Source organism: Pseudomonas sp. GW821-FHT01E10 (genome assembly GCF_059422365.1).
Window position 1 is genome coordinate 227,852 of the sequence record NZ_JBWKWT010000003.1, and the last position, 57,671, is coordinate 285,522.

The 57,671-nt window shown below is 58.8% G+C and carries 50 protein-coding genes (1 of these 50 cut by a window edge); 34 read left to right on the forward strand and 16 right to left on the reverse strand.

What is annotated here, in order from left to right; genetic code table 11:
* Window positions 1–1,791 carry the 5' portion of a glycerol-3-phosphate 1-O-acyltransferase PlsB gene (gene plsB, locus AC07V0_RS07530; protein WP_064621350.1) on the reverse strand. 714 nt of this gene lie to the left of the window's left edge, so only the first 1,791 of its 2,505 coding nucleotides appear in the window; the start codon lies at window positions 1,789–1,791; its stop codon lies off the left edge, out of view.
* Between the two features lie 237 nt (window positions 1,792–2,028).
* Between plsB and AC07V0_RS07535 the strand changes: the two genes are divergently transcribed.
* On the forward strand, window positions 2,029–2,238 hold the full coding sequence (locus AC07V0_RS07535; RefSeq protein WP_007940478.1) for a cold shock domain-containing protein: 210 nt from the start codon (window positions 2,029–2,031) through the stop codon (window positions 2,236–2,238).
* Between the two features lie 156 nt (window positions 2,239–2,394).
* Here the strand turns inward: AC07V0_RS07535 and AC07V0_RS07540 are convergent, their stop codons facing one another.
* From AC07V0_RS07540 to AC07V0_RS07555, 4 genes are all read right to left on the reverse strand, one after another.
* Window positions 2,395–2,772 carry a hypothetical protein gene (locus AC07V0_RS07540; protein WP_018927031.1) on the reverse strand — a complete coding sequence of 126 codons (378 nt, stop codon included), beginning with the start codon at window positions 2,770–2,772 and terminating at the stop codon, window positions 2,395–2,397.
* A gap of 95 nt (window positions 2,773–2,867) precedes the next feature.
* Window positions 2,868–3,677 carry a putative RNA methyltransferase gene (locus AC07V0_RS07545; RefSeq protein ID WP_018927030.1) on the reverse strand — a complete coding sequence of 270 codons (810 nt, stop codon included), beginning with the start codon at window positions 3,675–3,677 and terminating at the stop codon, window positions 2,868–2,870.
* Window positions 3,677–4,828 carry a succinyl-diaminopimelate desuccinylase gene (gene dapE / locus AC07V0_RS07550; RefSeq protein ID WP_028939204.1) on the reverse strand — a complete coding sequence of 384 codons (1,152 nt, stop codon included), beginning with the start codon at window positions 4,826–4,828 and terminating at the stop codon, window positions 3,677–3,679. The genes AC07V0_RS07545 and dapE overlap by 1 nt, the downstream gene beginning before the upstream one ends.
* Window positions 4,829–4,970: 142 nt before the next feature.
* Window positions 4,971–7,559: a glycosyltransferase gene (locus AC07V0_RS07555; protein ID WP_086944864.1), complete on the reverse strand. Its 2,589-nt coding sequence runs from the start codon at window positions 7,557–7,559 to the stop codon at window positions 4,971–4,973.
* Between the two features lie 287 nt (window positions 7,560–7,846).
* Between AC07V0_RS07555 and tcdA the strand changes: the two genes are divergently transcribed.
* The gene (tcdA, locus tag AC07V0_RS07560; RefSeq protein WP_370741112.1) at window positions 7,847–8,659 is read left to right on the forward strand and encodes a tRNA cyclic N6-threonylcarbamoyladenosine(37) synthase TcdA; all 813 of its coding nucleotides are present in this window, start codon (window positions 7,847–7,849) and stop codon (window positions 8,657–8,659) included.
* Between the two features lie 41 nt (window positions 8,660–8,700).
* Here tcdA and AC07V0_RS07565 read toward each other — a convergent pair whose 3' ends face one another.
* From AC07V0_RS07565 to map, 8 genes are all read right to left on the reverse strand, one after another.
* Complete coding sequence (locus AC07V0_RS07565) at window positions 8,701–9,105, reverse strand: SufE family protein (protein ID WP_064620073.1); 405 nt, start codon at window positions 9,103–9,105, stop codon at window positions 8,701–8,703.
* Window positions 9,102–10,307 (reverse strand): aminotransferase class V-fold PLP-dependent enzyme, encoded by a 1,206-nt coding sequence (locus AC07V0_RS07570; RefSeq protein WP_086944865.1) that lies wholly within the window; start codon window positions 10,305–10,307, stop codon window positions 9,102–9,104. Before AC07V0_RS07570 ends, AC07V0_RS07565 begins: the two co-directional genes overlap by 4 nt.
* Window positions 10,308–10,401: 94 nt before the next feature.
* Complete coding sequence (dapD, locus tag AC07V0_RS07575) at window positions 10,402–11,436, reverse strand: 2,3,4,5-tetrahydropyridine-2,6-dicarboxylate N-succinyltransferase (protein ID WP_064620069.1); 1,035 nt, start codon at window positions 11,434–11,436, stop codon at window positions 10,402–10,404.
* A 33-nt stretch (window positions 11,437–11,469) separates the two neighbouring features.
* A complete protein-coding gene (locus AC07V0_RS07580) occupies window positions 11,470–11,832 on the reverse strand; it encodes an ArsC family reductase (RefSeq protein WP_064620065.1) in 363 nt (120 codons plus the stop codon).
* A 400-nt stretch (window positions 11,833–12,232) separates the two neighbouring features.
* Complete coding sequence (locus AC07V0_RS07585; RefSeq protein WP_158245527.1) at window positions 12,233–12,955, reverse strand: M12 family metallopeptidase; 723 nt, start codon at window positions 12,953–12,955, stop codon at window positions 12,233–12,235.
* A 268-nt stretch (window positions 12,956–13,223) separates the two neighbouring features.
* The gene (gene dapC / locus AC07V0_RS07590; protein ID WP_064620059.1) at window positions 13,224–14,423 is read right to left on the reverse strand and encodes a succinyldiaminopimelate transaminase; all 1,200 of its coding nucleotides are present in this window, start codon (window positions 14,421–14,423) and stop codon (window positions 13,224–13,226) included.
* A 157-nt stretch (window positions 14,424–14,580) separates the two neighbouring features.
* Entirely contained in the window at window positions 14,581–17,283 is a 2,703-nt protein-coding gene (locus AC07V0_RS07595) for a [protein-PII] uridylyltransferase (RefSeq protein WP_064620056.1), read from the reverse strand.
* A gap of 45 nt (window positions 17,284–17,328) precedes the next feature.
* Window positions 17,329–18,111 carry a type I methionyl aminopeptidase gene (gene map / locus AC07V0_RS07600; protein ID WP_018927020.1) on the reverse strand — a complete coding sequence of 261 codons (783 nt, stop codon included), beginning with the start codon at window positions 18,109–18,111 and terminating at the stop codon, window positions 17,329–17,331.
* Window positions 18,112–18,483: 372 nt separating this feature from the next.
* On the opposite strand from map, the gene rpsB reads away from it, so the two are divergent.
* The 23 genes from rpsB (at window position 18,484) to ispD (ending at window position 44,642) form a co-directional block, all read left to right on the forward strand.
* Entirely contained in the window at window positions 18,484–19,221 is a 738-nt protein-coding gene (gene rpsB / locus AC07V0_RS07605) for a 30S ribosomal protein S2 (RefSeq protein WP_018927019.1), read from the forward strand.
* A gap of 190 nt (window positions 19,222–19,411) precedes the next feature.
* Window positions 19,412–20,275, forward strand: a complete 864-nt coding sequence (gene tsf, locus AC07V0_RS07610; protein ID WP_018927018.1) for a translation elongation factor Ts — start codon at window positions 19,412–19,414, stop codon at window positions 20,273–20,275.
* A gap of 210 nt (window positions 20,276–20,485) precedes the next feature.
* Window positions 20,486–21,229 (forward strand): UMP kinase, encoded by a 744-nt coding sequence (gene pyrH / locus AC07V0_RS07615; protein WP_003198235.1) that lies wholly within the window; start codon window positions 20,486–20,488, stop codon window positions 21,227–21,229.
* Window positions 21,226–21,783, forward strand: coding sequence for a ribosome recycling factor (frr, locus tag AC07V0_RS07620; protein ID WP_007940501.1), 558 nt, complete (start codon window positions 21,226–21,228; stop codon window positions 21,781–21,783). The genes pyrH and frr overlap by 4 nt, the downstream gene beginning before the upstream one ends.
* 14 nt (window positions 21,784–21,797) lie before the next feature.
* Window positions 21,798–22,553, forward strand: coding sequence for a polyprenyl diphosphate synthase (gene uppS, locus AC07V0_RS07625; protein ID WP_064620052.1), 756 nt, complete (start codon window positions 21,798–21,800; stop codon window positions 22,551–22,553).
* A complete protein-coding gene (locus AC07V0_RS07630) occupies window positions 22,553–23,359 on the forward strand; it encodes a phosphatidate cytidylyltransferase (protein WP_086944758.1) in 807 nt (268 codons plus the stop codon). The genes uppS and AC07V0_RS07630 overlap by 1 nt, the downstream gene beginning before the upstream one ends.
* A complete protein-coding gene (gene ispC, locus AC07V0_RS07635) occupies window positions 23,356–24,546 on the forward strand; it encodes a 1-deoxy-D-xylulose-5-phosphate reductoisomerase (protein WP_086944759.1) in 1,191 nt (396 codons plus the stop codon). The genes AC07V0_RS07630 and ispC overlap by 4 nt, the downstream gene beginning before the upstream one ends.
* 52 nt (window positions 24,547–24,598) lie before the next feature.
* Window positions 24,599–25,951: a sigma E protease regulator RseP gene (gene rseP, locus AC07V0_RS07640; protein ID WP_018927014.1), complete on the forward strand. Its 1,353-nt coding sequence runs from the start codon at window positions 24,599–24,601 to the stop codon at window positions 25,949–25,951.
* A gap of 72 nt (window positions 25,952–26,023) precedes the next feature.
* The gene (gene bamA, locus AC07V0_RS07645; RefSeq protein WP_018927013.1) at window positions 26,024–28,402 is read left to right on the forward strand and encodes an outer membrane protein assembly factor BamA; all 2,379 of its coding nucleotides are present in this window, start codon (window positions 26,024–26,026) and stop codon (window positions 28,400–28,402) included.
* Between the two features lie 45 nt (window positions 28,403–28,447).
* A complete protein-coding gene (locus tag AC07V0_RS07650; protein WP_007940508.1) occupies window positions 28,448–28,951 on the forward strand; it encodes an OmpH/Skp family outer membrane protein in 504 nt (167 codons plus the stop codon).
* 3 nt (window positions 28,952–28,954) lie between these two features.
* Complete coding sequence (gene lpxD / locus AC07V0_RS07655) at window positions 28,955–30,010, forward strand: UDP-3-O-(3-hydroxymyristoyl)glucosamine N-acyltransferase (protein WP_018927012.1); 1,056 nt, start codon at window positions 28,955–28,957, stop codon at window positions 30,008–30,010.
* A 109-nt stretch (window positions 30,011–30,119) separates the two neighbouring features.
* Entirely contained in the window at window positions 30,120–30,560 is a 441-nt protein-coding gene (fabZ, locus tag AC07V0_RS07660) for a 3-hydroxyacyl-ACP dehydratase FabZ (RefSeq protein ID WP_007940511.1), read from the forward strand.
* The gene (gene lpxA / locus AC07V0_RS07665; protein ID WP_018927011.1) at window positions 30,557–31,333 is read left to right on the forward strand and encodes an acyl-ACP--UDP-N-acetylglucosamine O-acyltransferase; all 777 of its coding nucleotides are present in this window, start codon (window positions 30,557–30,559) and stop codon (window positions 31,331–31,333) included. The genes fabZ and lpxA overlap by 4 nt, the downstream gene beginning before the upstream one ends.
* 2 nt (window positions 31,334–31,335) lie before the next feature.
* On the forward strand, window positions 31,336–32,463 hold the full coding sequence (gene lpxB, locus AC07V0_RS07670) for a lipid-A-disaccharide synthase (RefSeq protein ID WP_064620046.1): 1,128 nt from the start codon (window positions 31,336–31,338) through the stop codon (window positions 32,461–32,463).
* A complete protein-coding gene (gene rnhB, locus AC07V0_RS07675) occupies window positions 32,463–33,104 on the forward strand; it encodes a ribonuclease HII (RefSeq protein WP_018927009.1) in 642 nt (213 codons plus the stop codon). The genes lpxB and rnhB overlap by 1 nt, the downstream gene beginning before the upstream one ends.
* An 82-nt stretch (window positions 33,105–33,186) precedes the next feature.
* The gene (gene dnaE, locus AC07V0_RS07680) at window positions 33,187–36,708 is read left to right on the forward strand and encodes a DNA polymerase III subunit alpha (RefSeq protein ID WP_018927008.1); all 3,522 of its coding nucleotides are present in this window, start codon (window positions 33,187–33,189) and stop codon (window positions 36,706–36,708) included.
* 150 nt (window positions 36,709–36,858) lie between these two features.
* On the forward strand, window positions 36,859–37,806 hold the full coding sequence (locus tag AC07V0_RS07685) for an acetyl-CoA carboxylase carboxyltransferase subunit alpha (protein WP_018927007.1): 948 nt from the start codon (window positions 36,859–36,861) through the stop codon (window positions 37,804–37,806).
* 150 nt (window positions 37,807–37,956) lie between these two features.
* A complete protein-coding gene (tilS, locus tag AC07V0_RS07690) occupies window positions 37,957–39,285 on the forward strand; it encodes a tRNA lysidine(34) synthetase TilS (RefSeq protein WP_086944760.1) in 1,329 nt (442 codons plus the stop codon).
* Window positions 39,286–39,559: 274 nt separating this feature from the next.
* Window positions 39,560–41,191 (forward strand): CTP synthase, encoded by a 1,632-nt coding sequence (gene pyrG, locus AC07V0_RS07695; protein WP_026286489.1) that lies wholly within the window; start codon window positions 39,560–39,562, stop codon window positions 41,189–41,191.
* 5 nt (window positions 41,192–41,196) lie between these two features.
* Window positions 41,197–42,042: a 3-deoxy-8-phosphooctulonate synthase gene (gene kdsA, locus AC07V0_RS07700; protein ID WP_015093773.1), complete on the forward strand. Its 846-nt coding sequence runs from the start codon at window positions 41,197–41,199 to the stop codon at window positions 42,040–42,042.
* A 157-nt stretch (window positions 42,043–42,199) separates the two neighbouring features.
* Window positions 42,200–43,489 carry a phosphopyruvate hydratase gene (gene eno, locus AC07V0_RS07705; RefSeq protein ID WP_007940523.1) on the forward strand — a complete coding sequence of 430 codons (1,290 nt, stop codon included), beginning with the start codon at window positions 42,200–42,202 and terminating at the stop codon, window positions 43,487–43,489.
* A gap of 170 nt (window positions 43,490–43,659) precedes the next feature.
* A complete protein-coding gene (ftsB, locus tag AC07V0_RS07710) occupies window positions 43,660–43,938 on the forward strand; it encodes a cell division protein FtsB (RefSeq protein ID WP_007907178.1) in 279 nt (92 codons plus the stop codon).
* Window positions 43,935–44,642 carry a 2-C-methyl-D-erythritol 4-phosphate cytidylyltransferase gene (ispD, locus tag AC07V0_RS07715; RefSeq protein WP_086944761.1) on the forward strand — a complete coding sequence of 236 codons (708 nt, stop codon included), beginning with the start codon at window positions 43,935–43,937 and terminating at the stop codon, window positions 44,640–44,642. The genes ftsB and ispD overlap by 4 nt, the downstream gene beginning before the upstream one ends.
* Before the next feature lie 35 nt (window positions 44,643–44,677).
* Here ispD and AC07V0_RS07720 read toward each other — a convergent pair whose 3' ends face one another.
* Complete coding sequence (locus AC07V0_RS07720; protein WP_018927003.1) at window positions 44,678–45,574, reverse strand: LysR substrate-binding domain-containing protein; 897 nt, start codon at window positions 45,572–45,574, stop codon at window positions 44,678–44,680.
* Between the two features lie 106 nt (window positions 45,575–45,680).
* On the opposite strand from AC07V0_RS07720, the gene AC07V0_RS07725 reads away from it, so the two are divergent.
* The 8 genes from AC07V0_RS07725 (at window position 45,681) to rpoS (ending at window position 52,827) form a co-directional block, all read left to right on the forward strand.
* Entirely contained in the window at window positions 45,681–46,793 is a 1,113-nt protein-coding gene (locus tag AC07V0_RS07725; RefSeq protein ID WP_018927002.1) for an S-(hydroxymethyl)glutathione dehydrogenase/class III alcohol dehydrogenase, read from the forward strand.
* Window positions 46,794–46,801: 8 nt separating this feature from the next.
* Window positions 46,802–47,647, forward strand: a complete 846-nt coding sequence (fghA, locus tag AC07V0_RS07730; RefSeq protein WP_064620040.1) for an S-formylglutathione hydrolase — start codon at window positions 46,802–46,804, stop codon at window positions 47,645–47,647.
* 53 nt (window positions 47,648–47,700) lie between these two features.
* Window positions 47,701–48,174, forward strand: a complete 474-nt coding sequence (gene ispF, locus AC07V0_RS07735; RefSeq protein WP_018927000.1) for a 2-C-methyl-D-erythritol 2,4-cyclodiphosphate synthase — start codon at window positions 47,701–47,703, stop codon at window positions 48,172–48,174.
* On the forward strand, window positions 48,171–49,229 hold the full coding sequence (gene truD, locus AC07V0_RS07740) for a tRNA pseudouridine(13) synthase TruD (RefSeq protein ID WP_018926999.1): 1,059 nt from the start codon (window positions 48,171–48,173) through the stop codon (window positions 49,227–49,229). Before ispF ends, truD begins: the two co-directional genes overlap by 4 nt.
* Window positions 49,217–49,966 carry a 5'/3'-nucleotidase SurE gene (gene surE, locus AC07V0_RS07745; protein WP_018926998.1) on the forward strand — a complete coding sequence of 250 codons (750 nt, stop codon included), beginning with the start codon at window positions 49,217–49,219 and terminating at the stop codon, window positions 49,964–49,966. Before truD ends, surE begins: the two co-directional genes overlap by 13 nt.
* 41 nt (window positions 49,967–50,007) lie before the next feature.
* On the forward strand, window positions 50,008–50,643 hold the full coding sequence (locus AC07V0_RS07750; protein WP_173861137.1) for a protein-L-isoaspartate(D-aspartate) O-methyltransferase: 636 nt from the start codon (window positions 50,008–50,010) through the stop codon (window positions 50,641–50,643).
* 211 nt (window positions 50,644–50,854) lie between these two features.
* On the forward strand, window positions 50,855–51,712 hold the full coding sequence (locus AC07V0_RS07755) for a peptidoglycan DD-metalloendopeptidase family protein (RefSeq protein WP_026286488.1): 858 nt from the start codon (window positions 50,855–50,857) through the stop codon (window positions 51,710–51,712).
* Between the two features lie 107 nt (window positions 51,713–51,819).
* Window positions 51,820–52,827 carry an RNA polymerase sigma factor RpoS gene (rpoS, locus tag AC07V0_RS07760; protein WP_007940534.1) on the forward strand — a complete coding sequence of 336 codons (1,008 nt, stop codon included), beginning with the start codon at window positions 51,820–51,822 and terminating at the stop codon, window positions 52,825–52,827.
* 487 nt (window positions 52,828–53,314) lie between these two features.
* Here rpoS and fdxA read toward each other — a convergent pair whose 3' ends face one another.
* Both fdxA and mutS read right to left on the reverse strand, forming a co-directional pair.
* A complete protein-coding gene (gene fdxA / locus AC07V0_RS07765; protein WP_007940535.1) occupies window positions 53,315–53,638 on the reverse strand; it encodes a ferredoxin FdxA in 324 nt (107 codons plus the stop codon).
* Window positions 53,639–53,780: 142 nt separating this feature from the next.
* Window positions 53,781–56,360 (reverse strand): DNA mismatch repair protein MutS, encoded by a 2,580-nt coding sequence (mutS, locus tag AC07V0_RS07770; RefSeq protein WP_026286487.1) that lies wholly within the window; start codon window positions 56,358–56,360, stop codon window positions 53,781–53,783.
* 199 nt (window positions 56,361–56,559) lie between these two features.
* Between mutS and AC07V0_RS07775 the strand changes: the two genes are divergently transcribed.
* Entirely contained in the window at window positions 56,560–57,294 is a 735-nt protein-coding gene (locus tag AC07V0_RS07775) for an XRE family transcriptional regulator (RefSeq protein ID WP_026331839.1), read from the forward strand.
* Window positions 57,295–57,671 lie beyond the last annotated feature (377 nt).

A 57,671-nucleotide genomic window follows, 5' to 3' on the forward strand; every position in this document is an offset into this window, starting at 1 on the left:
GCCCAGCGCATCGTTCTGCTCAGACAGCAGGTTCATGTCCTTCACATGCTCGATCAGCGCGCGGCCGTCACCGTCCGGCAGGGTGGTGTGCGGCGAGTAGGGAACCTTGCGCAACAGCGCCAGATACAAATCGAGCACCCGCGCCATGGCGCGATCGTCCAGGGCCAGGCGGCTGGTGGACAGCAGCGCCAGGGCTACCAGATTCACCGGGTTGATCGCCGCCGCTTCGTTCAGATGCTGCGCGACTTTCTCGCCGAGGCGGTTGGTGGTTTCGTTGAGCCAGGCCGGTTTGAATTGCGGGCCGTGTGCCTGTTGGCGCCAGTCTGGCTGTTCGCTGTCGAGGAACTCCGCCAGTTTGATCGGCTCACCGAAGTTCACCGCGACCTGACCGAAACGCTGTTTGAGCGCGCCGATGACTTTGAAGATGTCGAAGATCGACTCTTTCTTCTTGCTCGCGCCACGCAATTCGCCGAGGTAGGTGCGGCCTTCCAGCACGCGCTCGTAACCGATGTACACCGGCACGAACACGATCGGCATGCGCGACGAGCGCAGGAAGCTGCGCAACGTGATCGCGAGCATCCCGGTTTTCGGTTGCAGCATGCGCCCGGTGCGTGAACGGCCACCCTCGACGAAGTACTCGACCGGGAAACCTTTGGTGAACAGAGTGTGCAGGTATTCGTTGAACACCGAGGTATAGAGCGGATTGCCCTTGAAGGTGCGGCGCATGAAGAACGCACCGCCGCGACGCAACAGACCGCCGATCCCCGGCATGTTGAGGTTGATCCCGGCGGCGATGTGCGGCGGGGTCAGGCCGTTGCGGAACAGCAGATAGGACAGCAGCAGGTAGTCGATGTGGCTGCGGTGGCAGGGGACGTAGATCACTTCGTAACCCGGGGCGACCTTTTGCACGCCTTCGATGTTGTTGACCTTGATCCCGTCGTAGATCTTGTTCCAGAACCAGCTCAGCACCACTTCCATGAAGCGGATCGCGGTGTAGGTGTAGTCGGAGGCGATTTCGTTACCGTAGCGCAAGGCCTGGGCCTTGGCTTTTTCCGGGGAGATGTTTTCGCGCTCGGCTTCGTCGAGGATCGCTTGCTTGACCAGCGGCTGGTTGAGCAGGCCTTTTACCAGGTTACGCCGGTGGGAAATGTCCGGGCCGATCACCGCGGCTTTCAGATTGCGGAAGTGCACCCGCAGAATCCGCTGGGCCATGCGCACCGTGCGCTCGTGGCCCTTGTTGTGTTCGATCAGTTCGCGCAGATGGATCGGCGCCGAGAACTGCACCCGGGTCTTGCGCCCCAGCACGATGATGCTCAGCAACCGGCGCAACCGCCCGGTGACCGCCCAGCTGTCGGCGAACAGCAGCTTCCATGGGCTCGACTCGCTGTCTGGCGACTGGCCCCAGAACACGCTGACCGGGATGATCTGCGCGTCTTCGGCGGCGTTCTGGCTCAGGGCGCTGACCAGACGGGTCAGGGTTGGCGGCGCACCGCGTTTGTCCTGACGGCCGAGCCAGTCGGGATCCGGTGTCAGGTAAAAGAACGCGGCGGGCTCCACCAGCGCACCCACCGCTACCGGCAATACCGGACGGGGCAGGCCGGCCTTGCTGCATTCGGTATCGACCACGGCAAGGTCGGTCAGCGAAGGATTTTGCAGGACGTAGAACACCGGCCGGCTGCGGTCGAGGTTAAGGGTGAACGACGACTGGTTGATCGTCTCTGAGCGAACCCAGAGGTACAGCAGTCGGCGCAGGGTGCCAAACACAAGACGGCGGAACGGGGAACGGGTCATACGGCTTCTGCGTGAGTGAATAAAACCGAGCGTTTGCTCGGGCGGTCGATAGTGTGCCGGATTCATCGAAAATCGGCAAAAAAGCAGCGAAGTAAACTCCTGTTGAGAGTTTTCGCACCTGTCATATACTCGGCGGTCTGTCGCCGGGGCCCTTCAATGGACGTCGGATGCAGGCTGACGTTCCTCAAGGCTTTCCTGCGAAAAGCCCATTCAATAATAAAAAGGGAGTATGAACAGATGGCAACACGCGAAACCGGCAACGTGAAGTGGTTCAACGACGCCAAGGGTTATGGCTTCATTCAGCGCCAGGACGGGGTGGACGTGTTCGTGCACTACCGCGCGATCCGTGGCGAAGGGCATCGCTCGCTGACTGAAGGTCAGCAGGTTGAATATGCGGTGGTGGAAGGGCAGAAGGGATTGCAGGCTGAGGATGTTGTAGGTCTGTAAACCCGCAGAACCCTGTAGGAGCGAGCGGTGCGGCGATCCGACTTGCCCGCGAAGGCGTCATCACTGGCGCTAAAAGCTTCGCGGGCAAGCCTCGCTCCTACAGATTTATGCTTACGCAGATTACGCAGATTACGCAGATTACGCAGATTACGCAGATTACGCGGTTTTCCAGGTGATCTCTTCTTCACCATCGACACTGATGCGAATCCAGCGATCTGCCGTTTCCTCACCTTCTTCCTCGACCCAGCTACCCGGCGCACAACGCACTTCGACGTTCAATGCGGCAAATGCAGCGCGGGCGCAAGCGATGTCGTCTTCCCATGGGGTCTGGTCGCTTTCCAGGTACAGGCTGTTCCATTTGCCTACGGCTTTGGGCAGCCAGGTCACTGGCACGCTACCAGCCTTGCACTTGTAGGTCTGGCCTTTCTGAACCCAGTCGGTGCACGGGCCTAGAGCCGCGCCGAGCCAGGCTGCGATGGCTTTGTGATCGACGTCGGCGTCTTTCAGGTAAATCTCGATGTCCGGTTGGCGCATGGATGTCCTCACTGCGGGTCTGAAAAATCCATTCGCGGATTTAGCCGGCCTTGAGCCTTTACTCAAGACCAAAAATTAAAGTTGTTCTCTAACTACTACTGCAGAACGAAATAATCGTAGCGCATCGAAACGGTGACCTCGAACGGTTCCACTTGTTCAATGACTGCTGTCCGGCGTTCGGCACTGGCGCGCCAGCCGTGAGGTGTCATCGCCAAGAGATTCGCGCGATCCTGACCATTGACCAGCGTCAGTTTGAATTCCAGGGTTTCGCTGTGTTGCAACGCCATGCCTTCCGGCACCAGCGCCAGGTGCTTGTCGTCGGTGTACTCGCGCACTTCGTCGTACAGCCGCTCACGCAATTCCATCAGATGGCCGCTGGTCGGCCCGACTTTCATCAAGCCGCCACCGGGGCTGAGCAGACGTTTGGCTTCTTCCCAGTCCAGCGGGCTGAACACGCTGGCCAGAAACTGGCAGCTGCCCGAGGCCAATGGCACCCGCGCCATGCTGGCGATTAACCAGGTCAGCGCAGGGTTGCGTTTGCAGGCGCGTTTGACCGCTTCCCGGGAAATGTCCAGGGCATAGCCATCGGCGTTGGGCAAGGCTTCGGCGATTTGCGCGGTGTAATACCCCTCGCCACAACCGATGTCCAGCCAGCGCTGCGGCGCATAACCGGCCGCCAGTTCCGCCAGACGCTTGGCCACCGGCGCGTAATGGCCGGCGTTCAGAAAGTCGCGACGGGCTTCGACCATCGCCTGGTTATCCCCAGGGTCTCGGCTGTTCTTGTGCTGCACCGGCAGCAGGTTCAGGTAACCCTGCCGTGCGCGGTCGAAACGATGCCCGGCGGGGCAGGCCACGCCGTTGTCCACCGCGTTCAGCGGTTCGCTGCAGATCGGACAGGCGAGCATCAGGCGAGCAACTTGATCAGGGTCTGGTAGTAGATTTCGGTCAGCACGTCGAGGTCGGCCGCCAGTACACGCTCGTTGACCTGGTGGATCGTCGCGTTGACCGGGCCCAGTTCAACCACTTGGGTGCCCATGGTCGCGATGAAGCGCCCATCTGAAGTGCCGCCGCTGGTGGAGGCTTTGGTGTCACGACCGGTGATGTCCTTGATGCTCGCCGACACCGCGTCGAGCAGCGCGCCCGGCTCAGTGAGGAACGGCAGGCCGGACAGCGCCCAGTCGATGTGCCAGTCCAGGCCATGCTTGTCGAGAATGTCGGCGACGCGCTTTTGCAGGCCTTCGACGGTGGACTCGGTGGAGAAGCGGAAGTTGAATACCGCCACCAGATCACCCGGAATCACGTTGGTCGCACCGGTGCCGGAATTGACGTTGGAGATCTGGAAACTGGTCGGCGGGAAGAAATCGTTGCCGTGGTCCCAGTGCTCGGCGGCAAGTTCGGCGAGCGCCGGGGCGGCGAGGTGGATCGGGTTCTTCGCCAGGTGCGGATACGCCACGTGGCCCTGCACACCGCGCACGGTCAATTTGGCGCCGAGGGAGCCGCGACGGCCGTTCTTGACCACGTCACCCACCAGGGTCGTGCTCGACGGCTCGCCGACGATGCACCAGTCCAGACGTTCCTTGCGGGCGGCAAGGCGCTCGACCACAGCCTTGGTGCCGTGATGGGCCGGGCCTTCTTCGTCGCTGGTGATCAGGAACGCGACCTTGCCCTTGTGATCCGGATAGTCGGCGACGAAACGCTCGGCCGCCACGGTCATGGACGCAAGGCTGCCTTTCATGTCTGCCGCGCCACGGCCACAGAGCATGCCGTGTTCGTCGATCACCGCGTTGAACGGATCGATCTGCCAGGCCGCCACCGGACCGGTCGGCACCACGTCGGTGTGACCGGCGAAGCACAGCACCGGACCGTCATGTTTGCCGTGGGTCGCCCAGAAGTTATCCACATCTTCGATGCGCATCGGCTCCAGCATAAAACCGGCATCGCCCAGGCGCTGCATCATCTGCTTCTGGCAATCGGCGTCGACCGGCGTCACGGATGGACGGCGGATCAGGTCGATGGCGAGTTGAAGTGTCGGCGAAAGGTCGGCGTGGGCCGTCATGTAAGAACTCCGAGGTGCGCACGGTAAACATGTAGGAGCTGCCGAAGCAGCTCCTACCGAGTTTGTTGGCATTGAAAAAGGCGATCATTCTAAAGCAAAACGGCGGCCCGAAGGCCGCCGTTTGACGTTATCTAATAACGGATTACGCCGGTACCGGCGCAGCTTCTACCGAAGGTTTGGGCAGCGACGACAGGAACGCCATGATCAGCGCCGCCAGGTACGGCAGCGACTGCACCAGCAACATGGTCACCCAGAAGCGCATGTCGTTGCTTGGTATACCCTGCACCAGGAAGATCCCCAGTGCCGCGCCCCACAGCAGCAGCATGATGAACAGCTCTTCGCGAGCCTCCGAAATCGCCACCCAGAAGCCGTGGTTATCGGCATTCTTCGGTGTGCGGAAGAACGGAATGCTGCTGGTGAAGAATCCGTACAGCACCGCTTTGGCGATGGTGTGCGACAACGCCAGCCCGGCCAGCGCGGCGCAGAAGGCGTCTTTCAGGTTGACCCCGACCGCGCGGCGGTACAGGAAGATGATCTTGCCCACCTTGAACACGAACAGCGCCAATGGCGGGATCGCGAAAATCAGCAGCGGTGGATCGACCCGTTGCGGCACGATGATCATCGCCGCCGACCACAACAGCGCGCCGACGGTGAAGAAGATGTTCATGCCGTCCGCCACCCACGGCAGCCAGCCTGCGAGGAAGTGGTAACGCTGGCCACGGGTCAGCTCGGTGTCCTTGCCGCGCAGCAGGCTGGCGGTGTGACGCTTGATGATCTGAATCGCGCCATAGGCCCAGCGGAAACGCTGTTTCTTGAAGTCGATAAAGGTATCGGGCATCAGGCCTTTGCCGTAGCTGGTGTGGTAGTACGCCGCCGACAGACCTTTTTCGAACACGCGCAGGCCCAGTTCGGCGTCTTCACAGATACACCAGTCGGCCCAGCCCAGTTCCTCGAGCACCGAGCGCCGGGTCATGGTCATGGTGCCGTGCTGGATGATCGCGTCACGGTCGTTGCGGGTGACCATGCCGATGTGGAAGAAGCCTTTGTATTCCGCGTAGCAGAGCTTCTTGAAGGTGCTTTCGTTCTGGTCGCGGTAATCCTGTGGCGATTGCACCACGGCGATTTTCGGGTCGGCGAAGTGCGGCACCATGTGCTTGAGCCAGTTCGGGTCGACGCAGTAGTCCGAGTCGATCACCGCAATCACTTCGGCATCTTTGGCGGTATGGGGAATCAGGTAATTCAGTGCGCCACCCTTGAAGCCGGCCAACGGTGCGACGTGGAAGAACTTGAAGCGTGGGCCAAGAGTTTCGCAATAATCACGCACCGGTTCCCAGACCGCCGGGTCCTTGGTGTTGTTGTCGATGATCAGGACTTCGAAGTCCGGATAGTCGAGGTTGGCCAGCGCGTTGAGGGTCTGTTTGACCATCTCCGGCGGCTCGTTATAGCAGGGCACGTGAATCGACACCTTCGGTCGGTAGTCTGATTCGCCCACCACGGGCAGGAATTCACGCCGGCGTTTGTGGGTCCAGACCGCTTCGGCCAGTTCATGGGCTTCCGTTAGCAGAACGATAAACACCCCGAGTGCACCGAGGGCGAGGAGGAAGCCTACCGTCAGGCTGAACCAGGTGCTGTATTGCTGGCTGTAGTCGTAACCGATCCATACCAGCACCGAACCGCAGAGGAACGCGATAAAGGTCAGGAAGGTACGACCACGTTGGCGCAGGGCCGAGCCGTCGATCATCAGCAAGGTCAGGGACAGCAGGGCCAACACGGCAGAGCCGATCGCCAGCACACGCCATTGCGGGATCGCGACCACCGGGCCTTCGAAGTTGAATTTCTGCTGGCGCGCGGCGTTGAACACGCCCCAGTACGCGCCTACCGAGCCTTCGTCAGTGGCCTTCCACGGTTGGTCAAATGCTTCGATCACGAAGTAGTTGAAACCCTGGCGGTTAAGCTTGTTGACCAGTGTGCGCAAGTAAATGGCCTGGTCCGCCGGCGACGCATCGGCGCCACCGCGCATACGGCCGTTGCTCGGCCAGCCGACTTCGGAGAGCAGCAACGGTTTTTTCGGGAACATCTTTTTCAGGTCACGGGCGCGGTCGAGAACGAACTGGCCGGCCTTGTCCACAGGGATGAACTCCCAGTAGGGCAGAACGTGAGCTGCGATCAGGTCGACGTGCTTGGCCAGTTCCGGGTGTTCTTCCCAGACGTGCCACTGTTCGGAGGTGGTGACTGGAACCTTAACGGCTGCGCGCACGCGATCCAGGATCACGCTCAGCTCGGCAGCAGTGATTTCCTTGCGGAAGATCGCCTCGTTACCGACCACGACGCGAACCACGCTGCGGGAGGTGTTGGCCAGTTGGATGGCGCGCTGAATCTCGCGCTCGTTGCGCTCCTGGTCCGGGCTGATCCAGATCCCCAGGGTTACCCGCAGGCCGAACTCTTCCGCCAGTTTGGGAATGTCCTCCAGCGTGCCGTCGACCGAGTAGGTCCGGATGTTGTCCGTCAGCTTGCTCATGATCTCCAGGTCGCGACGCATTTCATCGTCGGTCGGATACTGGTCTTTCTGCGGGTACTGGCCTTGTTGAAACGGCGAGTACGAGAAGCCGGAGATCTGTTCAGGCCAGTTGGGGGCGGTGACCGGGCGATTGACCAACGCCCAGAAACCGGTGAACAAGGCGGCGATTGCTAGAACCACTACCAGGTTGAGTCCAAATTTACGCGATGACATAGCTTTTTCGGGTTCCAAAGGCTGTGGAACGAAGGAACGGTTGGCGGCCGGCTGCCAGGTGGCAGGGGCGCGCATCCTACACTGGAGGTTCTCTGACCGTACAGCGAACAGGGAAACGCCCGACATTGGGCAGTCCAGGTCGACTTAAGTTCTTTGACCAGAGCGTTGTAGTCCAATTCCGATCAATTTTTTGTCAATTAAAGCAGTCGACACCGCCGTTCATAGTGCAAAGATGCTCTTGGCCGCCGACAGCCCTATAATGCGCGCCGGTTTTTGGGGTAATGGTCATGAGTACAGAAGATCCGCGGTTTGCTGGTATCGCCCGCTTGTATGGCATTGAAGGCATGGAGCGCTTGCGCGCGGCCCATGTGGCGATCGTCGGCGTCGGTGGTGTCGGTTCCTGGGCGGCGGAAGCGGTTGCCCGGTGTGGCGTGGGCGAGATATCGCTGTTCGACCTGGACGACGTCTGCGTCAGCAACGTCAACCGTCAGCTGCATGCGCTGGACAGCACTGTCGGCAAGCCCAAGGTCGAGGTGATGGCCGAGCGCCTGCGCGGGATCAACCCGGACTGCACGGTGCATGCGGTGGCGGACTTCGTCACCCGCGAAACCATGGCCGAATACATCACGCCGAACATCGACTGCGTGATCGACTGCATCGACAGTGTCAACGCCAAGGCGGCGCTGATTGCCTGGTGCAAGCGGCGCAAGATCCAGATCATCACCACCGGCGGCGCGGGAGGGCAGATCGACCCGACGCTGATCCAGGTCTGCGATCTGAATCGCACGTTCAACGATCCGCTGGCGTCGAAAGTGCGCTCTACATTGCGCCGCGACTATGGCTTCTCCCGTACCGTGACCCGCCACTACAGCGTGCCGTGCGTGTTTTCCACCGAGCAACTGCGCTACCCGAAACCCGATGGCAGCATTTGCCTGCAGAAGAGTTTTGTCGGGGACGGCGTGAAGCTCGACTGCGCCGGGGGCTTTGGCGCGGTGATGATGGTGACGGCGACGTTTGGCATGGTCGCGGCGACCAAGGCTGTGGATAAGATTGTGGCGGGCGTGCGGCGTCCGGCGGATCGGATCAAACCTCAGGTTTAATGGTTGTGGTTCGATCGTTCCCACGCAGAGCGTGGGAACGATCAGTGCGCTAGCTCACGCATCCGCTGCAACACCGCATTCAAGCCATTGCTACGGGACTGGGACAACTGGCGACCCAGCCCCAGCTGACTGAACCAATCCGCCAAATCCACCTGTTGCAACTCAACTGCGGACAACCCGTTGACCCGCGCCAGCAGCAACGCCACCAACCCGCGAATCAATCGCGCATCGCTGCTGGCGCTGAATTGCCAGTGCCCGTCCTGCAACGTGCCGACCAGCCAGACCTGGCTTTCACAGCCATGCACGCGGTTGGCGTCGACTTTATCCACATCGCTCAGCGCAGGCAGACGGTCGCCCCACTGCATCAACAGCCGCGCCCGCTGTTCCCAGCTCGCCGCCTGCTGAAACGTGTCCAGCGCTGTAATGGCATCGACGGGCAAGGTCATCGCAACAACTCCAGGGCCTGATCCAGTGCTTCGAAAAAGCGCTCAAGGTCTTCGGAATTGTTGTACAGCGCCAACGACACCCGAATCGCCCCGGCCAGTTCAAAGCTTTTGAGCAACGGCATGGCGCAATGATGACCGGCGCGCACGGCGATGCCCTGTTCGGTCAGCAAATGCGCCAAATCAGAGTTATGAACACCCTCGACGACAAAACTGGCCAGCGCCAGCTGCGGTTTGCCCAGCAGGCGAATGCCGTTGCGCGCTTCCAGGCCTTTGAGCAGATAGTCATGCAGCGCCGCTTCGTGGGCGGACACGGCGTCTTGATCCAGCCCGGTCAAGTAGTCCAGCGTTGCGCCCAGACCGATCACACTGGCGATCGGCGGCGTACCGGCCTCGAACCCCAGCGGTGCGGACCGAAAGCGAGCATCGTGGTAGTTGGCGTCCAGCACCATTTCCCCGCCGAACTGCCAGGGGCGCAGCTGTTGCAGCGCTTCGTTGCGTCCGAACAGCACGCCCAGGCCATCGGGGCCATAGAGTTTGTGGCTGGAAAACACGTAGAAGTCGCAGCCCAGTGCCTGCACATCGTGCCGACCATGAACCACGCCTTGAGCGCCATCGACCACGGTCAGCGCGTTGTGTGCCTTGGCCATCGCCAACAGCGCGGGCAACGGTTGCCAGGCGCCCAGCACGTTGGACAGCTGGCTGACCGCCAGCAAACGGGTTCGCGGACCGATCAACTGCGCGGCGACATCCAGGTCGATCAAACCGTCGACATTCAGCGGCAGGATCACCAGCTTCAGGTCGCGACGGTGGGCCAGTTGCTGCCACGGCAACAGGTTGGCGTGATGCTCCAGAGCGCTGATGACAATTTCATCGCCTGGATTGAAAAGGTGTTCCAGGCCATAGGCCAGGAGGTTCAGCGCGGAAGTCGCACCGTGGGTAAAGATAATCTGTTCGCAATCGCCGGCATTGAGCCATTGTGCAACTTTGCGGCGGCTGTCCTCGAACGCCTGGGTGGCATGGGCGCCGGGCAAGTGTTGCGCCCGATGCACGTTGGCCGCGCCGTTGGCGTAGTAATGCGCCAGGGCATCCAGCAGGGCTTGAGGTTTTTGCGTGGTGGCGGCGTTGTCCAGATAGGTCTGGTCTTGCCGTTGCAGTGCGGCGATGGCCGGAAAATCGGCGCGCCAGGGAGAAGGAATCATCATGTTGTTCGGCCCTGGTGACATGGGCGGGTGTACGCCTGACCTTGCAGGAGCGAGCGATGCGGCGCTCCTACAAGGTGATCGTTTGACGCTCTGCTTAGTTGTGAGCGTGCAGCGCTTCGTTCAGTTCGATGGCCGACTTGTGGGTTTTGCACTCCACGGCACCGGTTTCCGAATTGCGACGGAACAACAGGTCAGGTTGACCGGCCAATTCACGGGCCTTGACCACTTTGACCAGCTGATTCTTTTCGTCGAGCAGCGCCACCTTGGTACCGGCTGTCACGTACAGGCCCGACTCAACGGTGTTGCGATCGCCCAACGGGATGCCGATACCGGCGTTGGCGCCGATCAGGCAGCCTTCGCCCACCTTGATCACGATGTTGCCGCCACCCGACAGGGTGCCCATGGTCGAGCAGCCGCCGCCCAGGTCCGAACCCTTGCCGACGAACACGCCAGCCGACACGCGGCCTTCGATCATGCCCGGGCCTTCGGTGCCAGCGTTGAAGTTAACGAAACCTTCGTGCATCACGGTGGTGCCTTCGCCCACGTAGGCGCCCAGACGAATACGTGCCGCGTCAGCGATACGCACGCCGGCCGGTACCACGTAGTCGGTCATTTTCGGGAACTTGTCCACCGAGAACACTTCCAGCAGCTCGCCGCGCAAGCGGGCTTCCAGTTGATGCTCGGCCAGTTCGGACAGGTCGATCGCACCCTGGCTGGTCCAGGCCACGTTCGGCAGCAGCGGGAAGATCCCGGCCAGGTTCAGGCCGTGCGGCTTGACCAGGCGGTGGGACAGCAGGTGCAGCTTGAGGTAAGCCTCAGGCGTGGAGCTCAGCTGTGCGTCTTCGGCCAGCAGCGTGGCGACCAGCGGCTTGTGGCTCTCGGCCAGACGGGTCAGCAGCGCAGCTTGTGCAGCGTCGACGCTTTTCAGCGCTTCAGCCAGTTGCGATGCCTGAGCAGTGCTGAAGGCGATGGCCTGATTGCCTTCGGTGTAGCCCAGAACCGGTGCAATGGCAGCGACCAGTTCGGCCGACGGATTGAGCAGTGGCTGCGCGTAAAACACTTCCAGCCATGCGCCTTGACGGTTTTGAGTGCCGACACCAAAGGCCAGGCTGAACAGGGTAGTGGACATGTTGATACCTCTAACAAAATGGAACGGGCTGCCTTACTTGAGTGCGGCCGCGTAGATATCTGGCTTGAAGCCAATCAGGGTTCTGTCACCGAGATCGAGCACCGGGCGCTTGATCATCGAGGGTTGTGCGAGCATCAGTTCGATGGCTTTCGGCTGGTCGAGATCGGCTTTGCGTTCGTCGTCGAGCTTGCGAAAGGTCGTGCCTGCACGGTTCAACACCACTTGCCAGCCGTGCTCCTCGCACCATTGGGTCAGGTGTTCACGGTCGATTCCGACCGCTTTGTAATCATGGAAGTCATAGCCGACAGCGTGTTCATCGAGCCAGGTGCGCGCCTTTTTCATGGTGTCGCAGGCTTTGATGCCGAAAAGGTGCAACGTTTTGCTTGAAACGGTCAAGGAATTGCCCCCTTTGCAGGTGCTGAAAATAAAAGGTGACGGATTATGCCATGACCGGACGGTTTCGCGTCGGCTGTGGTCGGGTTTGTCTTTTTGTCTTGGCAATCGACTGTTCTATGCGACATAGGTGCAACGATCGGCCTGCAGTCTAAGCCGCTAATATGGCACTTCAATGCTGTCGATTGCTCGTGAACCGCGCTTTATGCGCGATTTTGAGTGTACGGCCGTTTACCCGCAGCTTTGAGTAGCTGACGAGCGAGCGCTTGCGTCGAGACCTGACGGTTGAAGCAGCATTGGCTGGGTTTTTTATTGACGGTGTGGATGAAGTATAAGGCTCTACAATGTGTAGCTTTATATTGACTGTCAGAGGCAGCTTATCCACCCCTGACAGTGTTTGGGTTTATCTCCCGCTGTAAATTTCTGTCATCAGCTTTACGTCGTTTGCAGATAAGCGATTGTTACGCGCTATCGCTACACCGTCGAGAGTAAGTTCAGCCTGGATAGGGTAGTGCATGATTGAGGTGCGGTCATAAGGCGATGTTCGGGTTTTTGGTTTTTCCAATTTTTTTAACAGGTTGGAATAGATCTCCTCTCTTGACCATTTTTGTGTTCGGCTCATGAATTCGTAAACGGCAGTTTCGTTCCAGTTAATATTGGCGTCTGGATGTTGATGTTCGTGTTTAAGCCCAAGAGCGTGACCAAACTCATGCAGCACGTTACCGAAGAAAACTTGATTTAGTCCTTGCCATTGCAAATTCATGGTCGGTTCATCTTTCGGTACAAGCAGTGCGTCAGTGCCAACAACGGACCAATTCCCTGAATGGAAGTCGTCAGATATCCGGATATCACCCTCTGAACCTTCGACGAAAAGGATGCGAACGTCAAAGACGGCAGGTATCCATTGGTGGATTGCTCCTTGTGTGGCCTCGATGAACCAACGGTTTGTGCTCAGAAAAGCCACTTTTAGTGTCCGACCTTTTTTCCAGAATTTGGTGTGGTCGCCTACAGCGCGTTTTTGTCGGCCTCCTGGTATTGTCTGGGGCGCGTTCGCTAGGTCTTCATTGATTGCCGCATCATAAGAAGCCTGAATATCATCGGGCTCAATGCACTTGCATAAGTTCATACTCGTCATCCTTGTGAGTGTGTTGTTTGAGGTCTCCGTTATTGGAGATGCATTGGTTTGTTTATCTATGTGATTTTGTTTTGGTCTAATGTTCAGGCGGGTTTTATAGTGTGTGTTGCTTGGTGTCGTCAATTGGCGGGCGAAAGGGATATGTAAGTTTTTTTTGTTGGGGGTGTTGTTGTGTGTGCTGGGTGTGGAGGTGTTATTAAATAAATGGCTTGGTTGATGATGCTCCGCACTACATTGCATAGTGCGGAGCTTTTATGAGTTATTTATTGCGTGTAATAAACGCGCGAATTCGCTCTGCGGCTTCAATGCATTCTGCCAACGGTGCAACCAGCGCCATACGTACTCGGCCTGCTCCGGGGTTTGAGCCGTTCACTTCGCGAGACAGGTAAGACCCTGGTACGACCGTCACGTGTTCCTCGGCAAACAGATCCCGGCAGAACGCCGCGTCGTCGCCATTTACGTTTGGCCACAGATAGAAACCGCCATCCGGGCGCTGCACATCCATCACCGGGCTGAGGATTTCCAATACCGCATCGTATTTCTCACGGTACAGTGCACGGTTGGCCCGCACATGCACTTCGTCGTTCCACGCGGCAACGCTGGCCAGTTGCGTTTGAACCGGCATCGCACAGCCGTGGTAAGTGCGATACAGCAGGAACCCCTTGAGGATGTCTGCATCGCCGGCCACAAAGCCCGAACGCAGGCCTGGCAGGTTGGAACGCTTGGACAGGCTATGAAACACCACGCAACGCTTGAAATCTTTGCGGCCTAGTTCAACGCAGGCGCTGAGCAGGCCGGGTGGCGGGGTCTGCTCATCGAAGTACAGTTCGCTGTAGCACTCGTCAGCGGCGATCACGAAATCGTATTCGTCGGCCAGGGCGATCAGTTTTTTCAGGGTTTCAACCGGGATCAACGCGCCGGTCGGGTTGCCCGGCGAGCACAGGAACAGGATCTGGCAACGCTTCCAGATGTCTGGCGAAACAGCGTCGAAATCCGGGTTGAAGCCGTTTTCGTCAAGGCATGGCAGGTAATGCGGCTTGGCTCCGGCCAGGAACGCCGCGCCTTCGTAGATCTGATAGAACGGGTTCGGGCTGACCACCAGCGCGTCTTCACCACGGTTGACCACGGTCTGGGTGAATGCGAACAACGCTTCGCGGGTGCCGTTGACCGGCAGCACGTTGCGCGCGGGGTCGAGCCAGCCATTTGGAACGCTGAAACGGCGTTCGCACCATGCGGCGATCGCTTCACGCAGGGCCGGGATGCCGAGGGTGGTCGGGTATACGGCCATCTGATCCAGATTGCTTGCCAAGGCTTCGGCGACAAAGCTTGGCGAGCGATGCTTCGGTTCGCCGATGGACAACGCGATGGCGCGTTTGTCCGGGTTTGGCGTGACGCTGCCGAGCAGGGCGCGGAGCTTTTCGAACGGGTAGGGCTGCAACTGGTTCAGAGCGTTGTTCATGGGGGCCTCGTTCAATATGGGAGCGGGCCTGTGTGGCGAGGGAGCTTGCTCCCGTTGGACTGCGCAGCAGTCGCAAGCTTTTGGGGTCGCTTCGCGACCCAGCGGGAGCAAGCTCCCTCGCCACACAAGCCCGCTCCCACAGGGGGATTGGGTTGATTCAGATGCTGATGCGCGAATGTTTGATATCGGGTTCCTGGTTGACGCTCAGCTGTTTGACGATTGCATCCTGCAAGCGGCTGCACAGCAAGGGGTCGGACAGCGGCTGATTGTTGGCGTCGGTGATAAAGAACACGTCTTCCACGCGCTCGCCCAAGGTGGCGATCTTGGCGTTCTGCAGCGACAGGTCGAACTCGAGGAAGATCGTGCCGATCCGCGCCAGTAACCCGGGACGGTCGGGTGCGCTGAGTTCCAGCACGGTCACCGGACGCTGGGCATCGTTGTGGATTGTCACCTGTGGCGCAAAGGTAAAATGTTTGAGCTGACGCGGCACCCGACGCTGGATAATCGTTGGGTAGTTGTCCGGATTGCGCAGGGCTTCGGTCAGGCCTTCGCGGATCTGCTTGACCCGCGCCGGGTTGTCGCCGATCGAGTCGCCATCGGTGTCGAGCACGATATAGGTGTCGAGGGTGAACTGGCTGCTGGAGGTGATGACCCGGGCGTCGTGAATGTTCAGGTTGAGCTGGTCCATCGCCGCCACGGTCACGGCGAAGAAGTCGTGCTGGTCCGGCGCATAAATGAAGATCTGCGTACCGCCCTCGAACTCGCGCTGGGTGGTTTCCTTGATCAGCACCAGCGGGCCGCCGTCGGCCGGCTGCTGCAAGATTGCATCAGTGTGCCAGGCCACGTCGCCGGCGGTGTGACGCAGGAAGTAGTCATCGCCCAGTTGTGCCCACAACTGCTCGACGTCGTCCGGGTCGGTGCCGCCGCGTACCAGAATGTCCAGCGCTGCGCTTTGGGTCTGGCGGATCTGTTCTTCGCGATCCACCGGGTTTTCCAGGCCGCGACGCAAGGCGCGCTTGGTCTCGGTGTAGAGCTGGCGCAACAGGCTCGCGCGCCAGGAGTTCCATAGCGTCGGGTTGGTCGCGTTGATGTCGGCAACGGTCAGCACATACAGATAATCGAGGCGGGTTTCATCGCCGACAATCTGCGCGAAATCGTGGATCACATGCGGGTCGGACAAGTCCTTGCGCTGGGCGGTGGTCGACATCACCAGGTGGTTTTGCACCAGCCAGACGATCAGGCGGCTGTCCCAGATCGGCAACTGATGGCGCTGGCAAAAGGCTTCGGCGTCCACTGCGCCGATTTCCGAGTGGTCGCCATGCCGGCCCTTGCCGATGTCGTGGTACAGGCCGGCCAGGTAAATCAACTCCGGCTTGGGCAGTTTGGCCATGAGCTTGCTGGCCAGCGGGAATTTTTCCGACACCTGGGTGTACTGCAACTTACGCAGGTGCTTGATCAGGTTCAGGGTGTGCGCGTCGACCGTATAGATGTGAAACAGGTCGTGCTGCATCTGCCCGACAATAAAGCCGAACTCCGGCAGATAACGCCCAAGGATCCCGTAACGGTTCATCCGCCGCAGGTTGCGGTGGACGCCGATCTTGCACTTGAACAATTCGATGAACAGGCTGGTATTGCGAATATCGTTGCGGAAGTCGTCGTCGATCAAATGACGGTTCTCGCGCAGCAGGCGGATGGTGTCGGCGCGTACGCCTTTGATCTCCGGCTGCTGGGCCATCAGCACGAAGATTTCGAGCATGGCGAACGGCGTGCGGCGGAACACATTGTTGTTGCGCGCCTCGATGTAGCCGTCGTGCAGCTGGAATCGCGAGTTGATCGGCTGGGGCGGTGCTTCGTCTTCGGGGGCCAGGATCACTTCTTCGAAGTGCTGGATGATCAAGTCGCTGAGCTGGGCAATGCTCATGACCACCCGGTAGTACTGCTGCATGAAGTTTTCGATGGCGTGCTTGGCGTCATTGCCGACGAAACCCAGCAGCCCGGCAATTGTGCGCTGGTGATCGAACAGCAGGCGGTCTTCGGCGCGGCCGGCGAGCATGTGCAGCGCATAACGCACTTTCCACAGGAATTCCTGGGACGAAGCCAGCAGGGCGTTCTCGCTCTCCACCAGGAAACCTTCGCCGGCCAGGGCCCGCAGATTGAGGGTGCCGTACTCACGACGGGCAACCCACAGAATCGTCTGGATATCCCGCAGGCCACCGGGCGAGCCCTTGACGTTGGGTTCCAGGTTGTACTCGGTGTCGTTGTACTTGTGGTGACGGGCTTTCTGTTCGGCGCGCTTGGCCAGGAAGAACTCCTTGCTGGGCCACATGTGTTCTGTGCTGGTCACGTCCAGCATGCGCTGGCGCAGGCGCTCGGGACCGGCAATGGTGCGGCTTTCCATCAGGTTGGTGATCACCGTCAGGTCGGCGCGGGCTTCCTCGGCGCATTCGTCAACCGAGCGAACGCTCTGGCCGACTTCCAGGCCGATGTCCCACAGCAACGTCAGAAAACGCTCGATTGAATCACGGAAAATTTCGTGGTCGGCGCCGCCCAGCAGGATCAGCAGGTCGATGTCAGAGTAGGGGTGCAACTCGCCACGACCGTAGCCGCCGACCGCGACCAGCGCGATGTCGGCTTCGAAGTTCCAGTTGAATTGCTCCCAGGCCTTTTGCAGGATGTTATCGACGAACCAGGCACGATCCTCGATCAGCCGGCGAATCTCCCGGCCGCTGCGAAACCGCTCGTCGAGCACTTCGCGGGCCTGACGGATCGCCTTCTTGAAAGCAGCGATAGGGCTTGCCTTCAGGGCCAGTTCAGCCTGGAACTGGCCGCGGTCGAAGAGTTCGGGATCCACCTGCGGCATCGATTGGCTTTCCTTTCTATAAGGCTGGGAACGGCGCGGGCGGGATCAGGCCGAAACGCGCGGGATGGTATCGTCGCTGCGCAGGGTGAAGATCTCGTAGCCGGTATCGGTCACCAGCAGAGTGTGTTCCCATTGCGCCGACAGCTTGCGGTCCTTGGTGATCGCGGTCCAGCCATCGCCCAGCACCTTGGTGTCGGCCTTGCCCTGGTTGATCATCGGCTCGATGGTGAAGGTCATGCCGGCTTTCAGTTCCATGCCGGTGCCGGCGCGGCCGTAGTGCAGGATCTGCGGTTCTTCGTGGAACACCTTACCGATGCCGTGGCCGCAGAACTCGCGAACCACCGAGAAACCGTTCTTTTCCGCGTGCTTCTGGATCACTTCACCGATATCGCCCAGGCGGCAGCCGGGTTTCACCAGTTCGATGGCCTTGTACATGCATTCCTGTGTCACCTGGGACAGACGCTCGGCCCAGACTGGCACGGTGCCGACGTGGAACATGCGGCTGGTATCGCCGTGGTAGCCGTCCTTGATCACTGTGACGTCGATGTTCAGCGTGTCGCCATCCTTCAACGGCTTCTCGTTCGGGATGCCGTGGCAGACCACGTGGTTGATCGAGGTGCAGATCGACTTCGGAAAGCCCTTGTAGTTGAGCGGGGCAGGAATGGCTTTCTGCTCGTTGACGATGTAGTCGTGGCAGATGCGGTCCAGCTCTTCGGTGGTAACGCCCGGCTTGACATAATCGGCAATCATTTCCAGCACATCGGCGGCCAATTTGCCGGCGATCCGCATTTTTGCGATGTCCTCTGGGGTTTTGAGGGTGACGGTCATACAGGCTCTCTCTGCGCTCAATGGCGCCTTCTAAAACGAAATGGGCATTGCGCGAACGATCGTCGCGGCCCTGAAAAACGCAATTCTACCAGACGATCAGGGCAAATCTGAGCTTCTGTGCATCGCTTCTCTCTATAGGATGGCGCATTCTTGGGGGATTCCAAGGGCGGGATCAAAAGCATTCGCCAGGTTTTCAGAATGCGGGTTCCGTTTTTTCCGGCCTTGTGATATAAAATGCGCCGCTTTCCGGGGTACCCTGAAAAGCTTAAATCCACACACGTGTCGACACGATGACCTGGGTGCCTTCAGCTGATGCTGCTGGTTGGTCATTGGGATACGTGGAGGCCAAACCCGACTTATTAAGGAACTATCATGTCCCAAGTCAACATGCGCGATATGCTGAAGGCCGGTGTGCACTTCGGTCACCAAACCCGTTACTGGAATCCGAAAATGGGTAAGTACATTTTCGGCGCGCGTAACAAGATTCACATCATCAACCTTGAAAAAACCCTGCCAATGTTCAACGAAGCTCTGACTTTCGTAGAGCGTCTGGCCCAGGGCAAAAACAAGATTCTGTTCGTCGGCACCAAGCGTTCCGCTGGCAAGATCGTTGCTGAAGAAGCAGCACGTTGCGGTTCGCCGTACGTCGATCACCGCTGGTTGGGCGGCATGCTGACCAACTTCAAAACCATCCGTGCTTCCATCAAGCGTCTGCGTGACCTTGAAGTGCAAGCTGAAGACGGTACTTTCGCCAAGCTGACCAAGAAAGAAGCGCTGATGCGCACTCGCGATCTTGAGAAGCTGGATCGTTCCCTGGGTGGTATCAAGGACATGGGCGGTCTGCCAGACGCTCTGTTCGTTATCGACGTTGATCACGAGCGCATCGCGATCACCGAAGCCAACAAGCTGGGCATCCCGGTTATCGGCGTAGTCGATACCAACAGCAGCCCGGAAGGCGTTGACTACATCATCCCAGGCAACGATGACGCAATCCGCGCTATCCAGCTGTACATGGGTTCGATGGCTGACGCTGTTATCCGTGGTCGCAACAATGTTGCTGGCGGCACTGTAGAATTCGTAGCTGAAGAAACTCAGGCTGCAGCTGAGTAATTGACGCCCTGGCGTTGACTCAGTAAGCAAAAAGGGGGCTTGGCCCCCTTTTTGCCACCTCGAAAACCATTTGTCGGCGCCCACTGCTTTATCTGTAACGTGCGGCAGCTAACAAGGGTGGTTCGGGAAGAATTGATCGCCCGTTCGATCGGGTGGAATGGTTGAAAACCTATCCAAGAGGAATTTGAAAATGGCAGAGATTACTGCAGCGTTGGTCAAAGAACTGCGCGAGCGTACCGGCGAAGGCATGATGGACTGCAAAAAGGCCTTGACCAAGGCTGGCGGCGACATCGAAAAAGCCATTGATGACATGCGCGCTTCGGGCGCCATCAAGGCTGCCAAGAAAGCCGGCAACGTTGCCGCTGAAGGCGCAATCGCTCTCAAGGAAGACGGTAAATCCGCCGTTCTGCTGGAAGTGAACTCGCAGACCGACTTCCTGGCTCTGCAGGACGACTTCAAGGCATTTGTTGCTGCCAGCATTGAAAAAGCGTTCGCTGACAAACTGACCGATGCTGCTCCGCTGATCGAAGCGCGTGAAGCTGATCGTCTGGTTCTGGTTGGCAAGGTTGGCGAAAACGTCAACATTCGTCGCCTGGCTCGCGTTGAAGGCGATGTTGTTGGTGGCTACCTGCACGGCAACAAGATTGGTGTTGCGGTTGTTCTCAAGGGCGGCGACGTTGAGCTGGCCAAAGACATCGCTATGCACGTAGCGGCTACCAACCCTGAATTCCTGCTGCCGTCGGAAGTTTCCGCTGAAGCGATCGAGCGCGAGAAAGGCGTGTTCCTGACCCTCAACGCTGACAAGATTGCCGGCAAGCCAGAAAACATCGTTGAAAACATGGTCAAAGGCCGTATCAGCAAGTTCCTGGCTGAAGCGAGCCTGGTTGAGCAGGCGTTCGTCAAGAACCCTGAAATCAAGGTCGGCGACCTGGCCAAGAAAGCCGGTGCTGAAATCGTTTCTTTCACCTACTTCAAAGTAGGCGAAGGCATCGAGAAGCCAGTAGACAACTTCGCAGAAGAAGTTGCTGCCCAGCTGGCTGCCAGCAAGCAATAAGACGGTTTTTTAACTGTCGCCCTGAAGAGGCTGCCCGCTTACGCGCGCAGCCTCTTTTCAGATGGGGTTGCCAATTTTATTTGGTTTCCTTTTGGAACTGGCTTACAAAGCCATGTTCCGATGGCGCTGAAGCAGCGCCAAGCTAGAGTGAACGCCAGCTGTAAACAGCTCGCAAAGAATTTTTAAAATACGCCGCAGGAGAGATTCGCAATGGCTCAGCAGGGCAGTGGTTATCAGGCTCGCTATAAACGCATTCTACTCAAGCTTAGCGGCGAGGCCCTGATGGGCTCGGAAGAGTTCGGGATCGATCCGAAAGTTCTGGATCGCATGGCACTGGAAGTTGGCCAACTGGTTGGCATCGGTGTTCAGGTCGGTCTGGTGATCGGCGGGGGTAACCTGTTCCGTGGCGCAGCGCTCAGCGCCGCCGGCATGGATCGGGTCACTGGCGACCACATGGGCATGCTGGCCACTGTGATGAACGCCCTGGCGATGCGCGATGCGCTGGAACGTGCCAATATCTCGGCCATCGTGATGTCGGCCATTTCCATGGTTGGCGTGACCGATCACTATGATCGCCGCAAAGCCATGCGCCACCTGAACTCCAAGGAAGTCGTGATTTTCGCGGCCGGTACTGGCAATCCGTTCTTTACAACGGACTCGGCTGCCTGCCTGCGCGCAATCGAAATCGATGCCGATGTGGTGCTCAAGGCAACGAAGGTTGATGGCGTCTACACCGCTGACCCGTTCAAAGACCCGCATGCCGAGAAGTTCGATCATCTGACCTACGATGAAGTGCTGGATCGCAAGCTGGGTGTGATGGATCTGACGGCCATTTGCCTGTGCCGCGACCACAAGATGCCGCTGCGCGTGTTTAATATGAACAAACCCGGTGCCCTGTTGAATATCGTACATGGCGGCGCTGAAGGAACCCTGATCGAGGAAGTTCAACAATGATCAACGAAATCAAGAAAGACGCTAAAGAGCGCATGCAGAAATCCGTAGAATCGCTGGCGCACAACTTCGGGCGTATCCGTACCGGACAGGCGCACCCAAGCATTCTGGAAGGCGTGATGGTTCCGTACTACGGCGCCGACACTCCGATCAAGCAAGTGGCGAACATCACCGTTAAAGACGCCCGTACCCTGCAAGTCGTTGCCTTCGAGCGCAACATGCTGGGCGCGGTCGACAAGGCTATCGGTAGCGCTGGCCTGAATCTCAACCCGACCAACCTGGGTGAGTTGCTGCTGATCTCCATGCCGGCCCTGACCGAAGAAACCCGCCGGGGCTTCACCAAGCAGGCTCGTGATGTCGCTGAGGATGCCCGTGTTGCCGTGCGCAACATCCGTCGCGATGCAAACAGCTCGCTGAAGGACCTGGTCAAGGAAAAGGAAATCAGCGAAGACGAAGAGCGTCGTGCCACTGGCGAGATCGACGATCTGACCAAGAAATTCGTGGCTGAAATCGACGCTAAGTTGGCGGAGAAAGAAAAAGACCTGATGGCCGTATAAGGGTCGAGTTTTAAATGGACAAGACCAAGCAGACTGCGCCGTCCGCGGTGCCGCGCCATGTCGCGATCATCATGGATGGTAATAATCGTTGGGCGAAAAAACGCTTTATGCCGGGTGTCGCCGGGCATAAAGCGGGTGTGGATGCTGTTCGTGCGGTCATCGAGGTGTGTGCGGAGTCCGGGGTTGAGGTATTGACCCTGTTTGCGTTCTCCAGTGAGAACTGGCAACGCCCGGCCGATGAGGTCAGTGCCTTGATGGATCTGTTCTTCAGGGCGCTGCGTCGCGAGGCCAAGCGCCTGAACGACAACAACATCAGTTTGCGCATCATCGGCGACCGTTCGCGTTTTCATCCAGAGCTTCAAGCTGCCATGCGTGAAGCCGAGGCTATGACTGCCGGCGTCAATCGCTTTATCCTGCAGATCGCCGCCAACTACGGTGGTCAGTGGGACATCGCGCAAGCTGCGCAACGTCTGGCGCGCGAAGTTCAGGCCGGGCATCTGCGCCCTGAAGACATCACTCCCGAGCTGTTGCAAACCTGTCTGGCGACCGGCGATCTGCCGTTGCCGGACTTGTGCATCCGTACCGGTGGCGAGCATCGCATCAGTAACTTCCTGCTGTGGCAACTGGCTTACGCCGAGTTGTACTTCTCCGACCTGTTCTGGCCGGACTTCAAACACGACGCCATGCGCAAGGCGCTGGCTGATTTCGCTTCTCGCCAGCGTCGCTTCGGTAAAACGAGCGAACAGGTCGAGTCTGGAGCCCGGGTTTAATGCTTAAACAACGAATCATCACGGCACTGATTCTGCTGCCGATTGCCCTGTGCGGGTTTTTCCTGCTTGAAGGGTCCGGTTTTGCACTGTTTATCGGGCTGGTGGTGACGCTGGGGGCATGGGAATGGGCGCGCCTGGCGGGTTTCGCTGGCCAGGCGATCCGTGTTGCTTTTGCAGCTGTGGTCGCGCTGATGCTGTTTGTCATGCACATCCTGCCGGGGCTCGCGCCTTGGGTGCTGGGTGCCTCGGTGCTCTGGTGGGGCGTGGCCACCTATCTGGTGCTGACTTATCCGCGGTCCAGCGAACACTGGGCCAGCGCTGCCTGCAAGCTGGCGATCGGTTTGTTGATTCTGTTGCCGGCCTGGCAAGGTCTGATCCTGATCAAGCAGGAACCCTTGGGCAACTGGCTGATCATGGCCGTGATGGTGCTGGTCTGGGGCGCCGATATCGGTGCGTACTTTTCCGGCCGAGCCTTCGGCAAGCGCAAGCTTGCACCACAGGTCAGCCCTGGCAAGAGCTGGGAGGGCGTGTACGGCGGCTTGCTGCTGAGCCTGGTGATCACGGCAATCGTCGGTTTTGCGCGGGACTGGAGTTTCGCTCAGATGCTGATGGGCCTGTTCGGTGCCGCGGTCATCGTGTTCATTTCGGTGGTGGGCGACCTCACCGAAAGTATGTTCAAGCGCCAGTCGGGGATCAAGGACAGCAGTAATCTGCTGCCGGGGCACGGCGGTGTGCTGGACCGCATCGACAGTCTGACAGCGGCGATTCCAGTGTTCGCCGTGCTTCTGTGGATGGCGGCATCGTGAGTCGCCCACAACAGATTACCGTGCTGGGGGCGACCGGCTCGATTGGTCTGAGCACTCTGGACGTCATCGCCCGTCACCCCGAACGCTATCAGGTATTCGCCTTGAGCGGTTTCACTCGTTTGAGTGAGCTGCTGGCGCTGTGCGTGCGTCATGAGCCACGTTTCGCGGTCGTGCCGGAATCTGGCGCTGCCCGAGGCTTGCAGGACGAATTGCATGCGGCTGGCCTGTCGACCCGTGTTCTGGTGGGAGAGGAGGGCTTGTGTCAGATCGCCTCGGATCCGGAAGTCGATGCGGTAATGGCGGCGATCGTCGGGGCGGCGGGTTTGCGTCCGACCCTGGCGGCGGTCGAGGCCGGCAAAAAGATTCTTTTGGCCAATAAAGAAGCGCTGGTGATGTCCGGTGCGCTGTTCATGCAGGCCGTGCGTAAAAGCGGTTCGGTACTGCTGCCGATCGACAGCGAGCACAACGCGATTTTCCAGTGCATGCCGCAGGACTTCTCTCGTGGTTTGGGCGCGGTCGGTGTACGCCGGATTCTACTGACAGCCTCTGGTGGCCCGTTCCGGCAGACGCCCCTGGCCGAACTGGCGCATGTTACCCCCGAGCAAGCGTGTGCTCACCCGAATTGGTCCATGGGGCGCAAGATTTCGGTGGATTCGGCCAGCATGATGAACAAAGGGCTCGAGCTGATCGAGGCCTGCTGGCTGTTCGACGCTACGCCCTCTCAGGTCGAAGTGGTGATTCACCCGCAAAGCGTGATTCATTCGCTGGTCGACTATGTCGATGGTTCGGTGCTGGCGCAGCTGGGTAATCCGGATATGCGCACACCAATTGCCAATGCCCTGGCGTGGCCGGAGCGGATCGACTCGGGCGTTGCGCCGTTGGATCTGTTCGCCATCGCTCGCCTGGATTTCCAGGCACCCGATGAAGAGCGTTTCCCTTGCCTGCGCCTTGCGCGTCAAGCCGCCGAGGCTGGTAACAGCGCGCCGGCCATGCTCAATGCCGCGAATGAAGTGGCTGTGGCGGCCTTTCTCGACGGACGGGTTCGCTATCTGGAAATCGCGAGTATTATCGAGGAAGTATTGAACCTCGAGCCTGTGGTTGCGGTTGATGATCTCGAGGCAGTGTTTACGGCCGATGCGAAAGCACGGGTACTGGCCGGGCAATGGTTGAGTCGTCACGGCCGATAAGTGCTGCAATACGTTGGCCCATGCAGCACCGATAGGATTGCGGAGAAAGTAGATGAGCGCGCTCTATATGATTGTCGGCACCCTGGTAGCGCTGGGCGTGCTGGTCACCTTCCACGAATTCGGCCATTTCTGGGTCGCACGTCGCTGTGGGGTCAAAGTGCTGCGTTTCTCCGTGGGCTTCGGCATGCCGCTGCTGCGCTGGCACGACAGCAAAGGCACTGAATTCGTGGTTGCCGCCATCCCGCTGGGTGGCTACGTGAAAATGCTCGACGAGCGCGAAGGTGAGGTGCCGGCCGATCAGCTCGATCACGCCTTCAATCGCAAGTCCGTCCGTCAGCGCGTTGCTATCGTGGCAGCCGGTCCGATTGCCAACTTTCTATTGGCGATGGTGTTTTTCTGGGCATTGGCAATGCTGGGCAGCGAGCAGGTGCGCCCGGTTATCGGCGCGGTCGAATCCGGCAGTATCGCCTCCAGGGCAGGTTTGAGTCCGGGGCAGGAAATTATTGCCATCGATGGCGAGCCCACTTCCGGCTGGGCTGCGGTGAACCTGCAACTGGTCCGCCGCCTGGGCGAGAGCGGTTCCCTGCAAGTGCTGGTCCGCGACCAGGGCTCCACCGTGGATTCGCCTCGTGAGCTGGTGCTGGACAAGTGGCTCAAGGGGGCTAACGAGCCGGATCCTATTCACTCGCTGGGTATTCGCCCCTGGCGTCCGGCATTGCCGCCGGTGCTGGCCGAAATTGATCCGAAAGGGCCGGCGAAGGCTGCGGGTTTGAAGGCTGGAGACCGCCTGTTGACCTTTGATGGCAAGGCACTGGATGACTGGCAGCAAGTAGTCGACATCGTCCGTTTGCATCCGGATACCAAAATCATGCTGCGCGTTGAGCGCGACGGTGCTCAAATCGACGTCCCTGTGACGCTGGCCGCGCGCGGCGAGAGCAAGGCACCCACCGGCTATCTGGGCGCAGGGGTGAAAGCGGTCGATTGGCCACCAGAGATGATTCGCGAAGTCAGTTACGGTCCGGTGGCCGCGATTGGGGAGGGTGCCCGACGCACCTGGACCATGAGCGTACTGACCCTCGACTCGCTCAAGAAAATGTTGTTCGGCGAGCTCTCGGTAAAAAACTTGAGTGGACCGATAACCATTGCTAAAGTGGCGGGCGCTTCTGCCCAGTCGGGCATCGCTGATTTCCTGAATTTCCTTGCTTATCTGAGTATTAGCCTGGGTGTTCTGAATTTGCTGCCCATTCCTGTACTGGATGGGGGGCATTTGTTGTTTTATCTGATCGAGTGGGCGCGTGGTCGTCCCTTGTCGGATCGGGTGCAAGGTTGGGGGATACAGATCGGTATCAGTTTGGTGGTCGGGGTGATGTTGCTTGCTCTGGTCAATGATCTGGGTCGACTGTAACGCTTCGCTGAATTGCGAATCTGCCGCATTTTGCGGCAGTTTTTATTGCCAGTTGGAATAAGAAAGGACTTCATGAAACGTCTGCTGCTAACTGCGGTTCTCACCGTATTGATGATCGCCGAAGTTCACGCCGAGTCCTTCACTATCTCTGATATTCGCGTCAATGGCCTCCAGCGGGTCTCCGCGGGTAGTGTCTTTGGTGCCTTGCCGTTGAACGTCGGCGAGCAGGCGGATGATCGTCGCCTGGTGGAATCCACTCGTGCGCTGTTCAAAACCGGGTTCTTTCAAGATATCCAGCTGGGCCGTGAAGGCAACGTCCTGGTCATTACTGTAGTCGAGCGTCCGTCGGTCGCCAGTATCGAGATCGAAGGCAACAAGGCGATCTCCACTGAAGACCTGATGAAGGGCCTCAAACAGTCCGGTCTGGCCGAAGGCGAGATCTTCCAGCGCGCGACCCTCGAAGGTGTGCGTAACGAGCTGCAGCGTCAATACGTCGCTCAGGGCCGCTACTCGGCTACCGTCGACACCGAAGTGGTGCCGCAGCCGCGTAACCGCGTTGCCCTGAAGGTCAACATCAACGAAGGTACCGTAGCGGCGATCCAGCACATCAACGTGGTGGGCAACACTGTTTTTCCTGATGAAGACCTGATCGACCTGTTCGAACTCAAGACCAGCAACTGGCTGTCGTTCTTCAAGAACGATGACAAGTACGCTCGTGAAAAGCTCTCCGGTGACCTGGAGCGTCTGCGTTCCTATTACCTGGACCGTGGCTATATCAATATGGATATCGCTTCGACCCAGGTGTCCATCACCCCGGACAAGAAACACGTCTATATCACCGTCAACGTCAACGAAGGCGAGAAGTACACCGTTCGTGACGTGAAACTCAGCGGCGACCTGAAAGTGCCTGAAGACCAGGTCAAGTCCCTGCTGCTGGTTCAGAAAGGCCAGGTGTTCTCGCGCAAGCTGATGACCACCACCTCCGAACTGATTACCCGCCGCCTGGGTAACGAGGGTTACACCTTCGCTAACGTCAACGGCGTGCCTCAGCCTCACGATGAAGACCACACGGTCGATATCACATTCGCTGTCGATCCGGGCAAGCGTGCTTACGTGAACCGCATCAACTTCCGTGGCAACACCAAGTCCGAAGACGAAGTGCTGCGCCGTGAAATGCGTCAGATGGAAGGCGGCTGGGCTTCGACCTACCTGATCGACCAATCCAAGACCCGCCTGGAACGTCTGGGCTTCTTCAAGGAAGTCAACGTCGAGACGCCGGCCGTGCCGGGTGTCGATGATCAGGTTGACGTGAACTACAGCGTTGAAGAGCAGGCTTCCGGTTCGATTACCGCCAGCGTTGGTTTCGCCCAGAGCGCCGGTCTGATCCTTGGTGGTTCGATCACTCAGAACAACTTCCTGGGTACCGGTAACAAGGTCAGCATCGGCTTGACTCGCAGTCAGTATCAAAGCCGTTATAACTTCGGTTATGTCGACCCCTACTGGACAGCTGACGGTGTGAGCCTGGGTTACAACGCTTTCTATCGTACGACCGACTACAAAGACCTCGATGTCAACGTAGCCAGCTACGCCGTAGACAGCCTGGGCGCAGGTGTCAACGTTGGTTATCCGATCAGCGAGACTTCGCGTCTGACGTTTGGTTTGTCTGCACAACAAGACAAGATCAAGACGGGTCTTTACACCGTCGACGAAATCTTCGACTTCGTTAACAAGGAAGGTGATCAGTACCTCAACTTCAAGGCATCGGCCGGTTGGTCTGAATCCACCTTGAACAAAGGGGTACTGGCGACCCGTGGTCACTCCCAGAGCTTGACTGCGGAAGCCACGACACCGGGCAGCGACTTGTCGTTCTTCAAGCTCGATTATCGCGGTCAATTGTTCCAGCCGTTGTCTGAAAACTACACCATGCGCCTCCACACCGAGCTGGGCTATGGCGATGGTTATGGTTCGACCGACGGCTTGCCGTTCTATGAAAACTATTACGCCGGTGGTTTCAACTCGGTTCGTGGCTTCAAGGACAGCACCCTGGGGCCTCGTAGTACGCCGAGCCGGGGCGTGAACCCGGGCACCGCAACCGACCCGGACCAGGATCCACTGCCGTTTGGTGGTAACGTCCTGATTCAGGGTGGTGTAGAAGTTCTATTCCCTATGCCGTTCGTGAAAGATCAGCGTTCCTTGCGCACTTCGGTATTCTGGGACGTGGGTAATGTGTTCGATTCGACTTGCAAGCAGAGCACCAACGCCGATGGTTCCAAGTCCAACACTCAGTGTAACGACGTCAGCCTGAGCAACATGGCCAGTTCGGTGGGTGTCGGTGTGACATGGGTTACCGCCCTTGGTCCGTTGAGCTTCGCCTTGGCGATGCCAGTCAAAAAACCGGACAGCAATGCCGAGACTCAAGTGTTCCAATTCTCCCTCGGCCAGACGTTCTAAGCGTCTGACCCAAGATAATGACAATGGATTTTGTAGGAGTGCATCGTGCGTAAGTTGACTCAATTGGTTCTCCTGGCGACCGTGCTGGTTGCAGGTCCGGCTTTTGCCGACATGAAAATCGCCGTTCTGAACTATCAGATGGCACTGCTGGAATCCGATGCGGCGAAGAAATACGCCGTGGATGCCGAGAAAAAATTCGGCCCGCAACTGACCAAGCTCAAGAGCCTGGAAAGCAGCGCCAAGGGTATCCAGGACCGTCTGATGGCCGGTGGCGACAAGATGCAGCAAGGCGAGCGTGAACGTCTGGAGCTCGAGTTCAAGCAAAAGGCCCGTGATTTCCAGTTCCAGTCCAAGGAGCTGAACGAAGCCAAAGCCGTTGCCGACCGTGAAATGCTGAAGCAGCTCAAGCCGAAACTGGACAGCGCTGTGGAAGAAGTCATCAAGAAAGGTGCTTATGACCTGGTCTTCGAGCGTGGCGCAGTGATTGATGTCAAGCCTCAGTACGACATCACTCGCCAGGTTATCGAGCGCATGAATCAGCTGAAGTAACCCATGACAGCGACTATAAAGCTCGGCCAGTTGGCCGAGTTCCTCGGCGCCACCTTACGTGGCGACCCGGAGAAAGAAATTACTGGGCTGGCCACTTTGCAAGAGGCTGGCCCAGCTCAGTTGAGCTTTCTGGCAAATCCTCAATACCGTAAATACCTGGCTGACAGTCAGGCCGCAGCCGTGCTGCTGAAGGCCGCTGACGCTGAAGGTTTTGTCGGTGATGCGCTGGTGGTGGCTGATCCATATCTGTCTTATGCGCGCATTTCCCACCTGTTCGATCCCAAGCCCAAGGCGCCGGCCGGTATTCATCCGACAGCGGTAGTGGCAGCGGATGCGGTGGTCGATCCTGCGGCGAGCATCGGTGCCTTTGCGGTCATCGAAAGTGCAGCGCGCATTGGCGCCGGTGTGACCGTTGGTGCGCATTGCTTCATCGGTGCACGCTGCGAAATTGGCGAGGGCGGCTGGTTGGCCCCGCGCGTCACGCTGTATCACGACGTGCGCATCGGCAAACGGGTGGTGATTCAATCCGGTGCCGTGCTCGGTGGTGAAGGCTTCGGTTTTGCCAACGAGAAAGGTATCTGGCAGAAAATTGCCCAGATCGGCGGCGTCTCGATCGGAGACGACGTGGAAATAGGCGTTAATACCGCTATCGATCGTGGCGCGCTGGCCGATACCGTCATTGGTAATGGTGTGAAGCTCGACAATCAGATTCAGATTGCCCACAACGTCCAGGTTGGTGACCACACGGCCATGGCCGCGTGCGTGGGAATTTCCGGCAGCACCAAAATCGGCAAGCATTGCATGCTCGCCGGTGGCGTAGGGCTGGTGGGGCATATCGACATTTGCGACAACGTTTTCCTGACCGGGATGACCATGGTGACCCACTCGATTACCGAGCCGGGCTCCTATTCTTCCGGTACGGCGATGCAACCGGCAGCCGAATGGCGCAAAAGCGCGGCACGTATCCGTCAGCTCGATGACATCGCGCGACGTCTGCGACAGCTGGAAAAGCGTGTAGGGGACGTGACCCCTGACGGTAATGCTTCATCAGATGGCTGATACCATTTCCATATCAAGTGTGCACAGCCGCTAGACTGCCTCCCTTGATTTGCTAGAGGAGTGCGCGTCAGTCGCGCGCTCCCAATCTTTACATAGGCTTCCCCCCGAAATGATGGACATCAACGAGATTCGCGAATACCTGCCTCACCGTTACCCGTTCCTGCTGGTGGACCGGGTGGTGGATCTGGATGTGGAAGGCAAGCGCATTCGCGCCTACAAGAATGTCAGCATCAACGAGCCGTTCTTCAATGGTCACTTCCCTGCGCATCCAATCATGCCGGGTGTACTGATCATCGAAGCGATGGCTCAGGCTGCCGGGATCCTTGGTTTCAAAATGCTCGACGTGAAACCGGCCGATGGCACGCTTTACTACTTCGTCGGCTCCGACAAACTGCGCTTCCGTCAGCCGGTGCTGCCGGGCGATCAATTGATCCTTGAAGCCAAGTTCATCAGTTGCAAGCGTCAGATCTGGAAGTTCGAATGCCAGGCTTCGGTCGATGGCAAGCCAGTCTGCTCCGCTGAAATCATCTGTGCGGAACGCAAACTATGAGTTTGATTGACCCTCGCGCAATCATCGATCCGACGGCCATCCTGGCCGACGACGTCGAAGTCGGCCCTTGGTCGATTGTCGGCGCAGGTGTGGAAATCGGCGAGGGGACAGTGATCGGGCCGCATGTGATTCTCAAGGGCCCGACCCGAATCGGTAAGCACAACCGCATCTACCAGTTTTCTTCGGTAGGTGAGGACACGCCCGATCTGAAATACAAGGGCGAGGAAACCCGTCTGGTCATCGGTGACCACAACGTCATCCGTGAAGGCGTGACGATTCACCGCGGGACCATTCAGGACCGTTCGGAAACGACCCTGGGCGATCACAATCTGATCATGGCCTATGCCCACATCGGTCACGACAGCGTTATCGGCAATCATTGCATCCTGGTCAACAACACCGCGTTGGCAGGGCATGTGCACGTTGAAGACTGGGCGATCCTGTCCGGCTTCACTCTGGTTCACCAGTATTGCCACATCGGCGCCCACAGCTTTTCCGGCATGGGCACTGCCATTGGCAAAGACGTTCCTGCGTACGTCACGGTATTCGGCAACCCCGCTGAAGCTCGCAGCATGAACTTCGAAGGCATGCGCCGTCGCGGCTTCAGCGAAGAGGCGATCCACGCGCTGCGTCGTGCCTACAAGGTGGTTTACCGCCAGGGCCTGACAGTCGAGCAAGCGCTCGCCGAGCTGGCCGAACCCTCGCTGCAGTTCCCGGAAGTCGCGGTGTTCCGTGATTCCATCCAGTCTTCGACCCGCGGCATCACCCGCTAATCATGGCCAATCTGCGTATTGCGCTGGTGGCGGGTGAGGCTTCCGGTGACATTCTGGGTGCGGGTCTCATGCGTGCGCTCAAGGCACAGCATCCGGCGGTCGAGTTCATTGGTGTCGGCGGTCCGCTGATGCAGGCCGAAGGCCTGACCTCGTATTTCCCGATGGAACGCCTTTCTGTCATGGGGCTGGTGGAAGTGCTGGGCCGTTTGCGCGAGCTGTTGGCCCGTCGCAAGAAACTGGTTGCGGACCTGATCGCCGCGAAGCCGGACGTGTTCATCGGTATCGATGCCCCGGACTTCAACCTCAATATCGAACTCAAGCTGCGTCAGGCCGGGATCAAGACCGTGCATTACGTCAGCCCGTCGGTCTGGGCCTGGCGACAGAAGCGGGTGCTGAAGATTCGCGAAGGTTGCGACCTGATGCTGACGCTGTTCCCGTTCGAAGCTAAATTTTATGAAGAGAAGGGCGTGCCGGTACGGTTTGTCGGGCATTCCCTGGCCGATGCGATCCCGCTTGAGGCCGATCGCACCGCCGCGCGGGCCGAACTCGGTTTGCCGGAAGGGCCGTTGGTTGCCCTGATGCCGGGTAGTCGTGGCGGTGAAGTCGGGCGCCTCGGTGCGTTGTTCCTCGACACCGCCCAGCGCCTGCGGGCCATGCGTCCGGGCGTGCGATTCGTCATGCCGTGCGCCAGTCCGGAGCGCCGGGCCCAGTTGGAAGAGTTGCTGGCTGGTCGCGATCTGCCGCTGACCTTGCTCGACGGCAAATCCCATCTGGCGCTGGCGGCGTGCGACGCGGTGTTGATCGCTTCGGGCACCGCGACCCTGGAAGCATTGCTGTACAAGCGGCCGATGGTGGTCGCTTATCGCCTGGCACCGCTGACGTTCTGGATTCTCAAACGGATGGTGAAGAGTCCCTACGTCTCGTTGCCGAATTTGCTGGCCCAGCGCCTGCTGGTGCCAGAGTTGTTGCAGGACGATGCGACAGTCGAAGCCCTGGCCCAGACTCTGTCGCCGCTGATCGAAGGTGGCGAGGAGCAGACCCGAGGCTTTGACGAAATCCACCGAACCCTGCGACTGGACGCCTCCAATCAGGCAGCGGACGCGGTACTGAACCTGATTGGCAGAGCATAATGAGCAAAGCAAGCAAGCAGCTGGGCCTGGATTTTATGCTGGTCGATGAAGTTGAAGATCTGGTGGCAGGTGTCGATGAAGTCGGTCGCGGCCCGCTGTGCGGTGCCGTGGTGACCGCCGCGGTGATCCTTGATCCGAGCCGGCCGATTCTCGGCCTCAACGATTCGAAGAAACTCACCGAAGCCCGCCGTGAAAAACTCTACGACGAAATCTGCGAAAAAGCCCTGAGCTGGTGCATTGCTCGCGCCGAAGTCGAAGAAATTGACGAGTTGAACATCCTTCATGCCACCATGCTGGCCATGCAGCGCGCGGTCGAAGGCCTGCACATTCAGCCGAAGCTGGCGATGATCGACGGCAACCGTTGCCCGAAACTCTCGATGCGCGCCGAAGCGGTGGTGCAAGGCGACAGCAAAGTGCCGGCCATCGCTGCGGCGTCAATTCTGGCCAAGGTCAGCCGTGATCGTGAAATGGCGGCGTTCGAACTGATTTACCCGGGTTACGGCATCGGTGGCCACAAAGGCTACCCGACGCCCGTTCATCTGGAGGCGCTGACGCGTCTGGGGCCGACACCGATTCACCGCCGCTCGTTCGCCCCGGTACGCCTGGCGTATGAAGCGCGGGAAAACCTGATCGAGGGTTAGTCGCAGGCTGATGTTTTACTCAAGGCCCGGTACAATCCGGGCCTTGTTGTCTTCACGTTTCTAGTTTCTAGACAGGATCACTATGCCGGCTTCATTCGTTCATCTACGCCTGCACACTGAATATTCCCTGGTCGACGGTCTGGTGCGGATCAAACCGCTGGTCAAGACCCTGGTCGGCATGAACATGCCTGCCGTGGCGGTCACTGACCAGAACAACATGTGTTCCCTGGTCAAATTCTATAAAGCCGCCATGGGCGCCGGGATCAAGCCGATTTGTGGCGCCGACCTGTGGCTGTCGAACAAGGATCCGGACAACCCCTTGAGCCGGATCAGCCTGCTGGCGATGAACGCCACAGGTTATCGCAACCTCACCGAACTGATCTCCCGTGGTTTCATCGACGGCCAGCGCAATGGTTCGATCATCATCGAGCGCGAGTGGGTGGCCGAAGCCAGCGAAGGCTTGATCATGCTGTCGGCGGCGAAAGAGGGCGAAATCGGCCTGGCGATGCTCGGCGGCAACCCGGACGAAGCCGAAACCCTGGCTCGCGAGTGGATGGCGGTGTTCCCGGATCGTTTCTATCTGGAAGTCCAGCGCACCAACCGCCCCAACGACGAAGAACAACTGCACGGCGCCGTGGCCCTGGCCGAGAAAATCGGCGCGCCGCTGGTGGCGACCAACGACGTGCGCTTCATCAAGCAGGAAGACTTCGAAGCCCACGAAACCCGCGTTTGCATCGGTGAAGGCCGCGCCCTCGACGATCCGCGGCGTTCGAAGAATTACAGCGATCAGCAATACCTCAAAAGCGCCGAGGAAATGGCCGAGCTGTTCAGCGACCTGCCTGAGGCGCTGGAGAACACAGTCGAGATCGCCAAGCGCTGCAACATCGAAGTGAAGCTGGGCAAGCACTTCCTGCCCAACTTCCCGATTCCCGATGGCATGACCATCGACGAATATTTCCGCAAGGTTTCCTTCGACGGTCTGGAAGAACGCCTCAGCGTTCTGCTGCCCAAGGACACCACCGAAGACTACGAAGCCAAGCGCCAAGTCTATGTCGACCGGCTGAATTTCGAGCTGGATATCATTATCCAGATGGGCTTCCCCGGTTACTTCCTGATCGTGATGGACTTTATCCAGTGGGCCAAGAACAACGGCGTACCGGTGGGGCCTGGCCGTGGGTCGGGTGCCGGGTCGCTGGTGGCCTATGTGCAGAAGATCACTGACCTTGACCCGCTGGAATATGACCTGCTGTTCGAACGTTTCCTTAACCCGGAACGGGTTTCCATGCCCGACTTCGACGTCGACTTCTGCATGGACGGTCGCGACCGCGTGATCGATTACGTGGCCGAGAAATACGGCCGTAACGCGGTAAGCCAGATCATCACCTTCGGTTCCATGGCGGCCAAGGCTGTGGTCCGTGACGTGGCGCGGGTGCAGGGCAAGTCCTACGGACTGGCGGATCGTCTGTCGAAGATGATTCCGTTCGAAGTCGGCATGACCCTGGAAAAAGCCTACGAACAGGAAGAAATCCTGCGCGACTTCATCAAGGTCGATGAAGAAGCCGCGGAAATCTGGGAAATGGCGCGCAAGCTCGAAGGCGTTGTGCGTAACGTCGGTAAACACGCCGGTGGCGTGGTGATTGCGCCGACCAAGCTGACCGACTTCTCGCCGATCTATTGCGACGAAGCGGGCGACGGTCTGGTAACCCAGTTCGACAAGGATGACGTTGAGGCTGCCGGTCTGGTGAAGTTCGACTTCCTGGGGCTTCGGACCCTGACGATCATCGACTGGGCGCTGAAAACCATCAACCGCGACCGCGCCAAGGTCAACGAACCGCCGCTGGACATCGCGTTCATCCCGCTGGATGACAAGCCGACTTACACGCTGCTGCAAAAAGCCGAAACCACCGCGGTGTTCCAGCTCGAATCGCGCGGCATGAAAGAGCTGATCAAAAAGCTCAAGCCCGACTGCCTGGAAGACTTGATCGCACTGGTGGCCCTGTTCCGTCCGGGCCCGCTGCAATCGGGCATGGTGGACGACTTCATCAACCGTAAGCACGGTCGCGCCGAACTCGCGTACCCGCACTCGGACTACCAGTACGACGGCCTCAAGCCGGTATTGGCGCCGACTTACGGCATCATCCTGTATCAGGAACAGGTGATGCAGATTGCCCAGGTCATGGCCGGTTACACCCTCGGCGGCGCGGACATGCTGCGTCGAGCCATGGGTAAGAAAAAACCCGAAGAAATGGCCAAGCAGCGCGGCGGTTTCATTGAAGGTTGCGCCACCAACAATATCGACGCTGACCTTGCCGGTAACATTTTCGACCTGGTAGAAAAATTCGCCGGTTACGGTTTCAACAAATCCCACTCCGCTGCCTACGGCCTGGTGTCGTACCAGACCGCGTGGCTGAAAGCCCACTATCCGGCGCCGTTCATGGCCGCGGTACTGTCGGCGGATATGCACAACACCGACAAGGTCGTGACCTTGATCGAAGAAGTGCGGACCATGAAGCTGCGCCTCGACGCGCCAGACGTGAACACCTCGGAGTTCAAGTTCACGGTGAACGACGAAGGCCGCATCATTTACGGTCTGGGCGCGATCAAGGGCGTGGGCGAAGGCCCGGTCGAAGCGATTACCGAGGCGCGGCAAGACGGGCCGTTCAAGGACCTGTTCGATTTTTGCGCGCGGGTCGACCTCAAGCGTATCAACAAACGCACCCTCGACGGCTTGATCCGCAGTGGTGCCCTGGACCGCCTAGGCCCGTATTTCCACGATGAGCAGAAAGCCTATCAGGCCAACATCGACCGCAACCGCGCGGTGTTGTTGACGGCCATGGAAGAGGCGATCAAGGCGGCCGAACAAACCGCTCGTACCCACGACAGTGGGCATGCCGATCTGTTTGGCGGTCTGTTCGTTGAAGAAGATGCCGACGTCTACGCCAATCACCGCAAGGCCAAGGAGCTGACCCTCAAGGAACGCCTGAAAGGCGAGAAAGATACCTTGGGCCTGTACCTCACCGGCCACCCGATCGACGAATACGAGGGCGAGATCCGTCGCTTCGCCCGTCAGCGCATCATCGACCTGAAGCCGGCTCGCGACACGCAAACGGTCGCGGGCATGATCATCGCCCTGCGAGTGATGAAGAACAAAAAGGGCGACAAGATGGGCTTCATCACCCTCGACGACCGCTCCGGGCGGATCGAAGCCTCGTTGTTCGCCGATGCGTTCCATTCCGCACAGTCGTTGTTGCAGACCGATGCGATGGTGGTGGTCGAAGGCGAAGTCAGCAACGACGACTTCTCCGGTGGCCTGCGGTTGCGGGTCAAGCGGGTGATGAGCATGGAAGATGCGCGCACCAACCTGGCCGAAAGCCTGCGCCTGAAGTTGCATGCAAAGGATCTCAAGGGCGATCAGCTACGCTGGTTGGGCGAGTTGTTGAAGCGTCATCGCGGTGCGTGCCCGATCACCATGGACTACACCAGCCCCGATGCGAAGGCCTTGTTGCAGTTTGGCGAGACCTGGCGGATCGACCCGGCGGATGCCTTGATTCAAGCCCTGCGTGACCAGTTCGGGCGAGACAACGTCTTCCTCCAATACCGTTGACGGTCAGGCGCCATTCCTTACCATGGGAACGCGCCTGATCCCGACCCGAATTTTTAATCTCGACCTGAACGCGCCTGTCCCTTAAGGTAGGGCGCGAATAGACAACCGGCCGGCCCAAGCTCTCTTGGACGCGACCCTAGACGGACGCCTATGAACCCGAATTTTCTAGATTTCGAACAGCCGATCGCCGACCTGCAAGCCAAGATCGAAGAGTTGCGCTTGGTCGGTAATGACAATTCGCTGAATATCGGCGATGAGATCTCCCGCCTACAGGACAAGAGCAGCACGCTGACCGAAGATATCTTCGGCAAGCTGACCAGCTGGCAGATCGCGCGTCTGGCGCGTCACCCGAAACGTCCGTACACCCTGGACTACATCGAACACATCTTCACCGAGTTCGATGAGTTGCACGGCGACCGTCACTTCTCCGACGACGCTGCCATCGTTGGCGGTGTTGCCCGTCTGGACGACCAACCGGTGATGGTTATCGGTCACCAGAAAGGTCGCGAAGTGCGCGAGAAGGTTCGCCGCAACTTCGGCATGCCGCGCCCTGAGGGCTACCGCAAGGCGTGCCGCCTGATGGAAATGGCCGAGCGTTTCAAAATGCCGATCCTGACCTTCATCGACACCCCGGGCGCTTACCCTGGCATCGACGCCGAAGAGCGCAACCAGAGCGAAGCGATTGCCTGGAACCTGCGCGTCATGGCTCGCCTGAAAACCCCAATCATCGCCACCGTGATCGGTGAGGGTGGTTCCGGTGGTGCGCTGGCCATTGGCGTCTGCGATCAGCTGAACATGCTGCAATATTCGACCTACGCGGTGATTTCGCCGGAAGGTTGCGCCTCGATTCTGTGGAAAACTTCCGAGAAAGCCCCGGATGCCGCTGAAGCGATGGGCATCACTGCCGAGCGTCTGAAGGGCCTGGGCATCGTCGATAAAGTGATCGGCGAGCCGTTGGGCGGCGCTCATCGTGATCCGGCGGCTGCCGCTGCCTCGATCCGCGCCGAGCTGAGCTCGCAACTGGCGATGTTGAAGAAGTTCGACAACGACGCGCTGCTGGCCCGTCGTTACGAGCGTCTGATGAGCTACGGTCTCTGATCTGATCGCGCTTTAGCCTTGTGGGAAGAGCCGGGCGACGTTCGTCTGCTCGCGATTGCGGTATAACAATCAACAAATATGTTGAATGTTAAGCAGCCTTCGCGAGCAGGCTCGCTCCCACAATGGGTCTATGTGAAGCGACTGACGTCTATGAGCCCTAAGAAGATTGATCTGCCAGCCAGGCTTCTCCATGGGCTGGTTCCGTGGCGTAACGCCATAACCTGGCGCATCGCCTTCTCCGGTGGTCTCGATTCCACCGTCCTGCTGCACGTTCTCGCACACCTCGCAAAAACCGAATCCTTGCCGGCGTTGACCGCCATTCACGTCCACCACGGCCTGCAGGCTGCGGCTGATGCGTGGCCGGAACATTGTCAGTCGGTCTGTGATGCGTTGGGTGTACCGCTGGAGGTTGTGCGTGTTCAGGTTGAGCGCGGCGCGAGCCTCGAGCGTGCGGCGCGGGATGCGCGTTACGGCGCCTTCATCGCGGCGACTCACGCCGGTGAAGTACTGCTCACAGGTCAGCACCGTGACGATCAAGCGGAAACCCTGTTGTTTCGGCTGATGCGCGGGGCAGGGGTGAGAGGTTTGTCGGGGATGCCGAGTGAGCGTCCTTTGGGGTGTGGGCATCTGCTGCGACCACTGCTTGATGTCACTCGCGCCGAGCTTGAGGCCTACGCCACTGAATATCAGCTGAACTGGATCGAAGATCCGTCGAATCAGGACCGGCAGTTCTCGCGCAATTACCTGCGTCATCAGGTGTTTCCCGTGTTGACCGCGCGCTGGCCGCAAGCAGTGGCGACCATGGCTCGCAGCGCTGCGCATCTGAGTGAGGCGCAGGGGTTGCTCGACGATCTGGCGCAAATTGATCTGGCCCAGGCCGGCACCGACAGTGATTTCGATTGGCTGGGGTTGCCGTCGCTGGAGCTGGCGCCCCTGGAAAAGCTCTCTGATGCACGCCAGCGCAATGCGCTGAGTCATTGGCTCAAACCGCTGACGTCTTTGCCGGACAGTGACCATTGGTCGGGTTGGCAGGATTTGCGCGATGCGACTGGCGATGCGCGTCCGGTCTGGCGATTGGCGGCGGGCGAACTGCATCGCGCTGGTGGGCGTCTCTGGTGGTTGTCAGGTGGATGGTTGCGCACTCCGCCATCCCCGGTGTCCTGGGCTGACCCCGCGGTATTGCTGGCGTTACCGGATAATGGCGTGCTCACACTCACCGGCCAGATCCCCGATGGCCCGTTGCAGATCCGCTATCGTGAGGGCGGCGAAGTCATGAATTTGCCCGATCGCGGTCACCGTGACTTGAAGCGTTTGCTCAACGAAAGGGGCGTGCCGGGCTTCGCCCGTGGCAGATTGCCGCTGGTCTACAGGGGCCAGCAATTGCTGGCGGTGGCGAACCTGCGGGGGCTGAATGGCAGTGAGCGCAGTGGCTGGTATTTGCATTGGCAGCCGCCGATCGAAGATCAAGGTTTGAGCTGAAAGGGGCTTTCCGGTAGACTACGCTCCCTTCTTGATACAACTTCTGTGGATTCGCCTGAATCGCAGCAGTTGCCGATTACCAAGCAGTCTTTGCTGGGCGATTCCAAAAAATGTGTAGCGAGCAACCTACCGGTGTTTCATCTTCCGGTCTGTCCCAACGCGGCGGTTTTTTTGAAAGGTGCACTGTGATTAATGCAGGTGATCGGGGGCTTCGGCCTTCCTTCGCTTTCCCCGGCGGCTCGGACCGCTTTAACGCAGACTTCTAGGGTTTTTCATGACGCGCTACATATTCGTCACGGGCGGTGTTGTTTCTTCATTGGGGAAAGGCATTGCCTCGGCTTCATTGGCGGCCATCCTGGAGGCGCGGGGACTTAAGGTCACCATGCTGAAGCTGGACCCGTACATCAACGTTGACCCGGGCACCATGAGCCCGTTCCAGCACGGTGAAGTGTTCGTCACCCACGACGGCGCCGAGACCGACCTGGACCTGGGCCACTACGAGCGGTTCATCCGCACGACCATGACCCAGAACAACAACTTCACCACTGGCCGTGTCTACGAACACGTCCTGCGCAAAGAGCGCCGTGGTGATTACCTGGGCGCAACCATTCAGGTGATCCCGCACATCACCGACGAAATCAAGCGCCGGATCATCAAGGGCGCTGGCGATGCCGACGTGGCCATGGTCGAGATCGGTGGCACCGTGGGTGACATCGAGTCGCAACCGTTCCTCGAGGCGATCCGTCAATTGCGTTTCGAAGTCGGCGCCAAGCGCGCGATGCTGATGCACCTGACACTGGTGCCGTACATCGCCACTGCCGGCGAAACCAAAACCAAGCCAACCCAGCACTCGGTCAAGGAACTGCGTTCCATTGGCCTGCAGCCTGACGTGCTGGTGTGCCGCTCCGATCACCCGATCGACATTTCTTCGCGTCGCAAGATCGCGCAGTTCACCAACGTTGAAGAGCGTGCGGTGATTGCGCTGGAAGACGCTGACACCATCTACAAGATCCCGGGCATTCTGCACTCCCAGGGCCTGGATGATTTCGTCGTCGAGCGTTTCGGCCTGCAATGCGACAGCGCCGATCTGTCCGAGTGGGAAGCGGTGGTTGATGCCAAGCTGAACCCGGAACACGAAGTCACCATCGCCATGGTCGGCAAGTACATGGAACTGCTGGACGCCTACAAGTCGCTGATCGAAGCGATGAGTCACGCCGGCATCAGCAACCGCACCAAGGTCAACCTGCGCTACATCGATTCCGAAGACATCGAAAACCAGGGCACCGCGCTGCTGGAAGGCGTCGACGCGATTCTGGTACCGGGCGGCTTCGGTCTGCGTGGTGTTGAAGGCAAGATCACTGCCGTTCAATACGCTCGCGAAAACAAGGTTCCATACCTGGGTATCTGCCTGGGCATGCAAGTGGCCGTTATCGAGTTCGCTCGTAACGTAATGGGCTGGAAAGATGCCAACTCCACTGAGTTCGATCGTACCAGCGGTCACCCGGTGGTGGGTCTGATCACCGAGTGGGAAGATGCCACCGGCGCCGTCGAAATCCGTACCGAATCGTCCGATCTGGGTGGCACCATGCGCCTTGGCGCTCAGGACTGCCTGCTTGAGCCAGGTTCCCTGGTGCACGATTGCTACGCCAAGGATGTGATCGTCGAGCGTCACCGTCATCGCTACGAAGTGAACAACAACCTGCTGCCGCAAATCATCGAGGCCGGCCTGAAAATCTCCGGTCGTTCCGGTGATGGCGCGCTGGTTGAAGTGGTTGAAGCACCGGATCACCCATGGTTCGTCGCTTGCCAGTTCCACCCAGAGTTCACCTCGACGCCACGCGACGGTCACCCGTTGTTCAGCGGTTTCGTTAAAGCCGCTTTGGCTCAACACCAGAAGAAGGCGTAATCCTGATGGCGCAGAAGATCATCCGCGTAGGCGATATCGAGATTGCCAACGACAAGCCAATGGTGCTGTTCGGTGGCATGAACGTGCTGGAAAGCCGTGACATGGCGATGCAGGTCTGCGAAGAGTACGTAAAGGTCACCGAAAAACTCGGTATCCCTTACGTGTTCAAGGCCAGTTTCGACAAGGCGAACCGTTCTTCTGTGACCTCTTACCGTGGCCCCGGGCTGGAAGAGGGCATGCGGATTTTCCAGGACATCAAGCAAGCCTTTGGCGTACCGATCATCACCGACGTCCACGAGCCTGATCAGGCCGCGGTCGTCGCTGAAGTCTGCGACATCATCCAGTTGCCGGCCTTCCTGTCGCGCCAGACCGACCTCGTGGTCGCGATGGCCAAGACCGGCGCGGTGATCAACATCAAGAAAGCCCAGTTCCTCGCGCCTCAGGAAATGAAACACATCCTGAACAAGTGCGTGGAAGCCGGTAACGATCAGTTGATTCTCTGCGAGCGTGGTTCGAGCTTCGGCTACAACAATCTCGTGGTCGACATGCTCGGCTTCGGCATCATGAAGCAGTTCGAATATCCGGTGTTCTTCGACGTGACCCACGCGTTGCAAATGCCCGGCGGTCGCTCCGATTCCGCCGGTGGTCGTCGTGCCCAGGTCACTGACCTGGCCAAGGCCGGCATGAGCCAGTCGCTGGCCGGGCTGTTCCTCGAAGCCCACCCGGACCCGGACAACGCCAAATGCGACGGCCCTTGCGCCCTGCGTCTGGACAAACTGGAGCCATTCCTGGCCCAGCTCAAAGCACTGGACGAACTGGTGAAGAGTTTTCCGACGGTAGAAACCGCGTAAACCTCAATTCTCCGGTAAAGTACCGCACAGTTTAAATGCTCAGGCCCTCGGGCTTGAGCCTTATCGTCCGCAAGCCTGCCCGCTGTCTGTCACTTGCCGACGATAAAAGATTTCCTTCAGCTGCGTCGTTTTCGTCAACTTTGGAGTGTTTACAACAATGGCAAAAATCGTCGACATCAAAGGTCGTGAAGTTCTCGACTCCCGTGGCAATCCCACTGTGGAAGCAGACGTGCTTCTCGATAACGGCATCATCGGCAGCGCATGCGCGCCATCCGGTGCTTCCACTGGCTCGCGTGAAGCGCTCGAGCTGCGTGATGGCGACAAGAGCCGTTATCTGGGTAAAGGCGTGCTCAAGGCCGTAGCCAACATCAACGGTCCGATCCGCGACCTGTTGCTGGGCAAAGACCCAAGCGACCAGAAAGCGCTGGATCACGCGATGATCAAGCTCGATGGCACTGAGAACAAAGCGACCCTGGGCGCCAACGCGATCCTCGCCGTTTCCCTGGCCGCGGCCAAGGCAGCAGCACAGGACCAGGACCTGCCGCTGTACGCTCACATTGCCAACCTGAACGGTACCCCGGGTGTTTACTCGATGCCGGTTCCGATGATGAACATCATCAACGGTGGCGAGCACGCCGATAACAACGTCGACATCCAGGAATTCATGGTTCAGCCGGTTGGCGCCAAGTCTTTCTCGGAAGGTCTGCGCATGGGCACCGAGATTTTCCATCACCTCAAAGCCGTTCTGAAGGCCCGTGGCCTGAGCACTGCCGTCGGTGATGAAGGTGGTTTTGCGCCGAACCTGGCTTCCAACGAAGACGCTTTGAAAGTGATCTCCGAAGCCGTGGCCAACGCCGGTTACAAGCTGGGCACCGACGTGACCCTGGCCCTGGACTGCGCGGCCAGCGAATTCTATGAAGATGGCAAGTACAACCTGTCCGGCGAAGGCCAGGTGTTCACTGCTGAAGGTTTCGCCGACTACCTGAAAGGTCTGACCGAGCGTTACCCGATCATCTCCATCGAAGACGGTCTGGACGAGTCCGACTGGGCTGGCTGGAAAATCCTCACCGACAAGATTGGCGAGAAGACTCAGCTGGTAGGCGACGACCTGTTCGTGACCAACACCAAGATCCTGAAAGAAGGCATCGACAAAAAGATCGCCAACTCGATCCTGATCAAGTTCAACCAGATCGGCACCCTGACCGAAACCCTGGAAGCCATCCAGATGGCCAAGGCCGCTGGTTACACCGCCGTGATCTCGCACCGCTCCGGCGAAACCGAAGATTCGACCATTGCCGACCTGGCCGTGGGCACCTCGGCTGGCCAGATCAAGACCGGTTCGCTGTGCCGTTCCGACCGCGTTTCCAAGTACAACCAACTGCTGCGTATCGAAGAGCAGTTGAATGGCAAAGCCAAGTACAACGGCCGCAGCGAATTCCGCGGCTGAGTGGTAAACGATAAAAAGACACCGGATTGTGTCGGAAAAATCGCGACAGCGACGGATTTGCCACTAATCTGATGCCTTAAGAGCACAAGCCTGGTTCTTCCAGGCTTCGTGCTATCAGAAGCTTCAAAGTTTGGCATGGCTGTCTTTTTTCACTGGATACCTGATATTCGATGCGCAGTCCCAATTGGTTGTTCCTCGTCTTGCTCTTGCTGCTGGCCGGCCTGCAGTATCGCCTGTGGGTGGGTAATGGCAGTCTGGCGCAAGTGGCCGAGCTGAAGCAGCAGATTGCGGATCAACACGCCGAGAACGAGGCGTTGCTGGAGCGCAATCGGGTGATGGACGCCGAAGTCAGTGAGTTGAAAAAGGGCATGGAGACCGTTGAAGAACGGGCTCGCCATGAGTTGGGCATGGTCAAGGATGGTGAAACCCTTTACCAGTTGGCCCAATGATTGAGTCGTTACCGGCCTTCTGGGCCGTGATTCCTGCCGCGGGCGTCGGTGCCCGTATGGCCGCGGACCGTCCCAAGCAATACTTGCAACTGGGCGGGCGCACTATTCTCGAACACAGCCTTGGCTGTTTCCTCGATCATCCTGCCCTGAAGGGGTTGGTGGTCAGTCTTGCCATCGACGATCCTTACTGGCCGAATCTGGCCTGTGCTGCCGATCCGCGTATTCAGCGGGTTGAAGGCGGCGCCGAGCGTTCCGGATCAGTGCTCAACGCCTTGCTGCATCTGCATGCCCAGGGCGCTGACGATGAGGATTGGGTGTTGGTTCACGATGCCGCGCGACCGAATCTGGCGCGCCATGATCTTGATAAATTGCTCAGTGAACTGGCTGACGACCCGGTGGGCGGCCTATTGGCGGTGCCTGCGCGCGACACCCTCAAACGGGTCGACAAGCACGGGCGTGTGCTGGAAACAGTGGATCGCAGTGTGATCTGGCAGGCTTATACACCGCAGATGTTTCGCCTTGGAGCATTGCATCGGGCGTTGGCGGACAGCCTGGTGGCGGATGCTGTCATCACCGATGAAGCCTCGGCGATGGAGTGGGCAGGTATGGCACCCCGTTTGATCGAAGGTCGATCCGACAACATCAAAGTCACTCGCCCCGAAGACCTTGAGTGGTTGCGCCAGCGCTGGGCGAACCGCCGTTAAAAGATCGCCGCCTATGCAGGCTGTGATCTTTTCTCTTAAACCCGATATTCCGGCCGTTCGGCCAACCCTTCCTTCAAATAATCCACTAACTTGCGTACTTTCGGTGACAGATGCCGCTGCTGTGGATAAAGCGCCCAAACCGCTGTGTTCGGCGGTTGGTGGGCTTCCAGCAGCGAGATCAATTCGCCGTTTTTCAGGTGCTCCAGCACGTAGTAATCCGGCAGCTGACACAATCCAACCCCTTGTAGCGCGGCATCCAGCACCGCCTGCCCACTGTTGCAGCGCCAGTTTCCCTGTACTCGCTGGGAAAATTCCCGCCCGTTCTGTTCCAGTTGCCAGATATCCGAGCTGCCGATGAGGCAGTTATGGCGACTCAGTTCCGACAAACTGTGTGGGCGACCATACCGTTCCAAGTAGGACGGCGAGGCGCACAGATACATGCGCCGTGGTGCCAAACGAGTCGCGACCAATCTTGAATCCTGCAGGCGGCCGAGGCGGATGGCCAGGTCCAGCCCTTCGTGCACCAGATCGAGCGGGCGGTTGCTCAGTTCGATGTCGACACGCAGTTGCGGATACAGCCCCATGAAACGAGTCACCAGCGGCACAATGAATCGTTCGCCGTAGGCCACGGCACAGGTCATGCGCAGCATGCCCTTGGGTTCGCTGGTCAGGTCGCCGACAGCGCGCAACGCTTCTTCGCGGCCGTCCTGCAACCGTTGGCAATGTTGCAGAAAGGTTTGCCCGGCTTCGGTCAGCGTGACCCGGCGGGTGCTGCGATAGAGCAAGCGGGTTTGCAGTCGCTCTTCCAGTCGTACGATTTGGCGACTGATGTGGGAGGAAGACACCCCAAGGCGTTCAGCCGCGGCGGTGAATTGGTTGCACTCTGCGACGGCGACGAACTCGTCGATGCCTTCCCAGCGGTTTTCGGACATCAGGATTATCCCTGCATGGCAATAATGTTTTGCTTTTGTCCCGATTATTCATCGTATGCCGCTGTATTACACTCCCTGTCTCGTTTTTATTCACTGGAGAGTCAGCATGATCAAGTCGCGCGCCGCCGTTGCCTTCGAGGCCAAGAAGCCCCTCGAGATCGTTGAAGTCGATGTCGCCATGCCCAAGGCGGGCGAAGTCCTGCTGCGCGTCGTCGCTTCCGGTGTCTGCCATACCGATGCCTACACCCTCTCGGGCGCGGACCCGGAAGGTATCTTTCCGTCGATCCTGGGCCACGAAGGTGGCGCGGTGGTCGAAGCGATCGGCGAGGGTGTGACCTCGGTTGCGGTGGGCGATCATGTGATCCCGCTGTACACCCCGGAATGTGGCAAGTGCAAATTCTGTCTGTCGGGCAAAACCAACCTCTGCCAGGCGATTCGTGCAACCCAGGGTAAAGGCCTGATGCCGGACGGCACTTCGCGCTTCTCCTACAAGGGCGAAACGATTTTCCACTACATGGGCACCTCGACGTTTTCCGAGTACACCGTGCTGCCGGAAATCTCTGTCGCCAAAATTCCTAAAGAAGCACCGCTGGAAAAAGTCTGCCTGCTGGGCTGTGGCGTCACCACCGGCATCGGTGCGGTGATCAACACTGCCAAGGTCAAACCGGGTGACACCGTTGCCATCTTCGGCCTGGGTGGCATCGGACTGTCTGCCGTGATCGGCGCGGTCAAAGCCAAGGCTGGCCGGATCATCGCCATTGACATCAACCCGGCCAAGTTCGAAATCGCCAGGCAATTGGGCGCCACGGACTGCGTGAATCCGAAAGACTTCGATCGTCCGATTCAGGAAGTGATCGTCGACATGACCGATGGCGGCGTCGACTTCTCGTTCGAATGCATCGGCAACGTGCAGTTGATGCGTGCCGCACTTGAGTGCTGCCACAAAGGTTGGGGCGAGTCGGTCATCATCGGTGTGGCCGGCGCAGGCCAGGAAATCTCCACCCGTCCATTCCAGTTGGTCACCGGTCGCGTCTGGCGCGGTTCGGCGTTCGGTGGCGTGCGTGGCCGTACCGAGTTGCCAAGCTATGTCGAAATGGCCCAGACCGGCGAGATCCCGCTGGATACCTTCATCACCCACACCATGGGCCTGGAAGATATCAACAAGGCGTTTGACTTGATGCATGAAGGCAAAAGCATCCGTAGCGTCATTCATTTCTGAGGTCGCTTATGAGCCTGGAAAATATCTCCTGCCAGAAAAGCTTCGGCGGCTGGCACAAGCGCTACCGGCACCGCTCCGACGTGCTCGGTTGCGACATGGTGTTTGCCGTGTACCTGCCGCCGCAAGCGGAGCAGGGCGGTAAACTACCAGTGTTGTACTGGTTGTCTGGCCTGACCTGTACCGACGAGAACTTCATGCAGAAGGCCGGTGCCATGCGCATGGCTGCCGAGCTGGGGCTGATTATCGTCGCACCGGACACCAGCCCACGCGGTCCCGAAGTGCCGGGCGATCCGGATGGTGCCTGGGACTTCGGTCTCGGTGCCGGTTTTTATCTGAATGCCACGCAGGAACCGTGGTCGCGGCACTATCGGATGCATGACTATGTCGTGCAGGAATTGCCGGCATTGGTTGAGGCGCATTTCCCGGCATCGGAAAAGCGTGGCATCAGCGGTCACTCCATGGGTGGTCACGGTGCGCTGGTCTGCGCCTTGCGCAATCCGGGGCGTTACCAGTCGGTGTCGGCGTTCTCGCCGATCAACAATCCGATCGATTGCCCATGGGGGCAGAAAGCCTTTTCCCGCTACTTGGGTGAAGACCGGTCGAAATGGCGCGAGTGGGATGCCTGTGCATTGATCGCCGAAGCCGACGAGAAACTGCCGCTGCTGGTGGATCAGGGTGATCGCGACGATTTCCTCGCCACCCAGCTCAAGCCAGAAGCCCTGCAACAGGCGGCGAAACTTGCCGGTCATCCGCTGACGTTGCGTTTGCAACCCGGCTACGACCACAGTTATTTCTTCATCGCCAGTTTCATCGACGATCACTTGCAGCATCACGCGCGCGCTCTAAGCGCCTAATGTCTGACAAAGCAGGTAGAATCACGCCCTGACAAAAATCGGGGCGTTTTTTTATGCGTATTGGCCACGGCTATGATGTGCACCGTTTCGGTGAAGGCGATTTCATCACGCTGGGCGGTGTGCGGATTGCACACAGCTTCGGGCTGCTTGCCCATTCCGACGGTGATGTCCTGCTGCACGCCTTGAGCGATGCGTTGCTCGGCGCTGCCGCGCTGGGTGATATCGGCAAGCATTTTCCGGACACCGATCCGCAATTCAAGGGCGCCGACAGCCGCGCGCTGTTGCGTCATGTCGTCGCACTGATCCACGCCAAGGGCTGGAAAGTCGGCAACGTCGATAACACCATCGTCGCCCAGGCCCCGAAAATGGCCCCGCATATCGAATCGATGCGCGCGCTGATTGCCGCGGATCTTCAAGTTGAGTTGGATCAAGTGAACGTGAAAGCTACCACCACCGAAAAGCTTGGCTTTGTCGGTCGCGAAGAAGGTATTGCCGTGCACTCCGTTGCCTTGTTGCTGCGCGCATGAACGAGGCGCAATTGCTCGGCCCACGGGCCTACGGTGACGCTCTCGGCAGCGCGGTGCTGAAAGCCACGGCGGAAGATTTCCAGGTTGATGAAGTCCTCGATATTCCCCTGAGCGGCGACGGCGAACACCTATGGATCTGGGTGGAAAAGCGCGGTCTGAATACCGAAGAAGCGGCACGGCGGATTGCCAAGGCTGCGGGCGTGCCATTGCGTACCGTCAGCTACGCGGGCCTCAAGGACCGTCAGGCGTTGACTCGCCAGTGGTTCAGCGTGCAACTGCCCGGCAAGGCTGATCCGGATCTGTCGGCAGCGGAAAACGACACGCTGAAGATTCTCAAGACCGGTCGGCACAGACGCAAGCTGCAACGCGGTGCCCATTCGGCCAACGGCTTCACGTTGCGCCTGACTCAATTCGCTGGCGACAAGGCCGCGATCGAAGAGCGTCTGCAACTGATCGCCAGGCAAGGTATTCCCAATTATTTCGGCGCCCAGCGTTTCGGGCATGACGGCGGCAACGTCGTCGACGCCCGTGCCTGGGCTGCGCGCAAAGCCCTGCCGGAACAACGCAATGTGCGTTCGCGCCTGCTCTCCACTGCGCGTAGCTTTCTGTTTAATCAGGTGCTGGCGGCACGCGTCGCCGATGGTACCTGGCAGCGTGCTCAGGTCGGCGATCTGCTGGCGTTCACTGACAGCCGCAGTTTCTTCCCGGCAGGTGAAGCCGAGTGCAGTGACCCGCGTCTGGCGATTCTCGACTTGCACCCGACCGGTCCGCAGTGGGGCGAAGGTGACTCGCCGGCGTCGGGGGCTGTCCATGAACTGGAGCAGGCAATCGCCGCGCGCGAAGCGGATCTGCGCGATTGGTTGATTAACGCCGGTATGAGCCACGAACGTCGCATCCTGCGGCTGCCCATTGGCGGGTTGACGTGGCATTATCCCGAGCCTGACATTCTGCAACTGGAATTCGTCCTCCCGGCCGGATGCTTCGCCACCGTATTGGTGCGTGAACTCGTCGATCTGGTGCCGGTGGGGCAGACGGACAGCCCATGCGTATTCTGATTTCTAACGACGATGGGGTAACCGCACCCGGTCTCGCCGCGCTTTATGCTGCGCTGGCGGATTACACCGAATGCGTGGTTATCGCCCCGGACCAGGACAAAAGCGGCGCCAGCAGCTCGCTGACGCTCGACCGTCCGTTGCACCCGCATACCTTGGCCAATGGCTTTATCAGCCTCAACGGTACGCCTACCGATTGCGTGCACCTGGGCCTTAACGGCTTGCTGGAGTTTGAACCGGACATGGTGGTTTCCGGTATTAACCTGGGTGCGAACCTGGGGGACGACGTGCTGTATTCCGGTACTGTGGCGGCGGCCCTTGAGGGACGTTTCCTGGAGCGTCCTTCGTTTGCCTTTTCGTTTGTCTCACGGCAAGTGGAGAACCTTCCCACGGCGGCCTATTTTGCGCGCAAACTGGTAGAGGCCCACGCGGACCTCGATCTGCCACCGCGCACGGTACTGAACGTGAACATTCCCAACTTGCCGCTGGAGCATATCCGCGGTATCCAGCTGACCCGCCTGGGCCATCGCGCCCGCGCCGCTGCGCCGATAAAAGTGGTCGATCCGCGTGGTAAATCCGGTTACTGGATCGCTGCGGCGGGTGACGCCGAAGATGGCGGCCCGGGCACTGATTTCCATGCGGTGATGCAAGGCTATGTTTCAATCACGCCACTGCAACTGGATCGCACCTTTAATGATGCCTTCAGAAGTCTCGATGGCTGGCTGGAGGGGCTGCGCTAATGGCTCGTGAACAAGACGATATTCTGCACCGCGGCATCGGGATGACCTCCCAGCGGACCCGTGAGCGTCTGATTCAGCGCCTCTATGAAGAAGGGGTGTCCAACGCCAAGGTGCTGGAAGTCATCCGCCGCACACCGCGTCACCTGTTCGTCGATGAGGCGCTGGCCCACCGCGCTTATGAAGATACGGCGCTACCGATTGGCCATAACCAGACCATCTCCCAGCCTTATATGGTGGCGCGCATGAGCGAGCTGCTGCTGGAAGCCGGCCCGTTGGACAAGGTGCTGGAAATCGGTACTGGTTCGGGTTACCAGACAGCGGTGCTGTCGCAACTGGTCGAGCGGGTTTTTTCCGTCGAGCGCATCAAGGTTCTGCAAGATCGAGCCAAGGAGCGCCTGGTGGAGCTGAACCTGCGCAATGTGGTATTTCGCTGGGGCGATGGCTGGGAAGGCTGGCCGGCGCTGGCGCCGTACAACGGTATCATTGTGACCGCCGTGGCCACCGACGTGCCTCAGGCGCTGCTCGATCAATTGGCACCGGGCGGGCGATTGGTGATTCCGGTCGGTTCTGGTGAAGTTCAACAATTGATGCTGATCATCCGTGAAGAACAGGGCTTTTCCAGGCGTGTTCTGGGGGCAGTGCGCTTTGTGCCACTACTCAACGGGCCGCTGGCCTGAGCATTTGTTTCAACGTGCTGAATTCTCTTCGATTGCCCGGGTCTTACAGCGGCATCGATGGGTTAAACAGAATTCATCATCAGGCAGCAAACGTGTGCGTGAAGCGAATCCGCTTCATTAAAGGTAAAGCCTGTTCGGCCCGTTATACTTGCGACATTTCGTGCCGAAACACGGCAATTCATATTTTCAGCCACCACAAAGGGAGCGGCGGGTGAGTCTCACAGTCGTTGCGCAGCGAATGGGTATAACGAGCTTTCAGCGTCTGGTGACTGGTCTTGTCTTGAGTACCTTGCTGGTCGGTTGCTCCAGCACCAAATCGAGTAGCGCGGGAGTTGTCGATCGCAACAACGCGGTCGCCCAGCGTCCGGCCGTAACCACCGGCCAGTACATTGTTCGACCCAAGGACACGTTGTTTTCCATCGCCTTTCGCTACGGCTGGGACTACAAAGCCCTCGCGGCAAGGAACAACATTCCTACGCCTTACACGATCCATCCGGGTCAGACGATTCGCTTCGACGGTCGCAATGATTCAACGCCGGCAGCGGTGGTGAGTTCGTCCAGTTCCTCGCCTTCGTCGTCGAGCAAAACCACGGTAATTCGGCGTCAGGCAAATGGCACAACGACCAGTACAACGGTGCTCGCACCGTCCGTCGCCAGCAAACCGGCACCCGCTCCACTGCCTCCTGCCGGTCCGGCCCCGACGGGCTGGGGGTGGCCTTCTAATGGCATTCTGATTGGAAAATTCTCTTCAAACGGTAGTTTGAATAAAGGAATTGATATCGCCGGAGATTTGGGACAGCCTGTTTTAGCTGCGTCTGATGGGACGGTGGTATACGCCGGGAGTGGCTTAAGGGGCTACGGCGAATTAGTCATCATCAAACACAGCGATACCTACGTCAGTGCCTACGGTCACAACCGCAGGCTGTTGGTTCGGGAGGGGCAGCAGGTCAAAGTCGGACAGACAATTGCCGAAATGGGGTCAACGGGTACAGACCGGGTGAAACTGCATTTTGAGATTCGCCGACAAGGTAAACCTGTAGATCCGCTGCAGTTCCTGCCACGTCGTTGATTTGTTAGCCAAGCCTGTTCCGTCACGTAGAGGGAACAGGCTCCAGCGTTGCCAGGGATCAAGGCGCCGCTTGAGCTTGAGGTCGAACTCACCAAAGGACTATAACAATGGCTCTCAGTAAAGAAGTGCCGGAGTTTGACATCGACGATGAGGTTCTCCTTATGGAGACCGGCATCGCAATGGATTCGATGTCGAATGATGAAGGGGATGCACCACCTTCCGTTCGTGCCAAATCCAGACACTCCGCTTCGTTAAAGCAACACAAGTACATCGACTACACCCGGGCACTCGATGCCACGCAGCTGTACCTCAATGAAATCGGCTTTTCCCCATTGCTCTCCCCGGAAGAAGAAGTTCATTTTGCACGCCTGTCGCAAAGTGGTGATCCGGCCGGACGCAAGCGCATGATTGAAAGCAACCTGCGGCTGGTGGTGAAAATCGCCCGGCGTTACGTCAATCGTGGGCTGTCGCTGCTGGACCTGATCGAAGAGGGTAACCTCGGCCTGATCCGGGCAGTGGAAAAGTTCGATCCAGAACGCGGCTTCCGCTTTTCGACCTACGCCACCTGGTGGATTCGTCAGACCATCGAACGCGCGATCATGAATCAGACCCGGACCATCCGGCTACCTATTCATGTGGTCAAAGAGCTCAACGTGTACTTGCGGGCTGCACGGGAGCTGACTCAAAAGCTCGACCATGAACCCTCACCCGAAGAAATTGCCAACCTGCTGGAGAAACCGGTAGGCGAGGTCAAGCGCATGCTTGGCCTGAACGAGCGGGTTTCTTCGGTCGACGTCTCGCTGGGTCCGGATTCGGATAAAACCCTGCTGGACACCCTGACCGACGACCGCCCGACCGATCCATGTGAACTGTTGCAGGATGACGACCTGTCGCAGAGCATCGATCAATGGCTTTCGGAGCTGACCGACAAGCAACGCGAGGTGGTCGTACGCCGCTTCGGCTTGCGAGGTCACGAGAGCAGTACGCTTGAAGATGTCGGCCTGGAAATCGGCCTTACCCGGGAGCGGGTCAGGCAAATCCAGGTTGAAGGCCTCAAGCGTCTTCGGGAGATTCTCGAGAAAAACGGCCTGTCGAGTGAGTCGCTGTTCCAATAAGCCATTCGCTCAACCGTCAACCAAAAGCCCCGACTGGTTCGGGGCTTTTTGTTGTCGGCAAGATGAGAGAGGCGCGTTGGTATTGGCGCCACCTCAGGTTTGTAGTCTCGTGGTGTAAGTCTTTGCTTACTCTTTCGTAAGTGTTCATTATTTTTACACCCTGGTAGTTGTCTATTCGAAGGATGCTGTATTTATAAGTTATTGATTTATATGATTATTTTATTGAGTTAACAGCATATTACAGATGATTTCAGTCATGGAGGCCGATTGCTCTTGGTGGGGAATCCTCTAGTATTTGAACTGTGTCGACGGATAGACACGCCCTTCAAGGAAGAGGGGAACGGACATCGCAGGATGCGATTCATCAGGACGATGAAAAGGAACACATGGAATAGGGAAAAAATGTGGGCGGGTCAAACCGCCCCTTTTTTTGCCTGCAGAAAAGCAAAAAGGCCCGCAAGGGGCCTTTTCGGGAACGCGAGGGAAATCAGCGTTCGAGGTGTTCGATCTTGCCTGGCTTGCCATCCCATTCAGCGGAATCGGGCAATGGATCTTTCCGTTCAGTGATGTTTGGCCATACCTCGGCCAATTCCATGTTCAGCTGAATGAAGTTTTCCATGCCGGCGGGAACTTCATCTTCAGAGAAGATGGCCACGGCAGGGCATTCTGGTTCGCACAGTGCGCAGTCGATGCACTCATCCGGGTGAATCACCAGGAAGTTCGGGCCTTCGTAAAAGCAGTCCACCGGACAGACTTCTACGCAGTCGGTGTACTTGCACTTGATGCAGTTGTCGGTGACGACGAAGGTCATTTCTAATTTTCTCCTCAGGCGGCGGCAGCGGAGCCCCTTCAGGACGGGGTCGCCAGGTTCGGGAGCGATAGTCTGCAGGCCAGGCTATGAGCCTGCAGCATCCCAAACCGCGCGAGATTCTAACAGCTTGCAGGCAAGTGCGTTAGATCCGTGTCTTTAATGTATAGAGCATTTCCAAAGCCCTGCGTGGTGTCAGGTCATCCAGATCAAGTTTGGCCAGTTCATCCAGCACCGGATGCGGCAGGCTGGCGAACATGTCGCTCTGTTGCGGCGCAACGGATTTGCCTTTGGCCGGCGTCGGCACTTCATGGGGCAGCGCCGTGGATTCCAGCCGGCTCAAGTGTTCACGGGCACGCACGATCACTTCGCTCGGCACCCCGGCCAACTGTGCAACCGCCAGGCCATAGCTCTGGCTGGCAGGCCCAGGCAGCACGTGGTGCAGGAACACGATGCGTTCGTTGTGCTCGGTGGCATTGAGGTGCACGTTGGCTACTAGCGGCTGGGCTTCCGGCAGCACCGTCAGCTCGAAATAGTGAGTGGCGAACAGTGTATAGGCCCGCAGTTGTGCCAGACGCTCGGCCGCGGCCCACGCCAGGGACAGGCCGTCGAAGGTGCTGGTACCGCGACCGACTTCGTCCATCAGCACCAGGCTGCGCTCGGTGGCGTTGTGCAGGATGTTCGCGGTTTCGCTCATTTCGACCATGAAGGTCGAACGCCCGCCCGCCAGGTCGTCGCTGGAACCGATCCGGGTGAAGATCCGGTCGACCAGGGACAATTCGCAACTGGCCGCCGGCACGAAGCTACCGATGTGCGCCAGCAGCACGATCAACGCGGTCTGGCGCATGTAGGTGGATTTACCGCCCATGTTCGGACCGGTGATCACCAGCATGCGGGTGCTGTCATCGAGGCTCAGGTCGTTGGCCACGAATGGTGTGGTGAGTACTTGCTCGACCACCGGGTGACGACCCTGGCTGATGCGCATGCATGGCTCGCTGACGAAGCGCGGGCAGTTCAGGTCCAGATTCAGTGCACGCTCGGCGAGGTTGCTCAGTACGTCCAGTTCGGCCAGTGCGGCGGCTGTGTCTTGCAGGGGCGGCAACTGGGCGATCAGGTCTTCGAGCAGTGCTTCGTAGAGCATCTTCTCGCGCGCCAGGGCGCGGCTCTTGGCTGACAGCGCCTTGTCTTCGAACGCTTTCAGTTCCGGGGTGATGAAGCGCTCGGCACCCTTGAGGGTCTGGCGACGGATATAGTCTGCCGGTGCCGATTCGGCCTGCTTGCTCGGCAACTCAATGAAGTAACCGTGAATGCGGTTGTAACCCACTTTCAGGTTGGCCAGGCCGGTGCGGGCCTTCTCCCGGGCTTCCAGATCGATCAGGAACTGCCCGGCGTTTTCGCTGAGCGATTGCAGCTCGTCGAGTTCGCTGTCGTAACCGGTTTTCAACACGCCGCCGTCACGGATCACCGCTGGCGGGTTGTCGATGATGGCTTTTTCCAGCAGCGCCGCGAGTTCTGGATAGGTGCTGGTGGTCGTCGCCAATTGCATGATGTGCGGAGCTTCAAGCTCGGCCATCGCCACCTGCAACTCTGGCAGTGCGCCGAGGGCATCGCGCAGACGCGCCAAGTCACGAGGGCGGGCATTACGCAGGCCGATCCGCGCCAGAATCCGCTCGATGTCACCGATTTCCTTGAGCTGCGGCTGCAGTTTCTCGAAACGATAACGGTCCAGCAGGCAGGTGATCGACGTCTGGCGTGCCAGTAGTACCGTCAAATCCCGCAGCGGACGGTTCAGCCAGCGGGTCAGCAAACGGCTGCCCATGGCGGTCTGGCAGCGGTCGACCACCGATTGCAACGTGTTGTCGCGACCACCGGCCAGGTTGGTATCCAGTTCCAGGTTGCGCCGGCTGGCGCCGTCCAGCACCACGGTGTCGTCCAGGCGTTCATGACGCAGGCTGCGCAAGTGAGGCAGGGCAGTGCGCTGGGTTTCCTTGGCGTAACTGAGCAGGCAGCCAGCAGCGCCGATGGCCAGGGTCAGGTTCTCGCAGCCGAAACCTTTCAGGTCCTGGGTGGAGAACTGCTGGCAAAGACTTTTCAACGCCGAGTCGCGCTCGAAATCCCACGGCGCACGGCGACGAACCCCACGGCGTTTTTCCGCCGGCAAATCCTTCGGCCAGTCATCCGGGATCATCAGCTCAACCGGGTTGACCCGCTCCAGTTCCGCCAGCAGGTTTTCCCAGCCCTTGATCTCCAGCACCGTGAAGTTGCCGCTGGTGATGTCCAGCACCGCCAGACCGAACAGACGCTCGTCCCCCAGCACCGCTGCGATCAGGTTGTCCCGACGCTCATCCAGCAGCGCTTCATCGCTGACCGTGCCGGGCGTGATGATCCGCACCACCTGACGATCCACCGGCCCTTTGCTGGTGGCCGGGTCGCCGACCTGCTCGCAGATCACCACCGATTCGCCAAGCTTCACCAGTTTCGCCAGGTAACCTTCCGCAGCGTGGTAAGGAATCCCACACATCGGAATCGCCTGACCCGCCGATTGCCCACGAGCCGTCAGGGTGATGTCCAGCAGCTTGGCGGCCTTCTTCGCGTCTTCATAGAAGATCTCGTAGAAGTCGCCCATGCGATAGAACATCAGCTGGTCGGGGTGCTGGTTCTTCAGGCGCCAGTATTGCTGCATCATTGGCGTGTGGGAGGACAGATCGGAGACGGCTTTATTCATCGGATATAGGCAAATTCGTTGAAAGGTGTGGGGCAAAGGAGGGGCATCGGCCCGGCTTTTCCGCGATGGGCGCAAGGTTACCATGGGCGGTCCGCCCGACGCAGGCATGAAAGCCTCAAGGCTATTTTTCGTGGGTCTATGCACAAATTATGCAATTTGGCATTTGTCTTCCGAAAAAAGATCAAGCACTATTCGCGTTATGCAAAAACGCAATGTTTCTACCGTCTTAAGAGCGCTGCTCGATCAGCACGGGATCTCCCCCACGGAGCTTCACCGTCGCACCGGCGTGCCTCAATCCACTCTCTCGCGCATCCTCAGCGGGAAAATCGTCGATCCTTCGGATAAACATATCTCGAAGATTGCCGAATACTTTGCTGTGAGCACCGATCAATTGCGGGGCCGCGCGGATGTCGCGCCGGCCGCCAGCGCCGGGCGCGATCAATTGCATTCGGAACTCAAGGACATAAGCCTGTGGGACGACGATACGCCTGTCGATGACGACGAGGTGTCTGTCCCCTTTCTTCGCGAGGTTGAATTGGCTGCTGGATCAGGAAGATTCGTCATCGAAGAGAGCGAGCGCTCTAGCCTGCGCTTCGGCAAGCGTAGCTTGCGCCACAACGGTGTGCAGTTCGACCAGGCCAAATGCGTGACCGTGCGTGGCAACAGCATGTTGCCGGTACTGCGCGACGGCGCCACGGTGGGGGTGAATGCCGGTAAATGCGGGATTGGCGACATCATCGACGGCGACCTGTACGCCATCAACCACAACGGCCAGTTACGGGTGAAACAGCTTTATCGCCTGCCGACCGGGATTCGCCTGCGCAGCTTCAATCGCGATGAGCATCCGGACGAGGACTACAGCTTCCAGGAAATCCAGGAAGAGCAAATCGTCATCCTTGGTCACGTCTTCTGGTGGGGCATGTACGCCCGCTAACCTCACCGCTGTCAGATAAAACCCGTCGCCCGACGGGTTTTTTTTCGCCTGCCGAAAACCGCCAACGCCTTTGTCTGTGGGGCTTTCATGCGTCTGTGCATTTTAAGCGCATAAATAAATGCATTTATGCATTGACTGTATATGCATCCATGCATATTCTTTGTCTCAAGCCGCTCAACAAAGCGGCTCGAAACGAAGCTCTTTAGTTCCATCACAAAGGCAGCGATGAACCGGCCTCAACGGTTCAGAGGGTTGGCAACTGACCCGGGTGTGCAGCGTAAAGCACCAGAAGCAGTTATCCGGCGGGCAGGGACCGCGGTCGGAAAAACAATTTGAATGGACTCGTACCGCGCCAGTAGCGCCGAAAAGTCAGCTTC

Excerpts from the sequence above, each read along its gene's own strand:
- AC07V0_RS07535 (WP_007940478.1), top strand. The coding sequence starts at position 2,029 with ATGGCAACACGCGAAACCGGCAACGTGAAGTGGTTCAACGACGCCAAG.
- AC07V0_RS07540 (WP_018927031.1), bottom strand. The coding sequence starts at position 2,772 with ATGCGCCAACCGGACATCGAGATTTACCTGAAAGACGCCGACGTCGAT.
- AC07V0_RS07545 (WP_018927030.1), bottom strand. The coding sequence starts at position 3,677 with ATGCTCGCCTGTCCGATCTGCAGCGAACCGCTGAACGCGGTGGACAAC.
- dapE (WP_028939204.1), bottom strand. The coding sequence starts at position 4,828 with ATGACGGCCCACGCCGACCTTTCGCCGACACTTCAACTCGCCATCGAC.
- AC07V0_RS07555 (WP_086944864.1), bottom strand. The coding sequence starts at position 7,559 with ATGTCATCGCGTAAATTTGGACTCAACCTGGTAGTGGTTCTAGCAATC.
- tcdA (WP_370741112.1), top strand. The coding sequence starts at position 7,847 with ATGAGTACAGAAGATCCGCGGTTTGCTGGTATCGCCCGCTTGTATGGC.
- AC07V0_RS07565 (WP_064620073.1), bottom strand. The coding sequence starts at position 9,105 with ATGACCTTGCCCGTCGATGCCATTACAGCGCTGGACACGTTTCAGCAG.
- AC07V0_RS07570 (WP_086944865.1), bottom strand. The coding sequence starts at position 10,307 with ATGATGATTCCTTCTCCCTGGCGCGCCGATTTTCCGGCCATCGCCGCA.
- dapD (WP_064620069.1), bottom strand. The coding sequence starts at position 11,436 with ATGTCCACTACCCTGTTCAGCCTGGCCTTTGGTGTCGGCACTCAAAAC.
- AC07V0_RS07585 (WP_158245527.1), bottom strand. The coding sequence starts at position 12,955 with ATGAACTTATGCAAGTGCATTGAGCCCGATGATATTCAGGCTTCTTAT.
- dapC (WP_064620059.1), bottom strand. The coding sequence starts at position 14,423 with ATGAACAACGCTCTGAACCAGTTGCAGCCCTACCCGTTCGAAAAGCTC.
- AC07V0_RS07595 (WP_064620056.1), bottom strand. The coding sequence starts at position 17,283 with ATGCCGCAGGTGGATCCCGAACTCTTCGACCGCGGCCAGTTCCAGGCT.
- map (WP_018927020.1), bottom strand. The coding sequence starts at position 18,111 with ATGACCGTCACCCTCAAAACCCCAGAGGACATCGCAAAAATGCGGATC.
- rpsB (WP_018927019.1), top strand. The coding sequence starts at position 18,484 with ATGTCCCAAGTCAACATGCGCGATATGCTGAAGGCCGGTGTGCACTTC.
- tsf (WP_018927018.1), top strand. The coding sequence starts at position 19,412 with ATGGCAGAGATTACTGCAGCGTTGGTCAAAGAACTGCGCGAGCGTACC.
- pyrH (WP_003198235.1), top strand. The coding sequence starts at position 20,486 with ATGGCTCAGCAGGGCAGTGGTTATCAGGCTCGCTATAAACGCATTCTA.
- frr (WP_007940501.1), top strand. The coding sequence starts at position 21,226 with ATGATCAACGAAATCAAGAAAGACGCTAAAGAGCGCATGCAGAAATCC.
- uppS (WP_064620052.1), top strand. The coding sequence starts at position 21,798 with ATGGACAAGACCAAGCAGACTGCGCCGTCCGCGGTGCCGCGCCATGTC.
- AC07V0_RS07630 (WP_086944758.1), top strand. The coding sequence starts at position 22,553 with ATGCTTAAACAACGAATCATCACGGCACTGATTCTGCTGCCGATTGCC.
- rseP (WP_018927014.1), top strand. The coding sequence starts at position 24,599 with ATGAGCGCGCTCTATATGATTGTCGGCACCCTGGTAGCGCTGGGCGTG.
- bamA (WP_018927013.1), top strand. The coding sequence starts at position 26,024 with ATGAAACGTCTGCTGCTAACTGCGGTTCTCACCGTATTGATGATCGCC.
- lpxD (WP_018927012.1), top strand. The coding sequence starts at position 28,955 with ATGACAGCGACTATAAAGCTCGGCCAGTTGGCCGAGTTCCTCGGCGCC.
- fabZ (WP_007940511.1), top strand. The coding sequence starts at position 30,120 with ATGATGGACATCAACGAGATTCGCGAATACCTGCCTCACCGTTACCCG.
- lpxA (WP_018927011.1), top strand. The coding sequence starts at position 30,557 with ATGAGTTTGATTGACCCTCGCGCAATCATCGATCCGACGGCCATCCTG.
- lpxB (WP_064620046.1), top strand. The coding sequence starts at position 31,336 with ATGGCCAATCTGCGTATTGCGCTGGTGGCGGGTGAGGCTTCCGGTGAC.
- rnhB (WP_018927009.1), top strand. The coding sequence starts at position 32,463 with ATGAGCAAAGCAAGCAAGCAGCTGGGCCTGGATTTTATGCTGGTCGAT.
- dnaE (WP_018927008.1), top strand. The coding sequence starts at position 33,187 with ATGCCGGCTTCATTCGTTCATCTACGCCTGCACACTGAATATTCCCTG.
- AC07V0_RS07685 (WP_018927007.1), top strand. The coding sequence starts at position 36,859 with ATGAACCCGAATTTTCTAGATTTCGAACAGCCGATCGCCGACCTGCAA.
- tilS (WP_086944760.1), top strand. The coding sequence starts at position 37,957 with ATGAGCCCTAAGAAGATTGATCTGCCAGCCAGGCTTCTCCATGGGCTG.
- pyrG (WP_026286489.1), top strand. The coding sequence starts at position 39,560 with ATGACGCGCTACATATTCGTCACGGGCGGTGTTGTTTCTTCATTGGGG.
- kdsA (WP_015093773.1), top strand. The coding sequence starts at position 41,197 with ATGGCGCAGAAGATCATCCGCGTAGGCGATATCGAGATTGCCAACGAC.
- eno (WP_007940523.1), top strand. The coding sequence starts at position 42,200 with ATGGCAAAAATCGTCGACATCAAAGGTCGTGAAGTTCTCGACTCCCGT.
- ftsB (WP_007907178.1), top strand. The coding sequence starts at position 43,660 with ATGCGCAGTCCCAATTGGTTGTTCCTCGTCTTGCTCTTGCTGCTGGCC.
- ispD (WP_086944761.1), top strand. The coding sequence starts at position 43,935 with ATGATTGAGTCGTTACCGGCCTTCTGGGCCGTGATTCCTGCCGCGGGC.
- AC07V0_RS07720 (WP_018927003.1), bottom strand. The coding sequence starts at position 45,574 with ATGTCCGAAAACCGCTGGGAAGGCATCGACGAGTTCGTCGCCGTCGCA.
- AC07V0_RS07725 (WP_018927002.1), top strand. The coding sequence starts at position 45,681 with ATGATCAAGTCGCGCGCCGCCGTTGCCTTCGAGGCCAAGAAGCCCCTC.
- fghA (WP_064620040.1), top strand. The coding sequence starts at position 46,802 with ATGAGCCTGGAAAATATCTCCTGCCAGAAAAGCTTCGGCGGCTGGCAC.
- ispF (WP_018927000.1), top strand. The coding sequence starts at position 47,701 with ATGCGTATTGGCCACGGCTATGATGTGCACCGTTTCGGTGAAGGCGAT.
- truD (WP_018926999.1), top strand. The coding sequence starts at position 48,171 with ATGAACGAGGCGCAATTGCTCGGCCCACGGGCCTACGGTGACGCTCTC.
- surE (WP_018926998.1), top strand. The coding sequence starts at position 49,217 with ATGCGTATTCTGATTTCTAACGACGATGGGGTAACCGCACCCGGTCTC.
- AC07V0_RS07750 (WP_173861137.1), top strand. The coding sequence starts at position 50,008 with ATGACCTCCCAGCGGACCCGTGAGCGTCTGATTCAGCGCCTCTATGAA.
- rpoS (WP_007940534.1), top strand. The coding sequence starts at position 51,820 with ATGGCTCTCAGTAAAGAAGTGCCGGAGTTTGACATCGACGATGAGGTT.
- fdxA (WP_007940535.1), bottom strand. The coding sequence starts at position 53,638 with ATGACCTTCGTCGTCACCGACAACTGCATCAAGTGCAAGTACACCGAC.
- mutS (WP_026286487.1), bottom strand. The coding sequence starts at position 56,360 with ATGAATAAAGCCGTCTCCGATCTGTCCTCCCACACGCCAATGATGCAG.
- AC07V0_RS07775 (WP_026331839.1), top strand. The coding sequence starts at position 56,560 with ATGCAAAAACGCAATGTTTCTACCGTCTTAAGAGCGCTGCTCGATCAG.